We start from the raw sequence: 55854 nt of genomic DNA, 5'->3' as shown, positions 1-55854 counted from the left end.
GGTCACCACCTTCCGCCTGGAGCAGAAGGGCCGCGGCCGGGCCCTGCGGGCCGTCTGGTCGGCCTCGGACGCCCCGGTCCTCGCCTACATGGACGTGGACCTGTCCACCGATCTCAACGCCCTGCTCCCGCTGGTGGCACCGCTGATCTCCGGCCACTCGGACCTCGCGATCGGCTCCCGGCTCGCCCGCAGTTCCCGTGTGGTGCGCGGTCCCAAGCGGGAGTTCATCAGCCGGGCCTACAACCTCATCCTGCGCGGCTCGCTCCAGGCGCGGTTCTCGGACGCCCAGTGCGGCTTCAAGGCCATCCGCCGGGACGTGGCGCAGGTGCTGCTGCCGCTCGTCGAGGACACCGGCTGGTTCTTCGACACCGAGATGCTGGTGCTCGCCGAGCGCGCGGGGCTGCGGATCCACGAGGTGCCGGTCGACTGGGTCGACGACCCCGACTCGACCGTGCACATCGTCAAGACCGCGACCGACGACCTCAAGGGCGTGTGGCGGGTCGGCAGGGCCCTGGCCACCGGCTCGCTGCCGCTGGACCGGCTCGCCCGGCCGTTCGGCGACGACCCGCGCGACCGTGACATCGAGGAGGTGCCGACGGGACTCGCCCGCCAGCTCGTCGGATTCTGCGTCGTCGGCGCCCTGTCCACCCTCTTCTACCTGCTGCTCTACAGCGGCTTCCGGGTCTTCACCGGCTCGCAGGTCGCCAACGCCCTCGCCCTGCTGGCCTCGGCGGTCGCCAACACCGCGGCCAACCGGCGGCTCACCTTCGGGGTGCGCGGGCGCGGCGGAGCGGTACGGCACCAGGCGCAGGGCCTGGTCGTCTTCGGCATCGGACTCGCCCTGACCAGCGGCTCGCTCGCGGCACTGAACGCGGCGACCTCCGAGCCCGCGCACTCCACCGAACTGGCCGTCCTCATCGCGGCCAACCTCGCGGCGACCGTGCTGCGCTTCCTGCTCTTCAGGGCGTGGGTGTTCCCGGACCGGCACGAGGACGACGCGCCGGTACCCGCCCCGTCCCACCCCACCCAGTTCCGCGCCGGTGAAGCCGCGGACGGCACCTGGCCGGACGTCACCCTGCAGCTGTTGCCGGTGCGCCCGCACGACACCGATTCGAGGGACTTCCGATGACCGTCCACTTCGACCAGCCGACCACCGGCCGGGACACGAGTCCCGACAGCTGGACCCGGCCTCCGACCCCCGCACCGGCCCCTGCCCCCGGCGCCCCCAAGATGCCTTTCGTGCAGCGGCTTCGGCAGGGCCGGCCCGAGGACCCCCGCTGGGCCCGCCCGGCCTTCCTCGCCCTGCTGCTGGCGACGGCGGTGCTCTACCTCTACAACCTGAGCGCCTCCGGCTACGCCAACTCCTTTTACTCGGCGGCCGTACAGGCCGGCAGCCAGTCCTGGAAGGCGTTCTTCTTCGGCTCGCTCGACGCGGCGAACGCCATCACCGTCGACAAGCCCCCGGCCGCCCTGTGGCCGATGGCCCTCTCCGTGCGGCTCTTCGGCCTGAGCTCCTGGGCGATCCTCGCCCCCGAGGTCCTCATGGGCGTCGGCACGGTGGGAATCGTGTACGCGGCCGTGCGCCGCCGGTTCAGCCCCGCGGCCGGACTGATCGCGGGCGCCGTGCTCGCGCTGACCCCCGTCGCGGCCCTGATGTTCCGCTTCAACAACCCCGACGCGATGCTGGCGCTGCTGATGGCGGCGGCCTGCTACCTCGTCATCCGCGCCCTGGAGGACGGCCGCACGAAGTGGCTGCTGTGGGCCGGTGCCGCGATCGGCTTCGCCTTCCTCGCCAAGACGCTCCAGGCCTTCCTGATCCTGCCGCCGCTCGCCCTGGTCTACGGCGTCTGCGCGCCGGTGACGGTGCGGAAGCGGATCGGGCAGCTCGCCGCGGGCCTGGCCGCGATCGTCGTCTCCGGCGGGTGGTGGGTCGCGATCGTCGAGCTGTGGCCCGCGTCCTCCCGCCCGTACATCGGCGGCTCGCAGAACAACAGCTTCCTGGAACTGACCTTCGGCTACAACGGCCTGGGCCGGCTCAACGGCGACGAGACCGGCAGCGTCGGCGGCGGGGGCGGCAACGGCGGTGGAGCCTGGGGCGAGACCGGCTGGGACCGGCTGTTCAGCTCCTCCATCGGCGGCCAGACCTCCTGGCTGATCCCGGCCGCGCTGATCCTGCTCGTCGCGGGGCTGGTGGCCACGCGCAAGGCGAAGCGCACGTCGGTGACCCGCGGTTCGTTCCTCGTCTGGGGCGGCGCGCTGCTCACGACCATGCTGGTCTTCAGCTACATGCAGGGCATCTTCCACGAGTACTACACGGTGGCCCTCGCCCCCTACATCGCCCCGCTGGTCGGCATGGGCGCGGCGCTGCTCTGGGAGAAGCGCGACAAGGCGTGGGCGTCGCTGACCCTGGCCGCCGCGACGACGGCGACCGCGGCCTGGGGGTACGTCCTGCTCAACCGCTCCTCCGACTACCTGCCCTGGCTCAAGTGGCTCGTCCTCGTCGGCGGTCTGACGGCGTCCCTCGGCCTGATCTTCGCCGGCCGGCTGGGACGCCGACTGGCCCTGGGAGCGGCCGGGCTGGGTCTCGTGGCCGCACTGGCGGGTCCGGCGGCGTACACCCTCACCACCGTGAACGAGGGGCACACCGGCTCGATCGTCACGGCGGGTCCGTCGGTCGCGGGCGGTCGCGGCGGTCCGGGCGGCGGCGGTGGTCCCGGCGGCGGCTTCCCGGGCGGTGGCCCGAACCAGCAGAACGGCAACGGCAACGCCCAGGGACAGCAGGGCAACGGCTTCCCCGGCGGTGGCTTCCCGGGGGGCGGCCAGAACCAGCAGGGCCAGGGCCAGAACCAGCAGAACGGCGACGGCGGCCGTATGGGCGGCATGGGCGGCGGTGGCGGTGTCGGCGGCCTGCTCAACGGCGCCAGCGTCAGCTCCGAGGCCCAGAAGCTGCTGGAGACCGACGCCGACCAGTACACCTGGGCCGCGGCGGCCATCGGCGCCCAGAACGCGGCGAGTTACCAGCTGTCGACCGGCGACCCGGTGATGGCCATCGGCGGCTTCAACGGAACCGACCCGTCCCCGACACTGGCTCAGTTCAAGAAGTACGTGGCGGACAAAAAGATCCACTACTTCATCGCCTCGGGCAGCATGGGCGGCGGCATGGGCGGCAGCAGCGACGGAACGTCCTCCCAGATCACCTCCTGGGTCGAGGCCAACTTCAAGAAGGTCACGGTCGGTTCGACCACCTTCTACGACCTCACCCAGAAGGCGAGCAGCTGACACGTCCCCGGGCGGGTGAAGGGCGGTGGCCGGAAGCCACCGCCCTTCGCCGTGTCCGCCGAAACTTTGTTGTACGCCGTATGGGAGCTGTTCTACGGTGTACAGCATGACGACGTCCCCCCAGGAAAAGGCCCCGCCGCAGACGGCGCACGCAGGCCACCCCCAGCGCTGGCTGATCCTCGGTGTCATCTGCCTCGCGCAGCTCACCGTGCTGCTCGACAACACGATCCTGAACGTGGCGATCCCCTCGCTCACCCGTGAGATGCACGCGACGACCGCCGACGTCCAGTGGATGATGAACGCGTATGCGCTGGTCCAGTCCGGCCTGCTGCTCACCGCGGGCAACGCCGCCGACCGCTACGGCCGCAAGCTGCTGCTGATGGCGGGCCTGGCGATCTTCGGCGTGGGCTCGCTGGCGGCCGGCTTCTCCCAGAGCCCGGGCCAGCTGATCGCGGCCCGCGCGGGTATGGGCGTCGGCGGCGCACTGCTGATGACCACGATCCTCGCCGTCGTCGTGCAGATCTTCGACGACCAGGAGCGGGTGAAGGCCATCGCGCTGTGGTCGACGGTCAGTTCGCTCGGCTTCGCGGCCGGGCCGCTGATCGGCGGGGTGATGCTGAACCACTTCTGGTGGGGCGCGATCTTCCTGATCAACATCCCGGTCGCGGTGCTCGGCCTGGTCGCGGTGGCCGCGCTGGTGCCGGAGTCCAAGCACAAGTCCGGTGACCGGCCCGACCTGCTCGGCGCGGTGCTGTCGACCATCGGCATGACGGCCGTGGTGTACGCGATCATCACCGGGCCCGAGCACGGTTGGACCTCCTCCCAGGTCCTGGTCTCCGCGCTGATCGGCGTGGTGGTCCTGGGCCTCTTCGTGACGTGGGAGCTGCGCACCGAGCACCCGATGCTGGACATGCACTTCTTCCGCAACCAGAAGTTCGTGGGCGCGGTCGCGGGCGCGATCCTCGTGGCGTTCGGCATGACCGGGTCGCTGTTCCTGCTCACCCAGCATCTGCAGTTCGTCCTCGGCTACGAGCCGCTGGACGCCGGGCTGCGGACGGCGCCGCTGGCGTTGACCGTCGTCGTGCTCAACTTCACGGGGGTCGGGGCGAAGCTGGTGCTGAAGGTGGGGACGCCGGGGGCGATCGCGCTCGGCATGACCCTGGTGTCCGCCGGACTGGCGGCGATCGCGCTGCTCGGGGGCCACGGGTACGGGGGCATGCTGTTCGGGCTGATCGTCATGGGGGCGGGCGTGGCGCTGTCCATGCCGGCGATGGCCAACGCGATCATGAGCGCGATCCCGCCGGAGAAGGCGGGGGTCGGAGCGGGGATCAACGGCACGCTCGCGGAGTTCGGCAACGGGCTGGGGGTCGCGGTCCTCGGTGCCGTGCTCAACTCGCGGTTCGCGTCGCTGGTCGCCGTGTCCGCGGCGTCGCTCCCGGCTGCGCTGGCGGCGGCGGACTCCGCCGAGGAGAAGGCGCGGATCTCCGACGCGTTCGCCTCCGGGCTGGAGACCAGTCAGCTGGTCGGGGCGGTCGCCGTGCTGGCCGGCGGACTGGTCGCGGCCGCGTTGCTTCGGCGGGCCGAGCGGGCAGAGTCCGCCTAGGCCGTGTCCGCAAGGCCCCGTCGTCCCCGCGGAGGGCGGGCCCCGCGGCACAGCCCGCGCTCCCTGCGAGGAAGCGCGTCTAGCATGAGCGGCATTGAAAGATCGAGGAAGGTGCGCCATGGCGAAAGCCACCCGGCAGGATCAGCCGCGGTCCAGCGTCTGGCTGGAGAGCACAGCGCACCGGCGGCGCGGTGGAGGCCAGCCCTCGGGGCTGGACCGGGCGCGCATCATCGAGGTCACCGTGCGGCTGCTGGACGCCGAAGGGCTGGCCAAGTTCTCCATGCGGCGGCTCGCCGGCGAGCTGAACGTCACCGCGATGTCCGTCTACTGGTACGTCGACACCAAGGACGACCTGCTGGAACTCGCCCTGGACAAGGTCATGGGCGAGATGCGGCTGCCCGATCCGGACGCCGGTGAGGACTGGCGGGACCAGGCGCGGGCGCTCGCCCGGGAGTACCGGACGCTGCTGGTGCGCCACCCCTGGGTGTCCGCGCTGGTCGGGGTCTTCCTCAACATCGGCCCCAACAACCTGGCGTTCTCACGGGTCGTCCAGCGCGTCGTCCGCAGGACCGGGCTGCCCGCGAAACGCCTGACGAGCGCGATCTCGGCCGTGTTCCAGTTCGTCTACGGCTACGGAACTCTGGAAGGTCACCTCGCCTCCCGGGCCGCGGCCGGCGGGATGAGCGTGGACGAGTACTTCCAGCAGTCCCTGAGCGCCGTGACCGCCGCCCCGCAGGCCGCCGAGGTCATCCAGGAGTCCCAGGAGATCATGGCGGCGCGCGGCGGCGACACGGTCGCCGAGATGCTGGAGCGCGACTTCGAGTTCGCGCTGGAACTGCTGATCGCGGGCATCGACGCGATGGTCGCCCGCGAGCGAGAAGCCCCCGGGGAGGGCTGACCCCCGGGGAGGGCTGCCCCCCGGGGAGGGCTGACCTACTCGCCCTCCACCAGTCGCGCGGGGAAGCCACCGGTCGCCACCGGCCCCCACCGCTCCGGCGTGATCCGGATGATCGACTTGCCCTGCTTGAGCATGGCCGCGCGGTACTCGTCCCAGTCGGGGTGCTCCCCGGCGATGTTCCGGTAGTACTCCACGAGCGGTTCGACGGAGTCGGGGGTGTCGATGATCTCGGCCGTGCCGTCGATCTGGACCCAGGGGCCGTCCCAGTCGTCGCTGAGCACGAGCAGGCTCACGCGCGGGTCCCGCTTGGCGTTGCGGGTCTTGGCGCGCTCCGGGTAGGTGGAGACCACGATCCGGCCGGAGTCGTCGACACCGCAGGTCAGCGGGGATCCCTGGGGGCCGCCGTCGGTCCGCCGGGTCAGCAGGATCGCGTGGTGCCGGGGGCGTACGAAGTCGAGCAACTCGTCCAGGGAGACACGGGTGTTCGTCGCGATGTTCGGTGCCATGTCCGGCAGCCTACGACGCCAGGGCCTCGGCGAGGTTGTCGTACACGGGGACGTCCCGGCGCAGGCGGGTCAGTTCCAGGACCCGGCTCGTGACCCCCTCCGGCCGGGCCACCACATGCACCCGGGCCCCGGGGGGCAGCCGGTGCCGTACGTCGTTGATGAGGCGGATGCCCTGGGAGTCCATGAAGGAGGTCGCGGTCAGGTCCAGGACGAGGACCTCCAGCCGGTCGCCACGGGCCTGAGCAGCGGACATGACGAGCGGCAGCAGCTCCGCCGCGTTGCAGAAGTCGATCTCGGCGGGCAGGGTGAGGTGGACGCGGCCGGGGAGGTCGCGCGGTTCTGTGGGATTCGTGAAGAAGGTCACGGCACTCACCTGGCAGACGTTCGTCCGGATTCCGGTAAGGCCGCTTCCTGACCCGTGGCGCCATTCCATCATGCGGGTGGCGGGTGGCGGAAGCGCCTGCGGCGGCGTCGACCGGACGTCACTTGGAGGCAACCGAACAGTTAGAGTGCTGTCCGTCCTGTGCTCGCAGTCGGGAATGTGCTGCGGAGCTCTCCTGCGCACGGCCATGGCCGTGCATGCCGAAGAGGTTCGTGGTGGCTGCGTCCGAGTTTCCTGATTTGCCCCGTTTTCCGGTTGGCGTCGAGCTGGCCGAGGCCCTCACGGTGGCTTCTCAGCAACTGCACGAGACCCTCACGCCCCACAGCACACTGCGTACGGCGGTCCGGCTGGCCGTGCACCTCATGCCGGGGGCCGAGCACGCCGGCATCTCCGTGATCGAGCGCGGCAATAGGCTCCGCACGCTCGCCTGGACCGACGAGATCGTGCGCTCCGCCGAGGGCCGGCACACCGGCCGCGAACAGCACGGGCTCTGGGACGAGTTGTGGAACAGCCCGGTGGCACGGATAGCGGACAGTGAGGCGGACGACGGCTGGGACGTGCTGGCGGCCCTGGGACTGCGCTCGGCGCTGTCGCTGCGGCTGCGTGCCGACCGCCGTCGGCTGACCGTGCTCACGGCCTACGCGCGCAAACCGGGCGTCTTCGACGAGGAGGCCACGCGCATCGGCCGGCTGTTCACCGCGCACGTCAGCATCGCCCTGGACTCCGCGACCGTGCGCGAGCAGCTGACCGAGGCCATGCACACCCGGGACCTGATCGGCCAGGCCACCGGCATCCTCATGGAGCGTCAGAGCATCGACGCGGCCGCGGCCTTCGAGAGCCTGGTGCGGGCCTCCCAGCGGGAGAACGTGAAACTGCGCGACCTCGCCCGCCGGATCGTGGAAGCGCACGACACCCCCTGAAGTGAGGTGAACTACGTCAGGGGCGTGTTCGGGTGGTGACGGGATACCCGTACGGTCATGAGCTCCGAGACGTCCGACACGCTGGACCAGGCGATGGTGCGCAGCAGCGGTCTCGACACCCTGCTGCGCGATCTGACCGACCGCGCGGTGCAGGAGGTGCCCGGCGCCGACGCGTGCAGCATCACCGTGCGCCGCGCGGGCCGGCTGCTCACCCTGGCCGGCAGTGACGGCCTGCCCAGCGGCCTGGACCTGCGCCAGTACGAGAACGGCTCGGGGCCCTGCGTCGACGCGGCCGAGACCGGCGAGGAGCAGTACGCCCCGGACCTGGCCGAGGAGTCCCGCTGGCCGTCGTACACGGAGTACGCGCTCTCCGCGGGCGTCCACTGTGTGCTGGCCGTGCCGGTCGCCGTCGAGGGCGAGAGCGGCGCCGCGCTCAACTTCTACGGAGTGCGGGCCGGGGCGCTGGGCCCGGGCCGGGACGCGGCCCGGGCCTTCGCGGCCCGCTCGGGGGACGCGATCGACGTGGCCCTGCAAATCGAGCGCCGGCGCCAGTCGGCGGCCGATGTGCGCACCGCGCTGCTCTCCCGCAGCGTCATCGACCAGGCGGTCGGCATCCTGATGGCCCGGGAGCGGATCGACGCGCGGATCGCGCTGGAGCGCCTGCGCCGGGTCTCGCAGGACCGCAACGTCAAGCTCCGGGACCTGTGCGGCCAGTTGGTGGCGAGAGTGTCCGCCCCGGACTCACGCCGCGGGAAGTGACTCGCCCTGCACGGCCTGGATGTCCAGCTCCACCTTCAGCGTCGTGCCGATGGCGGCGATGCCCGCCTGGAGGACCTGGTTGTAGTTCATCGCGAAGTCCTCGCGGTGCAGTTCGGTCGTCGCGCGGAACGCCGCCCGGGTGCCGCCCCACGGGTCCGGACCCGTGCCGAGGTAGGCCAGGTCCAGGTCCACGGGCCGTACGACCCCGTGCATGCCCAGCTCGCCGTGGACGGTCCACCGGTCCGACCCGGTCGCCGTCAGCCCTGTCGACCGGAAGGTGATCTCCGGGAACCGCTCGACGTCCAGGAAGTCCGGCGACTTCAGGTGTCCGTCGCGCATGCCGTTGCCGGTGTCGACGGACGCGGCCCGGATGACCGCCTCCACGCGCGACTTGGTGACGTCGTCCGGGGCGATCTCGATCGAGCCGGAGAACTCCGTGAACCGGCCGTGCACGCTGGAGATGCCCAGGTGCTGGGCCACGGCGGCCACACTGGAGTGCACCGGGTCCACGGTCCACGGGCCCGGCGGCGGAAGCTCGGTGCCGCCCTGCCGCGCCAGCGTCACCGAGCCGACCTCGGCCCGCCCGCTCGCCGTGACGATCACGCTGGAGGCCGCGGGCGCGTACCCGACGGCCGTGACGATGACGGTGTACGCCCCCGGCTCCATCGGCGTCGCGTCCCGCACGGCGCCCTCCGCGTCGGCCTCGGCCCGCAGCACCTGCGCACCGGTCATGTCCGCCACCGTGACGACCGCGTGCGACACGGCCCATCCGTCCCGGGTGCGGATCCTCGCGGTCAGTCCCATCTCAACTGCTCCTCAGAAAGAAACCGGCCCGCGACAGGGGGCGCACCTCCGCTCAGAGCGCGCCCACCTGTCACGGGCCGGGGTCGTGGCTACTCGCCGGGGTGGGCGAGTTCGATGTCGTGGGCGTCGGTGCCGGCGCCCGTGACCGTCAGGGCGGTGGCCACCGGCGGGTAGCCCGTGGCGATGACGGTGTACTCGCCGCCGTCCAGGTCGGTGAAGGCGTACGCCCCGTCCGTCCCGGTCGTGGCCGAGCCGACGACGTTGCCCGCCTGGTCGACCAGCGTCACCCGGGCGTCGGCCAGCGGGCCGTGCGGGGCGCGGACGACACCCTGGACGCGGGCGCCCGAGTCCAGGTCGATCTCGACCCGGGTGACCCCGGTGCCGCCCACCTCGACGGGCAGGGCACGCGGCCGGTACCCGGCGGCGTTCACCGCGACGGTCACCGCCCCCGGCACCAGCTCGGCGAAGGAGAACTCGCCCTGCTCGCCCGTGGTCCCGTTGGCCAGCAGGTCCCCGCGCACATCCGTCACGATGACCATGGCGTCCTTGACCGGCTGCCCGCTCTCGGCGGCCCGCACCAGGCCGGTCAGCCCGCTTGTGCCGCTGAGCAGGATGTCGTAGGCGACCGGCTCGCCGTTCACCACGACCGTGGACGCCTGCGGCTGGAAGCCGTCGGCGGAGGCGATCAGGACGTACGAACCGGAGCCCGGGGCGTCCACCGCGTACGAGCCGTCGGCCTGCGCCACGGACCGGCCCAGCTGGCGTCCGGCGAGCGAGATCAGCGTGACGGCGGCCTGCGGCACGGGCGCGGACTCGTTCCCGCGGACGAAACCACGGACCGGAACGCCGCCCCCGCCGGAGGCGGGCTCCTCGGCCCGGCCCGCGGTGGCCACGGCGGTGAGCCGCTGTGTGCCCTCGGGCCCGGTCCCGTCGGCGGCACCGGTCTCGGCCACGGCCCAGCTCGGCACGGTCTTCTCCTCGGCGGGAGTCTCGGCAGCCGCCTCGGCGGGAGCCTCCGTGCGGGCGTCGGTACCGGCGGCGGCCTGCGCCAGTCCACCCTTCGTCTTCAAGGGGACCTCCTTGATGAACAGCGACACCAGCAGCGCGAGCAGCGCCAGCGGAGCCGAGTAGAGGAACACGTCCGCGACACCGTGGCCGTAGGCGCTCTCCACGACGGTGCGGATCGGCGCGGGCATCGCGTCGAGGTCGGGGATGCCGCCGCCGCCCGTGCCGGCGTGGCCGAGGGCCGCGCCCTTCGCGCCGAGGTCGGCGAGGCCGTCCTTCACATAGTCGGTGATCTTGTTGCCCAGGACCGCGCCGAGCGCCGAGACGCCCACCGCACCGCCGAGGGACCGGAAGAAGGTCACCGTGGAGCTCGCGGCGCCGAGATCACCCGGCTCCACCTGGTTCTGCGTGCACAGCACCAGGTTCTGCATCATCATGCCGATGCCGAGACCCAGCAGCGCCATGAAGATCGCTATGTGCCAGTACTCGGTGTCGTACCGGATCGTGCCCAGCAGCCCGAGCCCCGCGGTCACCAGCACACCGCCGCCCAGCAGCCAGCCCTTCCAGCGTCCGGTCCGGGTGATGACCTGGCCGGAGACGGTGGAGGAGATGAACAGACCCGCGATCATCGGGATCGTCATGACACCGGACATCGTCGGCGACTTGTCCCGGGCCAGCTGGAAGTACTGGCTGAAGAAGACGGTCCCGGCGAACATCGCGACACCGACGAACAGCGAGGCCAGCGACGCCAGCGTGATGGTCCGGTTGCGGAACAGCCGCAGCGGGATGATCGGCTCACTGGCCTTCGCCTCGATCAGGACGAACAGCGCCAGCAGCACGACGGAGCCGCCGACCATCGCGTACGTCTGCCACGAGATCCAGTCGTACTTGTCACCGGCGAAGGTCACCCAGACGAGCAGCAGGCAGACGGCCGCGGTGATGAAGAACGCGCCGGCCCAGTCGACCTTGACCTTCCGCTTGACCACGGGCAGGTGCAGGGTCTTCTGCAGCACGATCAGGGCGATCACGGCGAAGGGCACGCCGACGTAGAAGCACCAGCGCCAGCCGAGCCAGTCGGTGTCGGTGATGACGCCGCCGACCAGCGGGCCGCCGACCATGGCGGTGGCGAAGGTGGCGCCGAGGTAGCCGTTGTACCGGCCGCGCTCACGCGGCGAGATCATCGCCGCCATGATGATCTGGGCCAGCGCGGACAGGCCGCCCATGCCGATGCCCTGGACCGCGCGGAAGGTGATGAGCATGCCCGGGTTCTGGGACATGCCGGCCGCCGCCGAACCCAGCACGAAGATGACCAGCGCGAACTGGATCAGCAGCTTCTTGGAGAACAGGTCGGCGAGCTTGCCCCACAGCGGGGTGGACGCGGTCATCGTCAGCAGGGACGCGGTCACGACCCAGGTGTAGGCGCTCTGGCCGCCACCGAGGTCGCTGATGATCCGGGGCAGGGCGTTGGAGACGATCGTCGACGACAGGATCGCGACGAACATGCCGAGCAGAAGGCCGGTGAGGGCCTCCATGATCTGCCGGTGCGTCATCGGAGCGCCGTCGCCGGAGGAGCTGTGGGAGCCTCCCCCGTGCTTGGCATGAGCCCGCACACCGGCTGGTGTGGTCGTTGCCATGGGCTTCCTTTTCTTACGTGCTTGCGGGTGTACGGGTGGTCTGGTCGAGGGCGGCCGGTGCGGCCCGGCCCCCGGGCCGGCAGTCGAAGCTCTCCCTCAGCCGCGCCATGAGGTCCGTGAGCTGGCCGACCTCCTCGTCGGTCCAGTCGCTCAGGCGCTCGGCGAGGACCTCCGTGGTCCGCCGGGACAGCTCGTCGAGCTGTGCGTGGCCCGCGGGTGTGAGGCGCAGGATGCGTGAGCGTTTGTCCGCCGGGTCGGGGGAGCGTGCGATCCAGCCCCGGTCCACGACGTGCGCGACATGGCGGCTGGTGACCGACATGTCCACCGCCAGCAGCTCGGCGAGCTTGCTCATGCGCATGTCGCCGTGGCGGCCCAGCAGGGTCAGAACGGCCGCCGACCCGCCGGGGCACTCGGCGGGCATGATCCGGCCGAGCTCCCGCTTCACGGCGCCGAAGGCGCTGAACTGGCGGACCAGCTCTTCGTACTGCGCCTTTTCGGCCATGACACCTCCTGCTTTCGTTGCTTAGGGCAACCATAGGAGCTGTTGGTTGCTGCAGGCAAATAAAAGAGGCGGGTGCGGCATAAAAACTTGGCAAAGGCAAGTATTGCGGGAGTAAATGTGCTGGTGGCGAGCCTGGCGGTACGGGTCAGTCGGGACCAAACGGAACCCCAACCCCCACTTGGGGAGCCCCGGCGTTTTCGCTAGGGTCTCGGGCCATGGCTAACAACCAGGCCCCGCAGGGCAATCACGACCCCGCCGGCAGCACCCAGATGTTCCGCGCGTTCGTCGACGAGGCCCCGCAGGGGCGTCAGGCGGCGGCCCCGTCCAGCGGCGGGCCCCGCATCGGTCTCATCCTCGGCGTAGTCGTCGCCGTGGCGATCGTCGCGGCGGTGGCCTGGCTGGCGCTGGCCTGACTCTCACCACCCGGGCGTCGTTGCCGAGGTCGGGTGTGCCCGCAGCCAGGCGGAGACGCACCCGCACCCGCCGGACGACGCAAGGGGACGTGTCGGGGGGTGTCCGCCCGCAGCGGTTGGCGCGTCAACGCCAGTCGGTCGGTATGACACCCCATCGCGCCGTTCCGGGGACGGACACCCCCCGGCGCGGCTCCGACCCACACCCGGTGTCAGGCGCAGACGACGCGCACCCACCCGAAGCGGCCACAGGCATACGGCGCGGCCCCAACAGCCGCGCCCCAGCCTTCGGTCAGCCTTCGGCCGGCCCTCGGTCAGTCCGAGATCAGGCCCTCGCGGAGCTGCGCCAGCGTCCGGGTGAGCAGCCGGGAGACGTGCATCTGCGAGATGCCGACCTCCTCGCCGATCTGCGACTGCGTCATGTTCGCGAAGAAGCGGAGCATGATGATCCGCCGCTCCCGAGGCGGCAGCTTCGCCAGCAGCGGCTTCAGGGACTCGCGGTACTCCACACCCTCCAGCGCGGTGTCCTCGTACCCCAGCCGGTCCGCCAGCGACCCCTCGCCACCGTCGTCCTCCGGCGCCGGCGAGTCCAGCGAGGACGCCGTGTAGGCGTTCCCCACCGCCAGCCCGTCGACGACGTCCTCCTCGGACACCCCGAGCACAGCGGCCAGTTCGGTGACCGTCGGCGACCGGTCCAGCTTCTGCGAGAGCTCGTCGCTGGCCTTGGTCAGAGCGAGCCGCAGCTCCTGCAGCCGACGCGGCACCCGCACCGACCAGGACGTGTCCCGGAAGAACCGCTTGATCTCGCCCACGACGGTTGGCATCGCGAACGTGGGGAACTCGACGCCCCGTTCGCAGTCGAACCGGTCGATCGCCTTGATCAGCCCGATCGTGCCGACCTGGACGATGTCCTCCATCGGCTCGTTCCGGGACCGGAACCGCGCGGCGGCGTACCGCACCAGCGGGAGGTTGAGCTCGATGAGCGTGTCACGGACGTACGCACGCTCGGGGCTGTCCTCGTCGAGCGCGGCCAGCCGCAGGAACAGGGAGCGGGACAGGGTGCGGGTGTCGATGGCCCCCGTGGCCGGGAGAACCGGGACGGGCTCGGCCGCGATGGCCGGTACGTCATCGATGGGGCCGAGTGAGTCGAGAGCATGGGGAGCTGTGTCGCTCTCCGCGAGCGTGAGCACCTTCGAGCTGCCCTGTTCTGCGGACATGCCACCCCCTTTGGGTCGCGGGACGGTCGTGGCGAACGCCCCCGTCTGAGGAACGCAGCCTTCACCTGAATACCGGAGCCGGAGCTCTGGCAAACGCGCTTCCCGCAGAATGTCACATGTCGGCAACACGCTGTAGTGACATGTCGACATCTGAGACGCGAATCCGCCCTGCAAACAAGGGGCCTGACGGCTTGTCGGCTCTCAACTGTCGGCAACCGCCCTGATGAGCGATTCCCTCCCCGCGGTGACCTCTCGACAGCGTTTGCGATTACGCGTCGATGCGGTTCGCAGACCGCAATCTCTGGAAGCTACGCGCGAGTAGCCGCGACACATGCATCTGCGAGACACCGAGTTCGGCGGAGATCTGAGACTGCGTGAGATTGCTGTAGTACCGCAAAAGCAGGATCCGCTGCTCCCGCTCGGGCAGCTGCACGAGCAGGTGCCGTACGAGATCCCGGTGCTCCACGCCGTCCAGCGCGGGATCCTCGTAGCCGAGCCGGTCCAGCAGCCCCGGCATCCCGTCGCCCTCCTGCGCGGCCTCCAGGGAGGTCGCGTGGTACGAGCGCCCGGCCTCGATGCAGGACAGCACCTCGTCCTCGGTGATGCGCAGCCGCTCGGCGATCTCCGCGGTCGTCGGGGTCCGCCCGAAGGAGGTCGTCAGGTCCTCCGTCGCGCTGTTGACCTGCACCCACAGCTCGTGGAGCCGGCGCGGCACATGGACCGTGCGGACGTTGTCGCGGAAGTACCGCTTGATCTCGCCGACGACCGTCGGCATCGCGAACGTCGGGAACTGCACGCCCCGGTCCGGGTCGAAGCGGTCGATGGCGTTGATGAGCCCGATGGTGCCGACCTGGACGACGTCCTCCATCGGCTCGTTGCGGGAGCGGAACCGGGCGGCCGCGTAGCGCACGAGCGGGAGATTGGCCTCGATGAGCGCCCCGCGTACGCGGTCGTGCTCCGGCGTGCCCGGCTGGAGCTCCTTGAGCTGCGCGAAGAGGACCTGTGTGAGCGCCCGGGTGTCGGCGCCGCGGCTGCTCCGCTGGGGCGCGGCCGGCGCGGTCGGAGCGGCTGCCGCGGGCGCTGCCTGAGGGGGCGTTGCCTGAGAGGGAGAGGCCTGAGGGGGCGCGGCTTGAGGGGACGGTGCGGGAGGGGACGGTGCCTGAGGTGCGGTACTGGCCAGCACGTCAACTCCACCTCGTCATCGTCAACTCATCCGGCATCTCTTCCATCAAAAGCGGTCATAGCATCACAAGACATGTGCACTGTGTGCAAGCACCCCATAACTACGTGTTGAGGGATGAAAGCCGCACAAATCAACTCGTGCAACAGAAGAGCCCCCTGTCGAAGCGACAGGGGGCCCGGAGCGGCCGGTCTCAGAACTCGTAGTCCGCGATCACCCACGTGGCGAACTCCCGCCACAGCGCGACACCCGCCTGGTGGTCCGGGTGCTCCACGTACCGCCGCAGCGCGTCCGCGTCGTCGAAGGCCGAGTTGATGGCGAAGTCGTAGGCGATGGGACGGTCGCTGACGTTCCAGCCGAGCTCCCAGGAGCGGAGCTCCGGGATCTTGCCGCCGAGCGCGCGGAAGGCCTCGACGCCCCTCACGACCCGGGGGTCGTCGCGCTCGACGCCCTCGTTGAGCTTGAAGAGCACCAGGTGGCGGATCATCACTTTCCTCCGTTGGCGACCCACGTGGCGAAGTCGCCGAGGGCCTTGGCGGCGTCCGAAATGCCCTGGAAGCCTATCTGGACGTAGTCGGCTGCCTTGGCCGGGTCCGTGATGATCACGTACAACGCGAAGACCACGAGGGCGTAGACGGCGACCTTCTTCGCGTTCACCGCCATCGCGGCCTCCCCTGTCACTGGTGTCCCATGCAGCGCACATGATCGCACGAAGGATCGATCACACGAAGGGGCAGATCGCACGAAGGGCCCCGTCTGACGACGGGGCCCTTCTCAAGCGGTAGCGGAGGGATTTGAACCCTCGGTGACTTGCGCCACACTCGCTTTCGAGGCGAGCTCCTTCGGCCGCTCGGACACGCTACCGAGGGAGACCTTACAGCAAGGTGCCGCGTGCTTTGAAATCGGTATTCAGCGACCGCGGAAGAACTCGGTGAGCAGCCCGGCGCACTCCTCGGCGAGCACGCCCTCGATCACCTCGGGGCGGTGGTTGAGCCGCCGGTCGCGGACGAGGTCCCAGAGGGAGCCGGCCGCGCCGGCCTTCTCGTCGCGGGCGCCGTAGACGAGCCGGTCGACGCGGGACTGCTGGATCGCGCCCGCGCACATCGTGCAGGGCTCCAGCGTCACCACGAGGGTGCATCCGGCGAGCCGCCACTCGCCCAGGGCGGCCGCGGCCCGCCGCAGGGCGAGGAGCTCCGCGTGGGCCGTCGGATCGCCGCCGGCCTCGCGTTCGTTGTGCCCGGCCGCGAGTACGGTCGAGCCGTCCGGGGCCAGGACGACGGCGCCGACGGGGACGTCCCCGCCCCGGACGGCCTCGGTGGCTTCGTCCAGGGCGAGTCGCATCGCTGGCCGCCAGGGGTCCCGGACCGGATCCGGCGGCCCCGCGGTGGCACGAGCGGTCAGCGGACGGTCTCCAGGGTCTCCGAGGCGCCCAGGGACTCCGCGATCTCGGTGACGGCGTCCGTCGACATCAAACGCAGCTCCTTCTCGCTCACGCCGAGGTCGTCCAGGATCAGGGCGTCACCGACCGGGCCGTGCGGCACGGACTCGGCGGACCCGGCGGCCCCGGCACCGTCCTCGGCATCCTCGTCGTCCTCGTCGGATTCACCGTCCTCGGTGCCGTCGAGGTCGAGGTCGAGGGCGTCGAGGACGTCCCCGTCGTCCGGATCGCGGCCGAGCAGCTCGTCGGTGAGCAGGATCTCGCCGTAGCTGCTGCGGGCGGCGGCGGCGGCGTCCGAGACGTAGATGCGAGGGTCTTCCTCGCCGTCCAGGCGGACGACGCCGAACCAGGCGTCCTCCTGCTCGATGAGCACGAGCACCGTGTCCTCGTCGGGGGAGGCTTCACGGGCCAGGTCGGCCAGATCCGACAGGGTTTCCACATCGTCGAGCTCTGTGTCGCTCGCTTCCCACCCGTCTTCGGTGCGCGCGAGCAGTGCGGCGAAGTACACCGTGACTCTCCCACTGGTCTTAGGCGTGCCGGTTGGGGGTCCCCCCGGCGGAGGTTACGGGCGGGGAGTGCTCGTCCGAGCCCCACCCACTCGGAATCGTGGCAGAAACAAGGCGTTCAGGGGACGTCTTCGGCTCCCTGTGTTGGGCAGTTCTCTTCGGACGCCCGTTGCCGCCACCTGCGGATCGTACGCGGATTTGCCCCGCTCCACGCACGGTCACCCGCGACAATCGCCGCGCGGTTCGTGATCTTTGCCGCGGGTTTTCCCGCCCGTTCCTACCAGCGGAAGGTGCGCATGCGCATGGCGTGCCGCAGCCGGGCCGTCTTGGCACGGCGCGGCTGGACGCGGTCGCGCAGCTCCCGCGCCTCTGCCAGATCGCGCAGGAACCGGGCGCGACGCCGGCGGCGCTCGGCGTCGGACTCGTCGGTCCCGTTCGTCAGGTCGGGCTCCGGGCCCGTCCCCGGCCGCGTGCGCGGCGACGGATCGTCTCGGAATTTCCGGTCGGGCATCAGGTTCACCACCCCCAGTCCGTCCCTTCCGCCTTCCCCCGGACGGACCGTTTGACGCCAGCGACCGGGTGACGGCCGGACGGCGGGCTTGCCGTGCGGGTGGGGGCATCCCGCCCGGTTAATGTTGTGGACATGCGCCTCCACGTCGTCGACCACCCCCTGGTCGCCCACAAACTCACCACGCTGCGCGACCAGCGCACCGACTCCGCGACCTTCCGCCGTCTCGCCGACGAGCTGGTCACCCTGCTCGCCTACGAGGCCACGCGTGACGTGCGCACCGAACAGGTCGACATCCAGACGCCGGTCGAGCGGACCACGGGCGTCAAGCTGTCCCACCCGCGGCCGCTGGTGGTGCCGATCCTGCGGGCCGGCCTCGGCATGCTGGACGGCATGGTCCGGCTGCTGCCGACCGCCGAGGTGGGCTTCCTCGGCATGATCCGCAACGAGGAGACGCTGGAGGCCTCCACGTACGCGACGCGCATGCCGGAGGACCTGTCGGGGCGTCAGGTGTACGTGCTCGACCCGATGCTCGCCACCGGCGGCACGCTGGTCGCGGCGATCCGGGAGCTGATCCGGCGCGGCGCCGACGACGTGACCGCCGTGGTGCTGCTGGCCGCCCCGGAGGGCGTCGAGATCATGGAGCGCGAGCTGGCGGGCACGCCGGTGACGGTCGTGACCGCCTCGGTCGACGAGCGGCTGAACGAGCACGGCTACATCGTGCCCGGCCTCGGCGACGCGGGGGACCGGATGTACGGGGCCGCCGAGTAGGACCCCGGGGCGCTTGGGCACGCCCTCGGGGACGTGCTCAGCAGCCCTTCTTGGATGTCGGCGCCGGCTCGGGCCTGGCCAGCTCGGTCAGAGCCCGGTCGGCGTCCTGCTGTGTGGCCAGCTGCTTGAAGCCGTCCCCGATGACGAGGTCGACGGCAGCGCCCTTGCGGGCCGCCTCGGTACGCCGTTCGGCGCTCGGGAGCTGGGTGCCGAGCACGGGCAGCGAGGTGTCGAGCGCGGCGGCGGGGCCGAGCAGCAGTCCGGTGCCCTTGACCTTCTTGTCGTGCTCCTTGGTCGCGTTGCCCACGTCGCCGATCTTGAAGCCGCGTTTCTTCAGCTCGTCGGCGGTCTTCTTCGCCAGGCCGCCGCGGGTGGTGGCGTTGAGTACGTTGACGGTGATCGTGCGGGGGTCGGGCAGGGGCTTGGCGCTGGGCGAGGGGCTCGCCTTGGTCTTGATGCCGCAGTCCGTCCCGGCACCGGTCGCCGAAGCCTTTTTGCCACCGCCGGTGAAGACGTCGATGAGCTGCAGCGTGCCCCAGCCGCCCACGCCGAGGACGACGACGGATGCGACGGTCAGGACGACGAGCCTGCCGCGCTGCCTGGGCCGGCGCATCCGGGGGTGCTTGTTGCCCGTGATGCGGTACTTGCCGCCCATGCCGGGGGGAGTCAGCATGCTCATGAGCGCAGCGTAGTGCGCCCGGGCGACGATGCCTACTAGATGATCATTCGACGTCGCCCAGCGGAACCCGAAAGGGCCAACCCGCGACCGGCGGGGATCAGTCGAGTTCGAGCACGCGCGCGTGCAGCACCTGGCGCTGCTGGAGGGCCGCCCGCACCGCGCGGTGCAGTCCGTCCTCCAGGTACAGGTCGCCCTGCCACTTCACGACGTGCGCGAAGAGGTCGCCGTAGAACGTCGAGTCCTCGGCGAGCAGTGTTTCCAGATCGAGCTGACCCTTGGTCGTCACGAGCTGATCGAGGCGGACCGGGCGCGGCGCGACGTCCGCCCACTGCCGGGTGCTTTCCCGGCCGTGGTCGGGGTACGGCCGGCCGTTTCCGATGCGCTTGAAGATCACACGGAAAGCCTACCGGTCAAGACCTTCCGGGCGCAGCCATGGCGCCGAGGTACGACGCTGAAAAAAAACCCACAAGGCGGTACGAACCGGGAACAGGGGCGTGAATATGCCGGACCGCGAGGCCATGCCGTCGGCCCCCGCCCCGGAAGTGTCCGAGCGTGCCGCCGCCCTTCCCCAGGAGGCCCTGCGGATCGCCTCCGGCTACGCCTTCTCCGGCCCGGCCCTCTCACTGGGAGCCCTGCTGTGGGACGGGCGGTGCCTGCCGGACGCGCAGGTCCGGGTGCCGCTGGCGATGCTCGACCGTCACGGCCTGGTCGCGGGCGCCACCGGCACCGGCAAGACCAAGACGCTCCAGCTGATCGCCGAGCAGCTGTCCGCCCAGGGCGTGCCCGTCTTCCTGGCCGTGGGGACGCAGATCGGGCGGGAGATCACGCGGTCGCTGTTCGGGACGGCGAGGCGTTCGGGGCGGCGGAGGCGCTAGTCGGGCCGCCTCCGCCGTCGCGCCTTGCGTCAGCCGCGTTTCCCCTCCCTCGTGGGCCGCTGCTTCTGCGTGTCCGGCTCGGGCCGGGACGGTTCGGTGCGGGGCGGCTGGGGGGTGCTGCGGGCGGCCTCCGCGCGCACCAGGGCGCGCAGGACCGCGTACGGGTCTTCGAGCATGGCTGGGTTCCTCGTCGTTCCTCGTCGTTCAGGTTTCGTGCGGGCTGGGGGATGCGGTGGGGTCAGCAGCGCAGGACTTCGGAACGCAAGGGGCGAGGGTCGTGCGGCGGGCTCGGCGGTACGGGCACGGGGTGCTGTGCGGTGTACGTCGGCCCGGGGTCCTGGAGCGGGGCGGGGCGCAGCGGGACGGCGGTGCGGCGGGCTCCCCGGGCCGGTGGGCGCAGGGCGGTGTCGAGGAGGTCGCACTCGACGGTGGTGCTCTCCCCGGAGACGACGGCCGCCGGCCCGGTCAGGGCCTCGGCGTGCGCACCCGGCACGAGCAGGACGAGCAGCAGGGCGATGACCCGCAGCCAGGTGTGCCGGCGCGGGCCGCGGGGGACCGGCTGCGGTGCGGGGGTCAGGGCCGCGCCGTTCATCGCGCCGGTTGCGAGATCCGCTCGCTCGTCCCGTGCGGCCGGAAGCCGCCGGCCAGGGCACGGTCGCGGGTGGCGTCGTGCTCCGGGCCCCAGGGGGAGCCGCTCGGTGGCTCGGTCATGCTCCATGCTTGGACCGGCCCGGAGACGCCCGCCACCTGGGACGATCCAGGGGGATGACGCCCGTGCCCTGCTTGCCGGGGGCCGGGACGCCGACCGTCCGCACACCGACTGCCATGGGGTCGTAGGGGGCCGCTGCCCGGGGCGAGGCAGGGGCTGACGCCCGGCAGGAGGCTGATGTCCGCCCTATCGTCGACGGCCCCGGCGCGGGCTGGAGGCTGGCGTCCGCCCTATTGCCGACGGCCCCCGGCGCGGGCTGGAGGCTGACGTCCGCCCTATCGCCGACGGCCCGGCGCGGGCAGGAGGCCGGCGTCCCTGTCCTACTTGCCGGAGGCCTTCGCGGCCTTGGCCGCTGCCTTCATTTCCTGCTTGTGTGCCCGTACCTTGACCAGCGACTCGGGGTCGGTGATGTCGGCGACCGAGCGGAACGACTCCGGCTCGCCGTAGGAGCCCGCCGCCTCCCGCCAGCCCGTGGGCCGCACCCCGAGCTGCTTGCCGAGCAGGGCGAGGAAGATCTGGGCCTTCTGCTTGCCGAAGCCGGGCAGTTCCGCGAGCCGCTTCAGCAGTTCCTTGCCGGTGCCGACGTCCTTCCAGACCGCCTCGGCGTCACCGTCGTAGTGCTCGACGAGGTACTGGCACAGCTGCTGGATCCGCTTGGCCATGGAGCCCGGGTAGCGGTGCACGGCCGGCTTCTGCGACAGCAGCGCGGCGAAGGCCTCCGGCTCGTGCGCGGCGATCTCGTGCGCGTCCAGGTCGTCCGTGCCGAGCCGCTGGGCGATCGTCGACGGGCCCTTGAACGCCCACTCCATCGGAACCTGCTGGTCCAGCAGCATGCCGACCAGCGCGGCGAGCGGGCTGCGGCCGAGCAGCGCGTCGGCCTCGGGATCCTGGGCGAGGTGAAGAGTGACGTCCATGCCCCGATCATCCCCCGGGAGGGGCCCGCCCGCTGCTCAGGTCGCGCGCCAGTAGCCCAGCGCGTGCACCCGCTGCTTGGGCAGGCCCAGTTCCTTGCGGACGTACGCCGTCAGGGCCCGGGTCGTCACCGTGTCGCAGGCGATCCAGACGTAGGGGTCGGCCGTGCCCTGGAGCAGGCCGGGCAGGTCCGACTTCACCCGGTCGACGAGGTGCGCGCCGGAGTCCTGGCGGGGCACCTTGCGCAGCTCGTGCCGGTCCGGGTCGGTGCGGAACGGCAGGTCGTCGTCGCCGCCCTCGAACCAGACGGTGGCCGGGGCGGAACCCAGTGCGTCCAGGAGGGAGTTGATGGCCGGGAGCGAGGCCGGGTCGCCGACGGCGAAGACGTGCGAGGGCGCGGGGCTCGGGTGCTCGAAGCCGGTGCCCTGGACGGTCGCCTCGATGGTGTCGCCCGGCTTCGCCGCCCTGGCCCAGTCGCTGGCGCACCCCTCGTGCAGGGCGAACTCCAGACTGAAGGTGCCGGCCTCGGCGTCCGGGTCGACCAGGGTGTAGGCCCGCTGGTGCGGCTTGCCCGCGTTGTCGAACCACAGCCGTACCCACATGGTGGGGTGCACTCCGGTCGCGGCCAGCAGACCGCCGTCGGTGAAGCGCAGCCGCCGGTAGTCCGGGGTGACGTCCTCGACGTCCGTCACCGTGAACTCGAAGTCCTTGCCGCGCAGCAGTTTGAGGACCGCGCCCTCCCAACCCCGCCCCTGCCCCATCGTGTTTTCGCCCCTTCGCGTACGATTCCGGCCACAGCTTTTACTTAGGGAAGCCTAACCTAAAGAAAAGAGAGGGTGCAGCGTGGCCACCGAGATCTACCGTGATGCCTGGGGCATTCCGCATCTGCGCGCGGGCAGCGCGGCCGAACTCGCCCGGGCGCAGGGCCTCGTCACCGCCCGGGACCGGGCCTGGCAGCTGGAGGTCGAGCGGCACCGGGCGCAGGGGACCTCGGCGTCCTTCCTCGGTGAGAGCGCCCTGGCCTGGGACCGGTTCGCGAGACGGGCCAGACTCGACGACACCGCGAGACGCTGCTTCGCGGACCTGGAGAGACGGGACCCCGAGACGGCGCGGTGGGTGCGGGCGTACGTCGACGGGATCAACGAGGGGCTGGCCGACGGTCCCGCCCCCGAGTTCGCCCGCACCGGTCTCGCCCCCGGCCGCTGGGAACCCTGGACCCCCCTCGGTGTCTGGCTCGCCACGCACATCCTCTTCGCCGGGTTCCCGGCCAAGCTCTGGCGCGAGCAGGTCGCCGCCCACCTGGACGCGGACGCCATCGGCCTGTTCGCCACCGACGGCCCCGGCACCTCCGGCAGCAACGGCTGGCTGGTGAGCGGGGAGCGGACCGTCACCGGGCAGGCGGTCATCGCCGGTGACCCGCACCGCTGGATCGAGGACCCCGGTGTCTACCAGCAGATCCACCTGTCCTGCCCGGAGTTCGACGTCGTGGGCCTGGCGGTCCCCGGGGTCCCGGGCATCGCCCACTTCGGGCACACCGGCACGGTCGCCTGGGCCATCACCAACGCCATGGCCGACTACCAGGACCTTTACCGGGAGCGGCTGCGGCGCACCGGCGCCGGCGTGGAGGCCCTCGGCCCGGACGGGGTCTGGCGGCGCGCGGCCCGGCACACGGAGACCGTCGACGTGGCGGGTGAGGAGCCGGTCGAGGTCGAGGTGATCGAGACCGGCCGGGGCCCTGTGATCATCGGCGGGCCCGAGGGCCTCGACGGCGACCCGGCCGACCCGGCCGATCCCTCCGGCGGACCCGTGGCGATCAGCCTGCGCTACCCGCCCCGCGTCACCGGCGACCTCGGCTTCGGCGCCCTGCTGCCGCTGCTGCGGGCCCGCCGGGTCGCCGACGTGGACCGGGCCTTCGACCACTGGGCCGAGCCGGTCAACGTCGTCCAGGCCGCCGACACCGAGGGCGGTGTCCTGCACCGCGTGGCCGGGCGGGTGCCGCGGCGTGCCGGGACCGACTCCCTCCGGGTCGTGCCCGCGTGGGAGCCCGGCCACGAGTGGCAGGGCTGGCACGTGCCACCGCGCGCCGGGCTCACTGACGGCGTCGCCGTCATGGCCAACCAGCGGGGCCCGGCCGAACCCCTCGGCGTCGAGTTCGCCCCGCCGCACCGCGCCGACCGCATCGCCGCGCTGCTCGCGGGCAAGGAGCGCTGGTCCGCCGCCGACATGCCCGCCCTCCACACGGACACCCACCTGGCCTCCGCGTCCCCCCTCCTGAACCACCTCGACGCCCTCGACGACCTCACGCCCGAGGCCGCCGCCCTCAGGGACCGACTCCTCGGCTGGGACCGCCGCATGGACGCCGGCAGCGCCGACGCGGCCCTCTACGCGGCCGTGCGCGGAGCGGTCGTACGGCGGCTCGCGGCGCACCCGGCGTTCGCCGCACTCACCACACCACCGGCGTATCCCGAGGTGTTCCAGCCCTGGCTCGCCCTCGTCCCCCGGGTCGGCTTCGCCCTCGAACACCTGCTGCGGGCCGAGGACCTGTACGGAATCGACCGCCCGGCGGCCGTCCGCGCCGCGATCGAGGAAGTGGCCCTGCGCCCGCCGGACGGTGTCTGGGGCGACACCCACCGTCTCGCCCCCTGGCGGGCGCTGGAGCCTGAGCAGCCGTACGACGAACCGGGGCTGTCCGGTGACCACGACTGCGTGCTGTGCACCTCGGGCGTGCCGGGCCTCACCGACCGCGCCGCCCGGGGCCCGGCCGCCCGGTACGTCTGGGACCTGGCCCGGCGCGAGGACAGCCGCTGGGTGGTCCCGCTCGGCGCCTCGGGCGTCCCCGGCTCGCCCCACCACCGCGACCAGCTCCCCCTGTGGCTCGCGGGCGACCTCGTCCCGGTCGTCACCGACTGGACCCGGCTGAAGAAGGAAACCGATGTCTGACCCGTACGCCTCCCGCACCCCCGTCCACGAGCAGGCGTTCGAAGGCTTCGGCACCGTCCGCGTCCTGCCGCTGGACGCCGAGGCCGACGCCGCCGTGATCCACCGCTGGGTCAGCGAGGACCGGGCCGTCTTCTGGGGCATGAACGGGCTGACCGAACAACAGGTCGCCGAGATCTACGCCCACATGGCCACGCTCGACACCCACCACGCCCACCTCGTCGTCCGGGACGGCGAGCCGGTCGCGCTCCTCCAGACCTACGAGCCGGAGGCCGATCGCGTCAGCGAGTGCTACGAGGTCCGCCCCGGCGACATCGGCGTCCACCTGCTGCTCGCCCCCGCGGGTCCGGGCGGCGGGCAGCCCGGCTGGACCGCCCGGCTGGTGGCGGTCGTCGCCGGATACGTCCTGCTCGGCCTGGGCCGCCGACGGGTCGTGGTCGACCCGGACGTGCGCAACGAGAAGGCGGTCGACCGTTTCCTCAAGCTCGGCTTCGCTCCCGGGCCGGTCGTGGTCCTGCCGGAGATCGACCTCCCGGACGTGTACCTGCCGGAGAAGAAGGCCCAGCTCGCCTTCCTCGACCGGGAGATACTGTTCCCCGGGTGACCCCTGAGGACCTCATCGCCCACTACGGCCTCGAACCGATCCCGCGCGAGGGCGGCCTGTTCCGCCAGACCTGGGCCGGTCCCGAACGCCCCGACGGCAGGCCGGAGGGCACGGCGATCGTCGCGCTCCTGACAGCGGACGACTTCTCCGCCCTCCACCGCCTGCCGACGGACGAGATCTGGCACTTCTACCGGGGCGATCCCCTGGAGCTCCTCCTGCTCGCCCCGGACGGCGGCACCCGGACGGTGGTCCTCGGGCCGGACGTCCTGCGCGGCCAGCACGTCCAGTTCACGGTCCCGGCGGGCACGTGGATGGGTGGCCGGGTGGCCGAGGGCGGCGCATGGGCCCTCTTCGGCTGCACGATGGCACCCGGCTTCACGTTCGAGGGCTACGAACACGGAGACGCGGCAGAGCTGACGGCACGCTATCCGGCACAGGCGGCCGAGATCGCGGGTCTGTCCCGGTCCTCCTCCTGACCGCCACCCGGTGAGCACTACACCGATCCCGTCCGTACCTAACGGGAAGCCGTACAGCCCGACCCCGGAGAACCACGTGGACCACCGGCGGAACGAGGATCGCCATGTCGGACGCCCCCGACGCTTCCAGGCCCTGGTGCTGCTCGGCACCCTGCTGGTACTGCTCCTCGCCGGAGCAACCCCCGCCTCCGCCCACGCCGCCCTCCGCAGCACCGACCCCGACGACGGATCCGTCGTCCGGCAGGCCCCCCGCCACGTCACCCTGACCTTCACCGAGTCCGTGGGTCTGCTCGACGACTCCTTCCGGGTCTTCGGCCCCGACCAGCGCCGGGTCCACACCGGCGAGGCCACGCACGCGGACGGCCGCTCCGACACGGCCCGGGTCGGTCTGCCCGGCAAGCTCGCCAAGGGCACGTACACGGTGGCCTGGCGAGTCGTGTCCGCCGACAGCCACCCCGTCTCCGGCGCCTTCAGCTTCTCCGTGGGGAAGCGTTCCGCGACCACGGTCCAGGTCGACACGGGCCCGGCCGAGGACCCGCTCACCGGCCGCCTCCACGACGCCGCCCGCTACCTCGCCTACCTCGCCGCCGCACTGCTCGTGGGCATGGTGGCGTTCGTGCTGCTGTGCCGGCCCGCGCGCAGGTCACCCCTGCGCCGGCCGCTGGTGACGGCCTGGTGGACGCTGCTGGGTTCGACGGCGGTCCTGCTCCTGCTGCGCGCCCCGTACGAGACGGGCACGGGCCCGGCCGCGGCCTTCGACGCCGCCGCCCTCGGCCGCACCCTGACCGGCCGCCCGGGCCTGGCCCTGCTCGCCCGGCTGGCCGTCCTCCTGCTGACCGCCGCCTTCCTGATACGGCTGTCCAGGCGCCGTGAACGGCAGGGGCCCGCCGTCCTGGCGACCGGCACGGTCCTGGCCGCCGCACTGGCCCTGACCTGGGCGGCGGCCGAGCACGCCTCCGCCGGGATCCAGGTGCCGCTGGCGATGACGTCGTCCGTACTGCACCTGCTGGCGACCGGCGTCTGGCTCGGTGGCCTCGTGGCGCTGCTGCTGACCCTGCGCCGCTCGTCCGGCGACGACCTGGTGGAGGTCGTGCCCCGCTTCTCGCGGATCGCCTTCGCCTCGGTGACGGTCCTGGCCGTCACCGGCCTCTACCAGTCCTGGCGCGGCCTGGGCTCCCTCTCCGCGCTGACCGGCACGTCGTACGGCAGGCTGCTGCTCGCCAAAATCGCCGGGGTCGCCGTGCTGTTGCTGGTGGCCGGGTACTCGCGGCGCTGGACGGCGCGGATCGCGGCACCGGCGGCCGTCACCCGGGCCGCTGTCCACGAGCGGGTCCCGCAGCCGGTCGGCGCACCGGCGGAACCCGGACCCGGGGAACCGTCAGGGCACTCGGAGGGATCGGGGACACCGCCCGGCGAACCGGCAGCCGAGCCTCCCAAGTCCGACGCCGACCGGGACACCCAGCGGCGCCGCCTGCGCCGCTCCGTCCTCGTGGAGGTCGCCGTCGCCGCCGTGGTGTTGATGATCACGACCGTGCTCACGGGAACCCTTCCGGCCCGCGCCGAGGCCGAGGCGGCCCAGCAGGCCCCGGCGGGGGCGCTGCCGCCCACGACCCAGGTCACGGTGCCCTTCGACACGGGCGCGGGATCCGTGACCGGACGCGGCACGGTGCAGGTCACCCTGGACCCGGCCCGCGTCGGCGAGAACGGCGTCCAGGCCGTGGTCTACGGCTCCGACACGGGCCTGGTCGTCGTCCCCGAGGTCCGGATCACCTTCACCCTGCCCTCCCGGAAGGTCGGCCCGATCGACGCCGAACTCACCGACCGGGGCGGCTACTGGAGCACCAACTCCGTCAACCTGCCGCTCGCCGGGAACTGGACGATGAAGACGACCGTGCGGGTGTCGGACGTGGACCAGGTGTCGGTGGAGGAACAGGTGCGGATCCTGCCCTAGGACGTGTCCGCAAAGTCCCGTCGTTCGCCCGGAGGGCGGGCCCCGCGGCGTCTGGTGCGTGCTCTCGGCGTGCCGGGCGGAGCCCCTAGTACTGGACGTCCTTGGGGCTTCGCCCGGTGCGGCGAGAGTGCGTGCCAGGCGTCGCGGGGCAGGCGGGGCTTTGCGGACACGGCCTAGGCACCCGAGCCGCCGGCGCGGGCCCGTCGAGGAGCCGTGTCATGGTCTCGGCGGCGCGGACGGCGGCGTCGCCGCAGCAGTTGTTGAACAGGACGTGGACCTGCTCGGCCCGCTCGGCCAGCCGGTGCACACGGGGCAGCCACTCGGCGAGTTCGTCCTCGTCGTACGTGTACCGGAACCGGTCCTCCTTGCTGCCCGTCCCCCAGGCGGTGCTGCGGCCGTGGAACCGGACGACGGACAGCCGGGACGAGGTCACGGGAGTGACGGGCGGGACGGAGGAGGGGAGCGTCTGCGTCATGTCGACGGCGACCGCGGCCATGCCGAGCCGGGTGAGCAGCGCGCCCGTCGCCTCGTCCTGCCCCGGCTCCCACCAGGAGGGATGCCGGAACTCGATGGCGACGGGCCAGCCTTCGGTCCGCTCCGCGCACTCCTGGAGGAACGCCTGAGCCCGCTGCCCGGGCCGGAACCAGGGCGGGAACTGGAACAGCACGCTCCCGAGCCGCCCGGCCTCCCGCAGCGGTTCGATCCCGGCCGTGAACCGGGCCCACACCTCGTCGAGCACCGCCGGGTCCCGGTGCTCGGCCCGCAGCCCGTCCGGCATCACCGCCTCGCGGGTGGGATGCCCGGTGAGCAGGGAGAACGCCTTCACGTCGAACACGAACCCGTCCGGTGTCCGCCCGGCCCACAACCGGCTGTTCCGCTCGCTCGGCAGCGCGTAGTAGGAGGCGTCGACCTCGACGACCGGGAACCGCTCGGCGCAGTGCCGTAAGCGCCCCTCGGCGTCCCGCCGCCCCGGGGGATACCAGCCGCCGGCCACCAGCGCCCGGTCGGTCCAGGAACACGTGCCCACCAGGATCTGACCCATGGGGGAGCGATTACCCGGGCCGGGCGGCGGCAGGCTCCGCTTCTCGGCCGCGACCTCACGGTGATACCCCCCGTAATCGGGGTAACCAGGTTGATAACTGTGCATATCCGGGGTCAAGGCTTATTTCCCCCGAGAGTGAGATGACCGATCATGGAGCAGCCCGTCACCGTCGGCCGGGCCACCCGGGCGTCGGGAGAAGAACCCGAGGCTCTCGAAGCCCTCGTGGGCGCCTCCCTCACGGCCCGTGTCACCCTCGACGAAAACGGCACCGTGACCGGCTGGAACGCGGGCGCCGAACGGCTCCTCGGGTACTCGGCCGGGCAGCTGACCGGCCACCGTGCCGCGGATCTGCTGGCCGAGCCGATCCCGGTGCGGGGCGGTCTGCCCACGCTCGCCGAGCTGCCCCGCTGGAACGGCGACATCGCGCTGCGGCACCGTGACGGCCGGAAGCTGACGGTCAGGATCCTCGCCCACCACAGACCACCCGGCGCCGACGCCCCCGCCTGGCTCATCGTCTCCGCCCTGACCGACCGGCAGTCACCGGCCGGTCTCGACGACTCCCTCGTGAGCTGGAGCTTCGCCCAGTCCCCGTGCTGCGCCCAGGCGATCTACGACACCCGGCTCCGGCTGCGCCGGGCCAACGCCGACATGGAGCGCGCCACGGCGCTCACCGAGGAGGAGATGCGGGGCCTGCGCGTGTCCGAGATCGTCGACGACGGTGCCGGCCTGCGGGCGGAACGCGGCATGGCCCGGGTGCTGCGGACCGGCGAGCCGGAGTACCAGGAGAACTACCTGCGCGCCCCCGGCGAGAGCCGTGAGCACGCCTGGTCGGTCTTCATGTCGGCGCTGCGCGACCACGAGGGCACCGTCCAGGGCGTCTGCCTGTCGGCGCACGACATGACGGAGCAGTTCTGGGCGCGCAAGCGCCTCCAGCTGATCGCCGAGGCGAGCCGCCGCATCGGCAGCACGCTCGACGTGACCCGCACGGCCCAGGAGCTGGCGGACGTGACCGTCCCGGCGCTGGCCGACTTCGTCAGCGTCGATCTGCTGGCCGCGCTGGACGACGCACCCGAGCCGCCCGTACCTGCGGTTCCGGCGGAGGGGCCGCTGCTGCTGCGACGGGCCGCGGTGCGGTCGGTGACCCCGGACGCCCCGGAGTCGGTCGTGGCGGCCGGCGCGGTGGGCTCCTACCCGGCGGGCTCGTTGCACTTCGAGAGCCTGCGCACCGGACGCCCCGCCCTGCACGAGGTGAGCGACACGGGGGTCACCGCCTGGCTCGCCCGCGACCCGGCCCGTGCCGCCCGGGTCCGGGCGTTCGGCATCCACTCCGTGATGACCGTGCCGCTGGCCGCCCGCGGCACCACCCTCGGCGTCGCCTTCTTCGTCCGGCACCGCAACCAGGAGCCCTTCGGGCACGACGACCTGGTCCTGGCCGGGGAACTGGCCGCCCGGGCGGCGGTCAGCATCGACAACGCCCGCCGCTACACCCGCGAGCGCACCACGGCGGTCACGCTCCAGCGCAGCCTGCTGCCGCAGCGGCTGCCCCGGCAGGCGGCCGTCGACGTCGCCTCCCGCTACCTTCCGGCGGGCGGGCACGTCGGGGTCGGCGGGGACTGGTTCGACGTCATCCCCCTCTCGGGGGCGCGGGTGGCCCTGGTCGTCGGAGACGTGGTCGGCCACGGGCTGGTCGCCTCGGCGACCATGGGGCGGCTGCGTACGGCGGTCCGCACACTGGCCGACATCGACCTGCCCTGCGACGAGCTGCTGACCCACCTCGACGACCTGGTCGCCCGTCTGAACACGGAGGAGGAGAGCGACGGCGAGCGGACGCCGGCGGGCTCCGCCAAGACCTCGGGCGACGTCGGCGCCACCTGCCTGTACGCCGTCTACGACCCCGTGACGCGGCGCTGCTGCTTCTCCGGGGCCGGGCATCCGGTACCGGCCGTGGTCAGCCCCGAGGGCACCGTCGAACTCGTGGGGCTCCCGGCCGCGCCCCCGCTCGGCGTGGGCGGTCTGCCGTACGAGGCCACCGAGGTCGTCCTCCCCGAGGGCAGCCTGCTCGCCCTGTACACCAACGGCCTGATCGAGGCCCCCGACCGTGACCCCGACACCGGCGTCCACCGGCTGCGGGAGGCCCTGGCCCGCCCGGCGGCCTCGCTGGAGGCGCTGTGCGACACGGTCCTCGCCGACCTGCTGCCGCAGCGCCCGGCCGACGACGTGGCCCTGCTCATCGCCCGTACCCGTGCGCTGGACGCGAGGCAGGTCGCCACCTGGGCGGTGCCGGCCGACCCGTCCGCGGTCGCGCAGACCCGCAAGGACGTCGTGGCGCAACTGGAGCGGTGGGGGCTCTCCGACGCCGAGTTCGTCACCGAACTGATCGTCAGCGAGCTCGTCACCAACGCCATCCGGCACGCCGAGCCGCCGGTCCAGCTCCGCCTGATCCACGACACGACCCTGATCTGCGAGGTCTCCGACGGCGGCACCACCGCTCCCCACCTGCGGCGCGCCCGCACCTACGACGAGGGCGGCCGCGGTCTGCTCCTCGTCGCCCAGCTGACCGAGCGCTGGGGCACCCGCCAGAGCGCCACCGGCAAGACCATCTGGGCGGAACAGACCCTGTCCCCCGCATGAGGAGCCACCGGCCATGACCACACCCGCGTCCCACCGGGCCGCCCGCGCCCCCGTCCGGCAGGCCGCCCTGCTGGTCGGCCTCGTCTTCCTCGTGGTCGGCGTGCTGGGCTTCATCCCCGGCATCACCACCGACTACGGCTCGCTGGAGTTCGCCGGCCACGAATCGGGCGCCGAGCTGTTCGGCCTCTTCCAGGTCTCGATCCTGCACAACCTCGTGCACCTGGCCTACGGCCTCACCGGCCTGATCCTCGCCGGCACGGCGTCGGGGGCGTACTCGTACCTGCTGGTCGGCGGCGCCGTCTACCTGGTGCTGTGGGTGTACGGCCTGTCCGTCGGCCATGACAGCGACGCCAACTTCGTCCCGCTGAACACCGCGGACGACTGGCTCCACTTCGCCCTGGGCATCGCCATGATCGGCCTGGCCCTGGCCCTCCGTCGGCGCGGCACCCGCACCGGCGCCCGGTGAGGATCACCGAGGACGGCATGCAGACCTTCCTGCCCTACCCCGACTTCCGCACCACGGCCCTGGCCCTCGACCGCCGCCGGCTCGGCAAACAACGGGTCGAGGCGCTGCAGGTCCTGCGCGGCCTGGTCGTCCCCGGCTACGGCTGGCGTCGCCACCCGGCCGTGAAGATGTGGCTCGGCTACGAGGAGGCGCTGGTCCGCTACGGCCTGGAGATCTGCCGTGTGTGGCGCGAACAGGGCCACCAGGACACCTGCGCGGCCACCCTCGTGGCCGACCTCGCCGCGATCCGCCCCCACGCCCCGGTCCGCGAGCAGCCCCGCCTGGCCGCCGAGGGCGAACTCCCGCCCTGGCTCGGCGACGACCCCTTCCACGAGAGCCACCGCTCGGCCCTGGTCCGCAAGGACCCCGCGATCTACGCGGCCCTCTTTCCGGGCGTCCCCGACGACCTGCCGTACGTCTGGCCGGCGTCGGACCGCCGGCCGTAGGCGCGCCTCCCGGCCAACTTCCTTCCACTCAGCCCCCGTTGTCCCGTTGTCCGAGCAGACCGGTCCGTGTTCCACTGGATCTTTTCTGGCACATCGGTCACGGGTCACCCGCTCCCGGGCGGGCAGGCACTCCATGGGGGAACCGTGTGTGAAGAACTGGGGTTCGAGAGACTTCTGGGCGAGGAGGGCTTCTTCGCGCGTCTCTTCGGGCGGGCGCCGTCCGGGGCCGGGCGGGACCCGCTGTACGGCCCCGACCTGCCCGTCGTCCTGCTCACCGGCGGCCCGGGCATGGGCAAGAGCCGGCTGCTGCGCGCCGTGCGGGATCGTTTCGGCGCCAAGGTGCCGGTGATCCACCTGGACTGCGCCTCGCCGGTGTTCGCGGACCGCGCGGACCCGGAGCCGGGCGCACGCTCGGCCGCGACCGAGGCCCTGACCGAGGTCGCCCACCGGCTGCGCACCTGGCAGGGCACGGGCGGCTCGTTCGCCTTCCCGCGGTTCTTCGCCGGCCTCGCCATGATCGCCACCGGCGTCGCGGACGGCTCGCCCGAGGCGGTCGCGACGGAGGCCGAACGCTACGAGGACCTGGCCCAGCGGCCACGCCTGCGCGGTCTGGGCACCGGTGACTTCTGGCGGGGCGTGCTGCAGGGCGCCATCCGCAACCTGCTGACGACCCTGTCCGGACAGGCCTTCGACCCGTACTCGGCGGCCGTCGGCAACGCCCTGCTGGACGCCCTCTTCGAGCGCGCGGCCCCACGGGGCAGGGCCGAACTGGAGCGGGTCTACGGCGCCTACCCGGGCGCGGCCGGGCAGCCCAGGATCGGGCTGCGCATCCTCGCCGCCGATTTCCGGGCCGGCGGCGAGGCACGCGAGGTGGCGGAGAGCTTCCTCTTCCGGGCCCTGCGCGAGGACCTCGAGGCGGCGTACGCCTCGCCCTCCGGCTGGCTCCGCCGCGTCGGCCGCCCGGGCCTGCTGCTGGACCACGCCGAGTCGTCCCCGGGCGAGCAGCTGCTGCGCGCCGTCCTCACCGACCGGCGGGGCGGGCAGCGCGACCGCGTCGTCATCGTCGGCACGGCCCGCCGCGCGGACGGCGGCGCCTTCCTGCACGGCGGGCTGCCGCCCGCGACGCCCCCGGCGGAGTACCGGCCCGCCGACGGCGCCCCGCCCGCCTGGTCCCGCCGCGGGGACGGCACCGCGGGCCCGGGGCCCCTCGCCGACGGCGTGCTGCTGCTGCGGATGCCGCTGCTCACCGGCGACCAGCTCCGCCGGGAGACCGTACGAAGACAGCAGCGCGCCGAGCCCGAGGGCGGCACCAACCGCCGCCGTATCGACGCGGCCGTGGCCCGGCTCAGCGGCGGCCGGCCGCACACGGTGATCCGCCTCGCCACCGCCGCGGCCTCCTTCCACATGCCGGCCGACGCCAACGACCGGGACATCCTGGCCGCCCCCTTGCGGCTCCCCGGCGACGACGCCCCCGAACGGCCCGTCGCGGACGTCCTGTTACGGGAGCTGATCCTCGACCAGCTCCCCGTACAGCTGCCGGACGAACACCACGACCAGTGGCTCGACCTCCTCACCCACCTGTCGGTGGCGCACGACTCGGAGTGCGCGGACGTCCTGCTCCGCCACCACCAGCAGGGCCACGTCCATCACCTGACCGCCCATCACGTCTCCCGGCTCCTCACCGACACCGGCTGGCCCACCTGCGAACGCCACTTCATCGGCGACTTCGGCCTCCGCCAGCTGCTCGTGCACCGGCTCTACGGGCTGCGTCCCGGCGGCGCCGCCTGGTACGCCGACCACCACCTGCTGCGCGACCACTTCGCCCGGCGCGCGGACGGACAGCAACCGCCCCCGGACGACAGCGCCTTCCGGTCCGTCACCGCGCACCGGATGAACCACCACCTCGTGTCGGGCGGCGCCGACGAGGTCGTCACCCACCTCGCCGCCACCCTCCCCGGCCGCCCCCACGAGTGGTGCGCCGAGCTCCTGGAGATCGCGCAGGCGCCGTACCCCGGCGGGGCGGACGCCCGACGCGGGCGCGCCCAAGGCCTGGTGGCGGTGGACGGCCCGCCGCTGCGCCGCACCGTCGACCAGCTGCTGCACGCGGTGTGGCTGTGCGAGGAGCGGACCAGACCCACCGGCAGGGAGACGGCCCGCACGCTGGCCAAGCTGCTCGACCTGCTCTCGATCATGGATTTCGACGGCGCGGGCCGGCTCAGCAGGACGGCGACGGACTGGAGCGCCCTGGCGGAGAACGAACAGCCCCTGCTGCGCTGCACGTGCACCGAACAGCTCCGGCGAAGGAGATAACGGGCATGCCGAGATGGAAGAAGATCCTCTACTCCCTGCTGGGCGTAGTGGTGCTGGTCGCGGGCGTCGCATTCACCACCTCCGTCATCCGCAAGCCCGACACCTGCGCCGACGGCGTCGAGCGGATCGACGGCGAGTGCATCGGAGTCAACGGCGAGGGCTACGACTTCGGCACGCCGGAGATCGCCGGCGTGGCCCGGGCCATCGCCCGCGAGAACCAGCGGATCGAGAAACAGCCCCACGTCACGGTGGCGATGATGCTGCCGCTCCAGTCGGACCGCGAGGCACTGCGCCGGCAGATGCGCAGCGACCTCCAGGGCGCGTACCTGGGACAGCGGCAGGCCAACGCGGGCGAGGGCGAACCGCCGAAGATCCGGCTCGTCCTGGCCAACCCCGGTCAGGACTACGGCCGTCAGGCGGAGGTCGTCGACGACCTGCTGCGGATGGCCGCCTCCCCCGAGGACCGGCTGCGCGCCGTCACCGGCTTCAACCTGAGCCTCGCCACCACGGAAGCGGCCGTCGAACGCCTCACCGAGAACAAGGTCCCGGTGCTGGCCGCCCGGATCAGCGGGGACCGGATCGCGAACGAGGACCGGGCGGACGGCATGGCCGAGCTCCGCTTCCCGGGACTGGCGCGCATCCTGCCCACCAACAACGACGCGGCCCGGGCCCTGGCCGACTTCAACGGCGACCGCGGCCGCCGGAACCTCAAGACGGTCCTGGTCTACGACAAACGCCCCGACGGCTACAGCGAGTCGCTGGCCAGGGCGTTCAGCCGGATCGAGGAGAAGGGCCCGGCCGGCCCCGCCGCGATGTCCTTCGAGTCCCCGTCCATCGACGAGGCGGGCTCAACCGGCAACCAGTTCACCCAGACCGCCAACAACATCTGCGACTCCGAGGCGGACACGGTCTACTTCGCGGGCCGCACGCTCCACCTGCGCATCTTCGCCCTGAAACTGGCCGAGGTCGGCTGCAAGGACCGGCACTACACGATCATCAGCGGGTCCGACGCGGCGTCCCTGCGCCAGGACATGACCGAGCAGGACTGGGCCCGGCTCCGGGGCGAGGACGGCCGGGCGAAGGTGACGGTCCAGTACGCGGCCCCCGCCCACCCCGACGCCTGGACCACGGAGCTGACGGCCTGGACGAAACGGTGGACGGCCACCCACCGCACCGGGCCGAAGCCCCGGGACCTGCCCCAGTACCTCACCGAGCCGAAGGCGGCCCTGGACGCTCTGCGAGGCCAGATCACCGCGGCTCAGCGCGAGGGCATCGACCTCGGCTCCGCGCCGAACCTGGAGGACTCCCGCACGATGCTCGTCCACGACGGCCTCATCACCATCGGCAAGGCCCTCCACCAGGCCCAGAAGGGCGGCCCGGAGACAACGGTCCCGAGCCGGGAGGACGTCGGCCGTCAGTGGTCGCTCCTCCAGTCCCGCCACCGCGTCCAGGGCACCAGCGGCCTGATCTGCCTCACGACAGGCGGCAACGCCTACGACAAACCGGCCGCGATCGTCGAACTGGACCCGGGCCGCAGGGGCCGGGGAACACTGAAGTTCGTCGGCCTGGGCTGGCCGACGGGCAAGGAGCAGCCGAAGAACTGCGTGATCCCGAGCGACACGCCGTGAAGCGATCCGTCCCGCTGAGAGACCTGACGCAACGAGGCCCCGACCGGCTGTCGAAGCCACCGTCACTCGTGGAGGGCTAGGGTCTGTCGTTTGGATCAGGTCGCAGGGAAGCGACGGTGCTTTTCAACGCCGGTGAGCGGGGTCTGGTGCGTGTCTCTGCAAGGCGGAGGAGGGCGTCGACGCGGAGCGCCGGCAACCGACGACACCGCGGCAGAGGCGCGTGCCAGACCCCGCGTCTGCGGCCTGATCCAAACGACAGACCCTAAGCCGCCCTGCGGCGCGCCTCGCGCATGCCCGGCCCGGGCTCCGGCGCGTCCTCGGGCGGGAAAACCTCGTCCTCCCCGAAGTCCGGGGCCTGGAAGGGGTTCGTCGCCGGAGGCGGCGATGCTGCGGCGGAACGGCGGGCTTGCCCTTCCGGAGCGGAGAACAGCGAAGTCGGTTCGATGGGAGGTCTCTCTTTCGTTACAGGCCCCGTCCGGGGCCTGGCGTGCCGTGACCGGGCACAGCGGTCCTACAGCTTGGTCATCTTGCTGTACGGGCTCAGGATCCGCATCTGCGACGAGCCGAAATCGACGAGTGCCGCGATTCCGTCCTCGATGCCGATCACGCGGCCGAGACCGTACATGTCATGAGTGACCTGGTCGCCCACGGCGAAGTGCTTGGGAGCCGGTGCGACGGGGGCCTTGAAGGGGCTGGTAGGCAAATGACGCTTGGGTGCAACGGGCTTAGTCATCGACCCCAGTATGCGCCTAAGGCTCTCCGGTTCCCATAGGTCGTCCGTTTCCCCTGGTCAGAAGGGTCCTCGGACGGCGGTGCGGCGGGGCAGCGGCCGAGATGCCGTCCGCGCCGGCCGAGGACACGCCGACCGCGGGCGCCTCCACGGCGCCCTGGAGCGCGGCTGCTTCGCGCCGCCGGCTCCCCGCCCGGCCGTGGCGGCCGGCCTGCCGGGCCCTCAGCAGGGCGATTGGCCGCCGCGTGCTGCCGTCGGCTCCGGAATTCCAATTCAAGCTATTTTCGTAGCGCTGTGCGCCGTTCGAATGGGAGGCGAGTCTTCTCTCTTCTTGCCGTCGGTGACAAAGATATTTCTGCGTAATATGCGTCGGCGTAACAGCAACGAGGCTTCCCGGGTGATCGGTAGGGCCCGGTATGCCATGGCCTACAGGAAATGGCTTTTTGATGAAGCTGAAGATCCCTCAGGTAGCCGGCCGCCGTTCATTCTCCGGTTTGCTGGCCTCGTCTCTCGCCGCCACGGTTGCCGCGGTGATGGTCGTCCTGACCCCGACGCAAGCGGTGGCCATCGCGACGCCCGTGCCTTTGGCCACGGCCGCGAGCTTCTCCGTCCTCTCAGGCCAGGGAGTCACCAACACCGGCCCCTCGGTGCTCAGCCAGGACCTCGGCACGCACCCGAATCCGTCCATCACCGGGTTCCCGCCCGGCCTCGTGCTCGGCGCCGTGCACGCTGGGGACGCCGTCGCGCTTCAGGCCAAGTCCGACCTGGTCACGGCGTACAACCAAGCGGCCGGTCAGGCCACGGACTTCGCGCTCCCGGCGGCCATCGGCGGTGGCCAGACGCTGCTTCCGGGCGTCCACACCGCTGAGGTCGGCGTAGGACTCACGGGCGACCTGATCCTGGACGCCGGGGGAAACCCGAACTCGGTCTGGGTGTTCCAGATCCCCGAAGCCCTCACGACGGCGTCCTCCAGCCGGGTGCTCCTCACGAACGGCGCCTCGCCGTGCAACGTGTACTGGCAGGTCGGCAGCTCGGCCACCCTCGGCACCAACTCCACGTTCGTGGGCACGATCATGGCTCTGACCTCGATCAGCGCCAACTCGGGGGCGAACATCGAGGGCCGGGCGCTGGCCCGTAACGGCTCCGTGACGCTCAACAACAACAGGATCTTCCTCAGTGGGTGCGCGACCTCCACCGCTGGCGGAACGACCACGGGTACGACCACGGGTACGACCACGGGAACCACCACCGGCACCACGGCCGGAACCGGGGGTCTCATCAGCGGCGGCCTCGTCACCGGCGGTCTCCTGGGCGGACCCATCGCCTCGCCCGGCAGCACCTCGGGCAACGTCGCCGGCAGCACGTCCGGGAACACCGAGGGCAACACGTCCGGCAACACCGCGGGCAACACGGCCGGCAACACCACCGGCGGGAACGGCGGCGGCGACAACGGCGGGAACGGCGGCGGCGGGAACGGCGGCGGCCACGGCCACGGCCCGGACGACGACGGCAAGCCCGGAAGGCCGGGCCACGGCGGCGGACACGACGACGGCAAGCCCGGCCACGGCAAGCCCGGCCACGGCGACAAGTCCGACCACGGCAAGCGTCCCCACGAGGACTACGGCTACGGCGATCAGCCCCACGAGAAGTTCGGCTACGGCAAGCAGCCCCACGAGAGCTACGGCTCCGACGGGAAGCCCAAGGGCCACGAGGGCGACGACCACTCCGAGGGTCACGACGCCTAGGCAACGCACTGCGGTCGGTCGCCTCACCCGATGACGGCGCGCGGCGGAATCTCTACGAGTCCGCCGCGCGCCGCCCCGGCGTGCGCGGCCGATGTGAGAAAGGCAGGTAGGCGATGTCGAGCGGAATCGACGCAGCGGACGTGAAGGAAATCCAGCATTCCGAATGCGGTCCGGATGTGCGGGAATGCCCTGACGTCACGGCTGCTCCGCCCAAAGGGCCGAGAAGTGCCCGCGTCATCAGAACAGGTATGTGCGCCGCGGTGGCCTTGTGCCTCATGGCGAGTGTCGTCCACGTGATTCTGGTGTTCCTCCACGTGGCACCGGCCAACACCGTCTCCAAGCGTTACGGCGCGCAGATCAATGCATGGGTCTTCCCCTTCTTCGAACAGAATTGGCGGCTTTTCGCCCCGGACCCGGAATCCGTCAACCGGCAGATTCTGGTGAGAACCGCCCACACCACATCCGACGGATCGGTCGAGGTGAGCCCCTGGTTCGACCTGACCGCCGTCGACGGCTCCGCGGTCGAACACCACGCGTTCCCGAGCCACACGGCACAGAACCTGTTGCGTCGCGCCTGGTCCGGCTACGTCGACTCGCACGGGGCGGACGACAGGGCGCGCACGGAACGCGCCGTGATGATGCGGAAGTACCTCACCAACATCGCCGCGGACCGCGTCGCCGCCCATCGAGGCGGCACCTTCGACTTCGTTCAGCTCCGCGTCGTCACGCTGCCCGTCGCCGCGCCCGGCTCAGCGGCCGGCGACCGCCCGCCGAAACCGACCGAGAACCGGCTTCTGCCCTGGTGGAAGGTGACCCGCCATGCCGAATGAGACGCGAAGGACGGCGCTCCAGGCCGCCGACCGGTGGCTCGCCGACCGGATCACCGCGCTGTGGGACCTCCTGACCGGGCGGCCGGTGTCCCTGTACGCCGCGTCGGTGCTGCGCATCGGCTACGGGCTGCTCTACCTGATCTTCCTGCTGCGTGAGTTCCCCCATCGGGACGAGATCTGGGGCCCCGGGTCCCCGTGGACGCCCGCCCTGGCCCAGGAGCTCTTCGAGCAGACGGGCTGGTTCAGCGTCCTGGCCCTGTCCGACAGCCGCGCCTGCTTCGAGCTCTGCTACGTCCTGGCCCTCGTCACGTCCGCGCTGTTCATGCTGGGCTGGCGGACCCGGGTCATGTCCGTCCTCTTCGCCGTCATGGTGACCTCGTTCCACGCCCGCGCGATCTTCATGACGGACGGGGGCGACAACCTGGTCCTGCTGATGGCCCTCTACCTCGTCCTCACCGCCTGCGGCCGCCGCTGGTCGCTGGACGCGCGCAGACACCGACGCAAGGCCGTTCCCGCCGGAAGCGCGCCGCCACCGCCCGGAAGCCCCCTCAGGGGACAGCTGCGGGACGCCCGGACCACTCTGGTCACCGCGGTGCACAACTGCGGCATGTTCGTCATCGCGGCACAGGTCTGCCTCCTCTACGGATCAGCCGGCCTGTACAAGGTCCAGGGCCCTTCCTGGGGCAGCGGCACCGCTCTCCACTACGCCCTGAACCTCGAACTCTTCCGGCCCTGGCCCGAGCTCTCGAACTTCGTGGACGAGCACACGCTCGCGATCGCCGTCGCCGGCTACGTGACCGTGCTCCTGCAGGTGGCCTTCCCGTTCGTGCTCTTCGGCAGGCTCAAGTACCCCGTCCTCACCCTGCTGCTGGGCATGCACCTCGGCATCGCCGTGCTCATGGGGCTGCCGCTGTTCTCCGGGGCGATGATCATCGCGGACGCGGTGTTCCTTCCCGACCGCTTCTACGCCTTCCTGCCCCGCCTGTGCCGACGCGTGCTGCGGCGCACGGACAGCAGTCGGCCGGCACCGGAACGAGCGGCAGGCTCCGGAGCCGTACCCGCGCAAGGCGGCCCGGGCGGCGCGCTCGGCTCGAAACACGGAGTCGTGCACTCCGCCGAGCAGGCGGCGAGCCCGGCGAGTGGTCCCTGACGTCCCGCGCCGGGCGTCACGGCCGCTTCTCGCGGGCGGCGGAGGCCTGCCGGGTGTCCGCTCCGGAGCTGACGTGCCGCTGGGTCTCGTGGGGGCCGTGCCAGTCCAGGCACATCACGGTGGCGTCGTCCTCGAGCCGGCCGTCGGCGGCGTCCCGGACCGCGGTCGTCAGCGCCAGCGCGGCCTGCCGCGGGTGCAGGCCCCGGGTGCGCTCCAGCAGAGCGGCCAGGTCGACCTTCTCCCCATGACGTTCGACCATGCCGTCGGTGAACATGAGCAGACGGTCGCCGGGGCGCAGATCGATGTCCTGCACGCGGTAGGGCTGGGTCGCCAGCGCGGACAGCCCGAAGGGGTGGTCCACCTCGCAGGGGATCACCTCCACCGCCCCCTCGCGCATGCGCAGTGGCCAGGGGTGGCCGGCGTTGACGAGCCGGGCCCGTCCGGTGCGGAGGTGGATGCGCAGCAGCTGCCCGGTGGCGTGACCGTGGCCGTGGTCGATCAGTGCCCGGTCGGCCCGGTGGGCCTGCTCGGCCAGGTCGGCTCCCGCACGGCGGGCACCACGCAGGGCGCTCACCAGGACCGTGGCGGCCAGGGCGGAACCGATGTCGTGGCCCATGGGATCGGTCACCGACACATGCAGGGTGTCGCGGTCCAGGGCGTAGTCGAACGTGTCGCCGCTGAGGTCTTCGGAGGGCTCCAGGCTCCCGCACAGGGTGAACTGCGCGGCCTCGCACGACAGTGACGGGGGCAGCAGCTGGTACTGGATCTCCGCCGCCAGGGAGGGCGGCCTGGAGCGCTTGCCCCAGGTGTAGAGGTCGGTGAAGCGCCCGTTGGCGATCACGATGTAGGCCAGGACGTGGGCGGCTTCCCCGACCGCGTCGAGGACGCCCTCGCCGGGGTCGGCCGGCAGGAGCAGTTCCAGCAGTCCGATGGCGTCCCCCCGGTTGGTCACCGGCATGATCACCCGCTGTCCCCGGCCGGTCGCCTCCTGGTGGAGCCGCTGGGTACGGATCACCTCCTCGTAGACGCTGCCGTACATCGGGATCCGCTCCGGCTCCCGGCCGGCCTCCGCAGGGGCGGTCGACAACCGCGCCACGGCCTTCCCCGTCAGATCCACGATGAGGAAAGAGACCTTCGTCGCCTCGAAGCGCTGCCGCAGGTCCTCCGCGATCACGTCGACCGCGTCCACCGGGGCCGCCGTCTCGGCCGCCGTCAGCAACCGGGGAAGTTCATTCTGCCCACCACTCACGACCGCGGTCCCTTCCGCCGGCCCCCTCACACCAGCTTGGGAACCTCCGCGGTGAGCGTCAATCCGCGGACGGTCACGAGGAGTGAAGGCGGCCGCGCCCTGCGCTCGCGGACATGGGCCGGTCCCGACGCCCACCCGCGGACGAGGCCGCCCGGCCGAGCCCGTCGCGCTCGATGCGGTTCGGTGCGGCTCGACACGGAACAGCCCCTCGCCGAGAGGCCGTTGTCGCTCGCCCCGGCCGACCGGAGCGCGGCTGCTGCGCGGAGGACGGCGGCGGTGACCGGGCCCGGGGGTGCCGGAGGCGACTGCTCCGCCCGGACGGCACGGACGGCCCGGACGGCGCGGACGACTTCCGGCGGATGGGTGTCCGGGGCCTACCGCCAACTGGACCTCGACGCGGCGGACAACGTCGAAGGGCCCCACCGCAAGCGGTGGGGCCCTTCGACTTCGTGCCCGGTGAGGCACTGGCGGAGGATACGAGATTCGAACTCGTGAGGGGTTGCCCCCAACACGCTTTCCAAGCGTGCGCCCTAGGCCTCTAGGCGAATCCTCCGCCGCAAACAATACAAGACGTTGAGGAGTGCTCGCGAACTCGTTCCTGCCTCCGACATCAGGTAGCCTTGGCGCAGCCCCTCACGCGGCGCTATCTGACTGAACTCCCCCAGGGCCGGAAGGCAGCAAGGGTAGGTTGGCTCTGGCGGGTGCGTGGGGGGCGTCTGCGTTCCGGGGCGCCGGAGCTTCCGGGGCCGGAGTGCCCGGGGGGCGGAGTGGATCTCCTGGCCGGGTCCGGGCCGGGTCCCGATGTCACTGGGCGCCTATAACCTCGTATGCGTGTCGTCTCTCGCTCTGTACCGCCGCTACCGCCCGGAGACCTTCGCCGAGGTCATCGGGCAGGAGCATGTCACCGACCCGCTGCAGCAGGCGCTGCGGAACAACCGGGTCAACCACGCGTACCTGTTCAGCGGGCCGCGCGGCTGTGGCAAGACGACCAGCGCACGCATCCTGGCGCGCTGCCTGAACTGCGAGCAGGGGCCCACACCCACGCCCTGCGGTGAGTGCCAGTCCTGTCAGGACCTCGCGCGCAACGGCCCCGGTTCCATCGACGTCATCGAGATCGACGCCGCTTCCCACGGTGGCGTGGACGATGCCCGTGACCTGCGCGAAAAGGCCTTCTTCGGACCCGCCCGCAGCCGGTACAAGATCTACATCATCGACGAGGCCCACATGGTCACGTCGGCCGGTTTCAACGCGCTGCTGAAGGTCGTCGAGGAGCCGCCGGAGCACCTCAAGTTCATCTTCGCGACGACCGAGCCCGAGAAGGTCATCGGGACGATCCGGTCGCGGACCCACCACTACCCCTTCCGGCTCGTGCCCCCCGGCACGCTCCGGGAGTACCTCGGCCAGGTCTGCGAGAAGGAGGCCATCCCTGTCGCGGACGGCGTGCTCCCGCTCGTCGTGCGGGCGGGCGGCGGGTCCGTGCGTGACTCCATGTCCGTCATGGACCAGCTCCTCGCCGGCGCCGCCGCGGACGGTGTGACATACGCCATGGCCACCGCCCTGCTGGGGTACACCGACGGCTCGCTCCTCGACTCCGTCGTCGAGGCCTTCGCCACCGGCGACGGAGCCGCGGCCTTCGAGGTCGTCGACCGCGTGATCGAGGGCGGGAATGATCCACGTCGTTTCGTCGCCGACCTGCTGGAGCGGCTGCGCGACCTGGTGATCCTGGCCGCCGTCCCGGACGCGGCGGAGAAGGGGCTGATCGACGCCCCCGCCGATGTGATCGAGCGCATGCAGGCCCAGGCCGGCACCTTCGGCCCCGCCGAGCTGAGCCGCGCCGCCGACCTCGTCAACGAGGGCCTGACCGAGATGCGCGGCGCCAACTCGCCCCGTCTCCAGCTCGAACTGATCTGCGCCCGCGTCCTGCTCCCCGCCGCCTACGGCGACGAGCGCTCCGTGATGGCCCGCCTCGACCGGATCGAGCGCGGCGTGAACTACTCCGCGGGCCCCGCCGGCATGCCCGCCATGGGGTACGTGCCCGGCCCGGAGGGCCATGGGGGAGCGGCGGCCGCTCCGGTCCAGGCGTCGGGTGGCGGCGGTCCGGTGCCGCCGGGCGGCGGCCCCGCCGCGGCCCGCGCGGCGGTCCGGGCGTCCGGAGCACCGGGCAACGGCGGCGCCGCGACCGGCAGCGGTGGCGTCGGCGGCCCTGCGGCGGCTGCGGCCGGCTCCGCCCCTCCGGCGGCGGGCCAGGGCGCGCCGCAGTCGTCCCCGGACCGGAGCGTGTCACCGACGGCACCGGCCACACCCCCGGGGCATGCCCCGGCTCCCGGCACCCAGGCCGGACCCGGCGTCCCCGAAGGCCCCGGCGCACCCGCCGAAGCCCCGGCCGCCGCCACGCCCTCGGGACCCGCCCAGCCGTCCCAGACCCAGTCCGCCCCCGGCGCCTGGCCCACCGCCGCCTCCGCCGGCAGCGGCGGCCGTCGCCCCGGCGGCTGGCCCACGGCCGCCCCGGGCGCGCCCGCCTCGAACACACCGTCGGCGAACACCCCGCCGACGAGCACTCCCGCCCCCACCACTCCACCGACGGCCCAGTCCCCGGCTCCGGCCCAGGCCACTGCGGCCCCCGCTCCCGCGGGCGGCGGCAATCTCGACCCGCGCATGCTCTGGCCGAACATCCTGGAGGCGGTCAAGAACCGCCGGCGCTTCACCTGGATCCTGCTCAGCCAGAACGCCCAGGTGACCGGCTTCGACGGCACGACCCTCCAGCTCGGCTTCGTCAACGCGGGCGCCCGGGACAACTTCCTGAGCAGCGGCAGCGAGGACGTGCTGCGGCAGGCGCTGGGCGAGCAGTTCAACGTCCAGTGGAAGATCGAGGCGATCGTCGACCCCTCGGGCGGCTCCGCACCTCCGGCGCCGGGCGGCCCCTCCGGGTTCGGCGGCGGTGGCGGCCACAACTCCGCCGGTGGCGGCGGATACAACGCGGGCGGCGGTACGGCCACGGCCCAGCGCCCCGCCCCGTCCCAGTCCGCGCCCCCGGCCGCCCCCACCCAGCAGTCGAGCAGCCCCGCTCCCGCCGGCGCCCCGGCCCCCGCACCTGCCGCCTCCGTCCCCCAGCCCTCCACCCCGCGGCCGCGCCACGTCTCCGTCGAGGAGGACATCCCCGAGGACGACGACCCCGACCTCGACGAGTCCGCCCTCTCCGGCCAGGAGCTGATCGTCCGGGAGCTGGGGGCGACGGTGGTCGAGGAGTTCACGAACGAATAGCCCGGGTCTCGACCGCGGAGCTCGGAGAAACGGCGGAGCTCGGAGGAAGGCGGCGCCTTCCTTGGAGGAACCTCCAGCTCACCATCCCCCCTCCCTTCGGAAGCCCGCACAAAGGGAACCCGACGTCTCCCGTTAGGCTGACCCCCGTGAAGGTCCTCGTCATCGGCAGTGGCGCCCGCGAACACGCCCTGTGCCACTCCCTGTCCCACGACCCCGACGTCACCGCGCTGCACTGCGCCCCGGGCAACGCCGGCATCGCCGAGGTCGCCGAGCTGCACCAGGTCGACGCCCTCGACGGCGCCGCCGTCACCGCGCTGGCCACGCGCCTCGGCGCGGAGCTCGTGATCGTCGGCCCGGAGGCCCCGCTGGTCGCCGGTGTCGCCGACGCCGTGCGCGACGCAGGCATCCCGGTCTTCGGCCCGTCCGGCCAAGCCGCCCAGCTGGAGGGTTCCAAGGCCTTCGCGAAGGACGTCATGGCGGTGGCCGAGGTGCCCACGGCCCGGTCGTACGTCTGCACGACGCCGGAGGAGGTCGACACGGCTCTCGACGCCTTCGGCGCTCCGTACGTCGTCAAGGACGACGGGCTCGCCGCCGGTAAGGGTGTCGTCGTCACCGACGACCTCGAAGCGGCCCGGGCCCACGCGGCGGCCTGCGAGCGCGTGGTCATCGAGGAGTACCTCGACGGCCCCGAGGTCTCCCTGTTCGCCGTGACCGACGGCGAGACGGTCGTACCGCTCCAGCCCGCCCAGGACTTCAAGCGCGCGCTGGACGGCGACGAGGGCCCGAACACCGGCGGCATGGGCGCGTACTCCCCGCTGCCGTGGGCCGACCCGAAGCTGGTCGACGAGGTGTTGCAGACCGTGCTGCAGCCGACCGTGGACGAGATGCAGCGGCGCGGCACGCCGTTCTCCGGCCTGCTCTACGCCGGTCTCGCGATCACCTCCCGGGGTGTCCGCGTGATCGAGTTCAACGCCCGGTTCGGCGACCCCGAGACCCAGGTCGTGCTGGCCCGGCTCAAGACGCCGCTGGCCGGTCTCCTGATGGCCGCCGCCACCGGCAACCTCGCCCACCTGGAGCCGCTGCGCTGGAGCGACGAGGCGGCCGTGACCGTGGTCGTCGCCTCGCACAACTACCCCGGCACCCCGCGCACCGGTGACCCCATCACAGGGCTCGACGAGGTCGCCGCCCAGGACGCCCCGCACGCGTACGTGCTGCACGCCGGCACCAGGCAGGAGGGCGACGCCGTCGTCAGCGCGGGCGGCCGCGTCCTGTCCGTGACGGCCACCGGCAAGGACCTCACCGAGGCCCGCGACCGCGCCTACACGGCCGTCGGCCGCATCCGCCTCGACGGCTCCCAGCACCGCACGGACATCGCCGCGAAGGCGGCAGGCGCGTAACCGTCCCCACGCCGGCAGGGAGAACACCCCGCCGCCGATGAACCTCACAGGCCCCGGATCCGTCTCAGGATCCGGGGCCTGATGTGTGCGAGGGGCGGGGCCTGACGCTCGCTGTCCGTCATCCACCTCTCCCCTAAGCCATTCCATCGAGTGACCGATGCCCTATCCGGCTGACGGGGGGCGGAGCCCCAACTAGGGTGCGGCGCAAGCGTTCCGGCACTTGGCCCACCGGCATTGCGATGTCAGTGACGGGTGCCACAGTGGGGGAGTGAGCAAGGGAAGCGTCGGGTCAACGGGGAGGGGGTGAGGTCGGTCGTGACCGGAATGGGTGTGGAAGCAGGCGCGCAGGCCGCGCGGGCACGGGCACTGGCCGTGCTGCGCATGCGCAGCCGTGCACTGGCCGTCGCCCTGCTGCCGGCCGCCGTCGCCGTGATCCTGCTCGCGGGCGCCGCCGGAGACCGCCTCGAGGGCCCCGTCTGGGACGCGGCCCGCTGGGTCCTGACGCCGGTCGCGGTCCTGGTGCTGCTGGCCGCGGCCGGGATCGCCCTGGTCGTCGCCCGGGCCCGGCCCGCCATGAGCCCGACGGTCCCGGTCGCCGAGGAGGCGGCCCCCGACCTGTACCGGATGGTGCGCGACCTCGCCGACCGTCTCGACGTCCCCGCGCCCTCCGCGATAGCGCTCACTCCGGACTGCGACAGCTGGCTGGAGGACCGCACCCACCCGGCCCACGCGCCGCCCCCGGCCGAGGAGCACCACGACATAGCGGGAGCGGGCAGACAGGCGCACCGCAGGCACCCCGTCGCGCCGGTCCTCGTCATCGGCTCCCCGTTCCTGTGGTGGATGCGGGTCGGCGAGCTGCGCGCGGTCCTCGCCCCGGTCATCGCCGGTACGGGCCCCTCGGCCCACCCGGACATAGCCGCCGCCCGGCGCTTCGTCCGTGGCCTGGACGCCGCGGTGGCCGTGGCCTCGGCGCCCCGCCGCGATCCGGTGTCGCGGGCGGTGCTCGCCGGTGTCGGCTGGGTCGCCCGGCTTCTGCTGCGCAGTTGCCGAGGCCATGCCGCCGAGATGGAGCGGGGCGTGGCGGCCGCGGCCGCGGAGCGTGCACAGGCTGTGGATTACGGGCTGCGGATCGTCGCCCAGGAGCAGGTGGGCCTGGCGTACGCGGGCTGGGACCGGCTGCTGACCCGGGTGGCGCTGCCCGCCTGGCGGATGGGCCGCTGGCCGTCCCGGCTGGACGCGGGTGTGGTCGCGGCACTCACGGAGCTGTCCCGGCGCGACCGCCTGGCCGAGGGCTTCGCGTCCCGGCTCGGCGAGCGGCCCGCCTGCGATCTGCTGGAGGAGCCGGGCGCGGTCGACGAGGCCGCCTCCCTGCTCGCCGCCCGCCTCTTCCACGGCGGCCCCGCCGCGCCCGGACCCGACTGGTCTCCGGTGGCCTGGAGCGAGTATCCGGAAGAGGTCGTGGACCGCAAGTGGCGCCTCGACGCGGCCCGGCTGCACCGCGTCCTGGACGCGATGGGCGTCCGCCCCGCCACCGGCCCCACGGCTCCCGCCACCGTCGCCCCGACCCTGTCCCGCGTCCTCGACCACCTCACGGACACGGGCCCCGCGTGGACGGCCGAGAACGCCGGAGCGAGGGGCCCCACAGCGGACTCGGCCGGTCACAGACCGGATTCGGCCCCGGCCGAAGCCCCCGCCGCACCCACCGGCACCACCGGCACACCGGACCCCCTCGACGACGAGGACCTCTCCGGCACGACGGCCCCCAGCGCCACCCTCGCCGCCCGGCTCAGCGCCGAACTGGCCCGTGAGGAGGCCGCCCCCTCCCCGGCGACCCCGTCGCCCGCCTCGCCGTCCCCCACCCCCGACCCCGCGGCGCTCTGGGACGACCGGGCCCTCCCCCTCTTCCCCCTCCAGCCCCCGCGCACGGCCAGGGAGCTGCTCGCCGACCACCTCACCGCGATGGTCTGCTGTGCCGCGATGGACACCGCCGGCGCGACCCCGGGCCTGGATTGGCTGGACGGCCCCACCCTCCTGATCGAGGGCGAGCGCACGGCCGACCTGGCACCCAGGGTCCTCACCCTCATCGAGGACGGCGACGCCGCCCCCCTGCGGGTCTGGCTGTCCCAGCTCGGCATACGCCCGGAGAAGCCGGTCCGTCTCGGCTGACAGCCGGAGCACCCCCTTCCGGTTCTGGCCAATTCGAAACGAACAGTAACGAAGTGCGCGCTTTATGTGATGTGCTTGGACCGTTCGCGTGCATGGCAAGGGCTTGCGACATACGACAAACACATAGGCACGACGGCGTCGCACGCACCGCAGAAGACCGCACACACCACACCGGCATGCACCACCACGGGGGCGAAGGGGAGGGGAAGCAACCATGGGTTCGGAGCAGATCCGCCGCTGGGAGTCGGGAGCGCTGGCGCACGCCGTGACGGATCCCTTCGGGCAGGGCCCCGTTCCGTGGCTGCGCGGCAACGTGACGTATTTCGACGACTCGGGCCAGGTCGTCCCCTGGTACGTGGACCAGGACGCCCCCCACCCGTCGAAGAAGGGCAGTCGCTCCGGCGGCCCCCGCGCGGCCGACGACGTCAACCGTCAGATCAAGGGCTTCACCTCCACCGGCGCGGTCGCGCCCGGCGAGGCCATCGACTTCCACATCACCGTCGACCCGCCGCAGCAGTTCGCCGTGGACATCTACCGCATCGGCCACTACGGCGGTGACGGCGCCGCGAAGATCACCACCAGCCCGCGCCTGTCCGGCATCGTCCAGCCCGCGCCGCTCACCGCGGACCGTACGGTCTCCTGCCACCACTGGTGGCTGTCCTGGCGCCTCCAGGTCCCGTCGTACTGGAACATCGGCGCGTACGTCGCCGTCCTCACCACCGCCGACGGCTACCGCTCCCACGTCCCCTTCACCGTCCGCCACGACCAGCCCGCCGACCTGCTGCTCGTGCTGCCCGACGTCACCTGGCAGGCGTACAACCTCTACCCGGAGGACGGCCGCACCGGCGCCAGCCTCTACCACGCCTGGGACGAGAAGGGCCGTCTGCTGGGCGAGTCCGAGGCCGCCATGACGGTCTCCTTCGACCGCCCGTACGCGGGCGCGGGCCTCCCCCTCCACGTCGGCCACGCCTACGACTTCATCCGCTGGGCCGAGCGCTACGGCTACGACGTCGCCTACGCCGACGCCGGCGACCTGCACGCGGGCCGCGTCGACCCCGCCCGCTACCGCGGCCTGGTCTTCCCGGGCCACGACGAGTACTGGTCGGCCGCCATGCGCCGGACCGTGGAGGACGCCCGTGACGCCGGCACCTCACTGGTCTTCCTCTCCGCCAACTCCATGTACTGGCAGGTGGAGCTCGGCCCCTCCCCGTCCGGCGTCCCCGACCGGCTGCTGACCTGCCGCAAGCGCCGGGGCCCGGGCAAGCCGGTGCTGTGGCGGGAGATCGACCGGGCGGAGCAGCAGCTCATGGGCATCCAGTACGCCGGGCCCGTCCCCGAGCCGCACCCGCTGATCGTGCGCAACGCCGGGCACTGGCTGTGGGAGGCGACCGGGGCGCACGAGGGCGACGAGATCGAGAACCTGGTGGCGGGCGAGGCCGACCGCTACTTCCCGCGCACCCCGCTGCCGGAGCACGAGGAGCGCATGCTGCTGGCCCACTCCCCGTACACGGACAAGGAAGGCGCCCAGCGCCACCAGGAGACGTCCCTGTACCGCGCCCCCTCCGGCGCCTGGGTCTTCGCAGCAGGAACGTTCGCCTGGTCCCCGGCCCTGGACCGTCCCGGCCACGTCGACCCGCGCATCCAGCGCGCCACGGCAAACCTCCTGGACCGCATCTGCAAACGCGACTGACCCCCTGTCGGTGATCAAGCTCGCATACGGGAGAATCGAGCCACTTGGACAGAACCACGGGGAGGAACCGTGTCCGGATTCGTCGAAAAGCCCGAGCCGCTCCAGATTCCGGGCCTGGTGCACCTGCACACCGGCAAGGTGCGCGAGCTGTACCGCAACGAGGCGGGCGACCTCGTGATGGTCGCCAGCGACCGCCTGTCCGCCTACGACTGGGTGCTGCCCACCGAGATCCCCGACAAGGGCCGGATCCTCACGCAGCTGTCCCTGTGGTGGTTCGAGCGGCTCGCCGACCTGGTCCCGAACCACGTCCTGAGCACGGAGCTGCCCGCGGGTGCCCCCGCCGACTGGGCGGGTCGCACGCTGATCTGCAAGTCGCTCCAGATGGTCCCCGTGGAGTGCGTGGCCCGCGGCTACCTCACCGGCTCGGGCCTCGCCGAGTACAACGAGACCCGCACGGTCTGCGGTCTCGCCCTGCCGGAGGGCCTGACCGACGGCAGTGAACTGCCCGCGCCGATCTTCACCCCGGCCACCAAGGCCGCCGTCGGCGAGCACGACGAGAACGTCTCCTACGAGGAGGTCGCCCGCCAGGTGGGCGCGGACACCGCGGCCCGGCTGCGCCAGGCGACCCTCGCCGTCTACTCCCGGGGCCGGGACATCGCCCGGGAGAGGGGCATCATCCTCGCGGACACGAAGTTCGAGTTCGGCTTCGAGGGCGACGACCTGGTCCTCGCGGACGAGGTCCTCACCGCGGACTCCTCCCGCTTCTGGCCGGCCGACCAGTGGCAGCCGGGCCGCGCGCAGCCGTCGTACGACAAGCAGTTCGTCCGCGACTGGCTGACCTCGCCGGAGTCCGGCTGGGACCGGGGGAGCGAGCAGCCCCCGCCCGCCCTGCCCCAGCAGGTCGTCGACGCCACCCGCGCCAAGTACGTGGAGGCGTACGAGCGCCTGACCGGCACGAGCTGGTCGTAGGACACGGAGAAGCCCCCCGGCCGGAACCGGGGGGCTTCTCGATGGAGCGAACGACGAGGTTCGAACTCGCGACCTCAACCTTGGCAAGGTTGCGCTCTACCAACTGAGCTACGTTCGCATGCGCCGTGGCGCGAGAACCACTATACCCAACCTCGCTCCCGCGCGAGCCGTACCGCCGCATGCCGGTTCTCCGCCCCGAGCTTCGACACGGCCGACGACAGATAGTTCCGCACGGTCCCCTGCGACAGCGCGGCCCGCTCGGCGATCTCCGCGACGGGCGCTCCGTCGGCGGCGAGTTCCAGGACCTCGGCCTCCCGGGCGGTCAGCGGTGAGTCCCCGGCGGCGATCGCGTCGGCGGCCAACTCCGGGTCGACGTAACGGTTCCCGGCGTGCACCGTGCGGATGAGCTCCGCGAGCCGCTGCGCGCTCACGGTCTTCGGCACGAACCCCCGCACCCCGGCCGCCAGCGCCCGCTTCAGATGCCCGGGCCGCCCGTGGCTGGTGACGATGAGCACCTTGCACCCGGGCAGTTCGGCCCGCAGGGATGTGGCGACCTTCACACCGTCGGCCCCGGGCATCTGGAGATCAAGCACGGCGACATCGGGCTTGTGCGCCCGGGCCATGGCCATCGCCTCGGGCCCGGTGGCCGCCTCGGCGACGACGACGAGGTCGTCCTCCAGCGACAGCAGCGCGGCGAGTGCCCCCCGGATGAGGTGCTCGTCGTCCGCGAGTAGCAGCCGGACCGGCTCCGCGGCCGTCATGGCGTGACCTCGCTCACCGCATGCGCGGCACGGGCGGCCGGAACAGCGCCGGAGGGGGCGGGCTGCGACGGCAGCGGAATCTCCGCCGTCAGCCGGAAGAGCCCGCGCCCCGCGGGCCCGGCTTCCAGCGTCCCGTCGATCTCCGCCAGCCGTTCGCGCAGCCCGGCGAGCCCGGAACCGGTCGGGCCGGACGAACCGGTAGAGCCGGACGCCCCCTGCCCGGTCTCGGCAACCCCGTCGTTCTCCACCGACAACACCACCCGCCCCTCAAGCACCCTCAGCCGCACCTCACACCATCGCGCGTCTCCATGCCGCAGGACGTTCGTCGCGGCCTCCCGCACGACCCACCCCAGGGCGGACTGCACCCCGGCCGGCAACCCCACCGGGGCCCGCCCGCTCACCGTGCAGTCGATACCGGCGGCGGCCAGCACCCCTTGCGCACCGGCCAGTTCCGACCCGAGGTCGGCCTCCCGGTAGCCGCGCACGACCTCGCGTACCTCCCGCTGCGACTCCTGCGCGAGCCGCTGCACCTCGACCATCTGCGCCACGGCCTCCGGCCGGTCCCGCTGGGCGAGCTGCACGGCCAGTTCGCTCTTGAGCGCGATGACGGCGAGGTTCCGCCCCATGACGTCGTGCAGGTCCCGTCCGAACCTCAGCCGTTCCTCGGCGACGGCGAGCCGGGCCCGGGTCTCGCGCGCCTCGTCGAGCTCGTAGACGATGTTGAGCAGCCACACCGAGACGACGGCCGTGAAGGCGAGGAGCCCGCCGCCGAACAACACCATCATCGACGCGAAGAGCGATTCGCCCACCGGGGTACCCCGAGTGAACGCCACGACGAAAGAGCCCGTGGCGAAGGCTCCGGGGATCGCGAGCACGCGCCGCCGCCCGCGTACGCCGAGCGCGATGATGCCGGTCCCGATGACGATGACGGCCCCGAACGTCCCGCCCGCAGCGACGTCCACGCTCTCGCGGTCCGGTCCGCCGTCCGCGATGCCGATCGCACAGAGGCCGACCGCGGAGGTGACGGCGGCCAGCGTCCACAACAGCCGGACGGGCTGGGGCCGCCTGCCGCGCGTCCAGTCCAGTGCCCGCGACACGGTGACGAAGCAGACCCCGACGTGCACAGCCACCGTCAGCAGCAGCACGGCCCCCGGCCACGCCCCCAGCGGCACAGCCATGATCCCGATCGTGACGAACTCGACCACCGCGAAGGAGTGGAACGACCACCGGGTGTACGTCTCGACCTTCTCCGGCTTGCTCTGCCGCCGCCACCACCTGCCCGGCCCGCGCATCAGCCCGTCACTCCCCCTCCGGTCAGCGCCGAGGTTCCCAGCGGAACCACCGTCGTACAGCAAACACGGCGATGACGATCCAGGCCACCGCCGTCGCGACGGCGCCCAGCGCCTCGTACGCCGACAGGTCGCCGGTCCAGCCGCCGCGCACCAGCGTGACGACGGGCGTCAGTGGCAGCAGCTCGCAGACGGAGGCCACCCGGTCCGGCATCAGCTCCAGTGGCCAGAACATGCCGGAGCCGATCATCGAGATCATCAGCAGCGGCATGGGGGTGACCTGGGCGCTCTCGCCGGTCCGGGTGAAACTCGCGGTGGCCGCGGCGAGGGCGGCGCACATCACGAGCCCCAACAGCAGCCCGAGGACGACCAGATGGGGTGCCGACGGCGCGGACAGGTCCAGCAGCGCGACGCAGCCCGCCGCCAGCAGCAGGCACTGCGCGAGCCCGGTGAGGACGGCCGGCAGCGCGGAGCCGGCCAGGATCTCGACGTCCCGCAGCTCTCCGGTGCGCAGCCGCTTCAGGACGAGCTCCTCACGCCGGACGACGAACGAGCCGACGAGCACGGAGTAGACGGCGAACAGCAGGGAGAAGCCGACCGCGGCGGGCAGCACCAGGGTGCCGGTGTTCAGCCCCGCCTCGGCGAGGTCCATCTCCTCGGCCGCCGACCGCACGCTGACCGGCAGCACCAGCGGCACGAACAGCGCGGCGACGAGCGCGCCCCTGGTCCGCCCGAGCAGGGTCAGTTCGGCGCGGGCGAGCGCGGTCATCCGGCTCAGCGGAGTCGTCGCCGGTGCCGGGCGGGGTGCAGTGTGCGTGGCGCTCATGCCGCGTACTCCTTCGTCGTCATGCCCACGGCCTGCTCCGCGGAGACGTTCGTGGCGATCCCGAGGAAAGCCTCCTCCAGGGATGCCGAGCGCACGTCCAGGCGGCGCAGCTCGACCTGGGTCTGCGCGGCCCACATCAGCAGGCCGGTGGCCGTGCGCTGCAGTTCACGGGTGCGCAGCCGGACGGTCCGGCCGTCGGCCTCGTGGCCGGTCACGCCCAGCTCGGCGAGCGGCGGAAGGTCGCCGACGAAGTAGCCGTCGGGCAGTTCGAAGGAGATCCGCGAGGGTTCCGCGGCGGTCACCTCGGCCGGGGTCCCGGTGGTGGCGATTCGGCCCTCGTGCATGATCGCGAGCCGGTCGGCGAGGTTCTCGGCCTCTTCCAGGTAGTGCGTGGTCAGCAGCACCGTCGTCCCGCCGTCGCGCAGCGCGCTCACCAATTCCCAGGTGGCCCGGCGGCCTTCGGCGTCCAGCCCGGTGGACGGCTCGTCGAGGAAGAGCACCTCGGGATCGCCGAGCAGGGCGAGCGCCAGGTCGAGGCGGCGCCGCTGGCCGCCGGACAGCTGCTTGACCCGCGTGCCGGTCTTCGCCTCCAGGCCGACCAGTGCCAGTACCTCCGCCGGCGGCCGCGCCCCGCTCACGCATCCCGCCCACATCCGCACGGTCTCGGCGACGGTGAGCTCGGAGGGGAAGCCGCCTTCCTGGAGCATCACGCCGGTGCGGGGCCGTACGGCGGCCCGGTCGGTGTACGGGTCGTGCCCGAGCACCCGCACCCGCCCGCCGGCCGGCGCCGCGAGTCCCTCCAGGAGTTCGACGGTCGATGTCTTGCCCGCGCCGTTGGTGCCGAGCAGCGCGAAGATCTCCCCGCGTCGGACGGAAAAACTGATTCCGCGTACCGCTTCGAACCCGCCCCCGTACACACGCCGCAGGTCAGTGACCTCAATCACGTGTTCGTGTCCGTTGGTTTCCATGCTTCAAGCGTCCCGGCCGGGCGGGCCCGCGAGCAGTGCGCGCTGTCATCACTCGGCATGACAAATGTCAGGCGAACGCTCGGGGGCATGAAGAAGGCCCCGGTCCTGATGGACCGGGGCCTTCATTCCCGAGCGGACGACGAGGTTCGAACTCGCGACCTCAACCTTGGCAAGGTTGCGCTCTACCAACTGAGCTACGTCCGCATTCGCTCCCGACCAGCTATCACTGATCGGTGCGGGCACCAGCCTACCTGATCCACAAGAGTGGCCGGTACGGCGGTGCAGAGCGGGTGACAGGAATCGCACACTGCGCCTTCCCCCTGGAAGGGGGATGTTCTACTACTGAACTACACCCGCATGTTTCCGTGAGCTGGGCCTTTCGGCCTCGCCCCTCGGCGTGCTCCAGACTCTAGCTGATCAGCCGGGGTGCTGCGCAAGTCGGTTGCCGCGAGGGGCGGGTGACCGGGCCTCGGTCCGGGCTCGACGGCCCGTCACTGGGCGGCGGTGAACGCCTCGTAGACCCTCTTGGGGATGCGCCCGCGCGCGGGGACCTCCATCTTGTGGGCCTGAGCCCAGGCGCGCACGGCCGACGGGTCGGGGGCGACCTCCGTCTGCCGGTACGCCTTGCCCGAGCGGGACCGCTTGCGGCCGGCCTCCACGTAGGGCGCGAGCGCCTTCCGCAGTTCTCCGGCGTTGACTTCGCTCAGGTCGATCTCGTACGACTTGCCGTCCAGTCCGAAGGCGATCGTTTCCGTCGCTTCCGAGCCGTCGATGTCGTCAAAGAGAGTGACCACGA

52 protein-coding genes, 5 tRNA genes, 1 other RNA gene and 1 pseudogene (2 of these 59 running past the window's edge) are annotated in these 55854 nt (G+C 72.2%); 27 read left to right on the top strand and 32 right to left on the bottom strand.

Annotated features, from left to right (window positions below; all coding sequences use genetic code 11):
* The 4 genes from AB0G20_RS05280 to AB0G20_RS05265 form a co-directional block, all read left to right on the top strand.
* Window positions 1–1129 carry the 3' portion of a bifunctional glycosyltransferase family 2/GtrA family protein gene (locus AB0G20_RS05280; protein ID WP_361296094.1) on the top strand. It extends 251 nt beyond the left edge of the window, so the window shows 1129 of its 1380 coding nt (coding positions 252–1380); the start codon falls outside the window, past its left edge; the stop codon is at window positions 1127–1129.
* On the top strand, window positions 1126–3279 hold the full coding sequence (locus AB0G20_RS05275) for a glycosyltransferase family 39 protein (RefSeq protein ID WP_361296091.1): 2154 nt from the start codon (window positions 1126–1128) through the stop codon (window positions 3277–3279). The genes AB0G20_RS05280 and AB0G20_RS05275 overlap by 4 nt, the downstream gene beginning before the upstream one ends.
* A 106-nt stretch (window positions 3280–3385) precedes the next feature.
* Window positions 3386–4882, top strand: coding sequence for an MFS transporter (locus AB0G20_RS05270; RefSeq protein WP_361296088.1), 1497 nt, complete (start codon window positions 3386–3388; stop codon window positions 4880–4882).
* Between the two features lie 118 nt (window positions 4883–5000).
* Complete coding sequence (locus AB0G20_RS05265; RefSeq protein ID WP_361296085.1) at window positions 5001–5780, top strand: TetR/AcrR family transcriptional regulator; 780 nt, start codon at window positions 5001–5003, stop codon at window positions 5778–5780.
* 35 nt (window positions 5781–5815) lie between these two features.
* Here the strand turns inward: AB0G20_RS05265 and AB0G20_RS05260 are convergent, their stop codons facing one another.
* Together AB0G20_RS05260 and AB0G20_RS05255 are read right to left on the bottom strand one after the other, a co-directional pair.
* Window positions 5816–6286: a PPOX class F420-dependent oxidoreductase gene (locus tag AB0G20_RS05260; RefSeq protein ID WP_361296082.1), complete on the bottom strand. Its 471-nt coding sequence runs from the start codon at window positions 6284–6286 to the stop codon at window positions 5816–5818.
* A gap of 10 nt (window positions 6287–6296) precedes the next feature.
* Complete coding sequence (locus tag AB0G20_RS05255; protein ID WP_361296079.1) at window positions 6297–6659, bottom strand: STAS domain-containing protein; 363 nt, start codon at window positions 6657–6659, stop codon at window positions 6297–6299.
* Between the two features lie 206 nt (window positions 6660–6865).
* Here AB0G20_RS05255 and AB0G20_RS05250 point away from each other — a divergent pair, with 206 nt between their 5' ends.
* Complete coding sequence (locus tag AB0G20_RS05250; protein WP_361296076.1) at window positions 6866–7588, top strand: ANTAR domain-containing protein; 723 nt, start codon at window positions 6866–6868, stop codon at window positions 7586–7588.
* A 57-nt stretch (window positions 7589–7645) separates the two neighbouring features.
* Window positions 7646–8347: a GAF and ANTAR domain-containing protein gene (locus AB0G20_RS05245; protein ID WP_361296073.1), complete on the top strand. Its 702-nt coding sequence runs from the start codon at window positions 7646–7648 to the stop codon at window positions 8345–8347.
* Here the strand turns inward: AB0G20_RS05245 and AB0G20_RS05240 are convergent.
* From AB0G20_RS05240 to AB0G20_RS05230, 3 genes are all read right to left on the bottom strand, one after another.
* Window positions 8330–9151: a YceI family protein gene (locus AB0G20_RS05240; RefSeq protein ID WP_189590410.1), complete on the bottom strand. Its 822-nt coding sequence runs from the start codon at window positions 9149–9151 to the stop codon at window positions 8330–8332. The two genes, AB0G20_RS05245 and AB0G20_RS05240, sit on opposite strands and share 18 nt — an antisense overlap.
* An 89-nt stretch (window positions 9152–9240) precedes the next feature.
* Complete coding sequence (locus AB0G20_RS05235; protein ID WP_361296070.1) at window positions 9241–11790, bottom strand: MFS transporter; 2550 nt, start codon at window positions 11788–11790, stop codon at window positions 9241–9243.
* Between the two features lie 13 nt (window positions 11791–11803).
* Complete coding sequence (locus tag AB0G20_RS05230) at window positions 11804–12292, bottom strand: MarR family transcriptional regulator (RefSeq protein ID WP_361296067.1); 489 nt, start codon at window positions 12290–12292, stop codon at window positions 11804–11806.
* 215 nt (window positions 12293–12507) lie between these two features.
* On the opposite strand from AB0G20_RS05230, the gene AB0G20_RS05225 reads away from it, so the two are divergent.
* Window positions 12508–12705, top strand: a complete 198-nt coding sequence (locus AB0G20_RS05225) for a hypothetical protein (RefSeq protein WP_248503343.1) — start codon at window positions 12508–12510, stop codon at window positions 12703–12705.
* A gap of 311 nt (window positions 12706–13016) precedes the next feature.
* Here the strand turns inward: AB0G20_RS05225 and AB0G20_RS05220 are convergent, their stop codons facing one another.
* The 8 genes from AB0G20_RS05220 to AB0G20_RS05185 form a co-directional block, all read right to left on the bottom strand.
* Complete coding sequence (locus tag AB0G20_RS05220) at window positions 13017–13919, bottom strand: RNA polymerase sigma factor SigF (protein ID WP_361296063.1); 903 nt, start codon at window positions 13917–13919, stop codon at window positions 13017–13019.
* Window positions 13920–14187: 268 nt separating this feature from the next.
* Complete coding sequence (locus tag AB0G20_RS05215; RefSeq protein WP_361296060.1) at window positions 14188–15102, bottom strand: RNA polymerase sigma factor SigF; 915 nt, start codon at window positions 15100–15102, stop codon at window positions 14188–14190.
* A gap of 190 nt (window positions 15103–15292) precedes the next feature.
* A complete protein-coding gene (locus AB0G20_RS05210; protein ID WP_361296057.1) occupies window positions 15293–15586 on the bottom strand; it encodes a Dabb family protein in 294 nt (97 codons plus the stop codon).
* Window positions 15586–15762: a hypothetical protein gene (locus tag AB0G20_RS05205; protein WP_031105388.1), complete on the bottom strand. Its 177-nt coding sequence runs from the start codon at window positions 15760–15762 to the stop codon at window positions 15586–15588. Before AB0G20_RS05205 ends, AB0G20_RS05210 begins: the two co-directional genes overlap by 1 nt.
* A gap of 116 nt (window positions 15763–15878) precedes the next feature.
* Window positions 15879–15963: transfer RNA gene (locus AB0G20_RS05200), tRNA-Ser, on the bottom strand.
* A gap of 45 nt (window positions 15964–16008) precedes the next feature.
* A complete protein-coding gene (gene tadA / locus AB0G20_RS05195) occupies window positions 16009–16440 on the bottom strand; it encodes a tRNA adenosine(34) deaminase TadA (protein WP_361296053.1) in 432 nt (143 codons plus the stop codon).
* 56 nt (window positions 16441–16496) lie between these two features.
* The gene (locus AB0G20_RS05190; RefSeq protein ID WP_361296050.1) at window positions 16497–17045 is read right to left on the bottom strand and encodes a hypothetical protein; all 549 of its coding nucleotides are present in this window, start codon (window positions 17043–17045) and stop codon (window positions 16497–16499) included.
* 275 nt (window positions 17046–17320) lie between these two features.
* Window positions 17321–17554 (bottom strand): hypothetical protein, encoded by a 234-nt coding sequence (locus tag AB0G20_RS05185; protein WP_062931519.1) that lies wholly within the window; start codon window positions 17552–17554, stop codon window positions 17321–17323.
* A 132-nt stretch (window positions 17555–17686) separates the two neighbouring features.
* Between AB0G20_RS05185 and upp the strand changes: the two genes are divergently transcribed.
* Window positions 17687–18322, top strand: coding sequence for a uracil phosphoribosyltransferase (upp, locus tag AB0G20_RS05180; protein WP_097217661.1), 636 nt, complete (start codon window positions 17687–17689; stop codon window positions 18320–18322).
* Window positions 18323–18359: 37 nt separating this feature from the next.
* Here the strand turns inward: upp and AB0G20_RS05175 are convergent, their stop codons facing one another.
* Together AB0G20_RS05175 and AB0G20_RS05170 are read right to left on the bottom strand one after the other, a co-directional pair.
* A complete protein-coding gene (locus tag AB0G20_RS05175) occupies window positions 18360–18977 on the bottom strand; it encodes a LytR C-terminal domain-containing protein (RefSeq protein ID WP_361297682.1) in 618 nt (205 codons plus the stop codon).
* 121 nt (window positions 18978–19098) lie between these two features.
* On the bottom strand, window positions 19099–19395 hold the full coding sequence (locus tag AB0G20_RS05170) for a type II toxin-antitoxin system VapB family antitoxin (RefSeq protein WP_003999914.1): 297 nt from the start codon (window positions 19393–19395) through the stop codon (window positions 19099–19101).
* Between the two features lie 106 nt (window positions 19396–19501).
* Between AB0G20_RS05170 and AB0G20_RS05165 the strand changes: the two are divergent.
* Window positions 19502–19798: pseudogene (locus tag AB0G20_RS05165) on the top strand (helicase HerA-like domain-containing protein); the annotation flags it as partial.
* Window positions 19799–19905: 107 nt separating this feature from the next.
* Here the strand turns inward: AB0G20_RS05165 and AB0G20_RS05160 are convergent.
* The 5 genes from AB0G20_RS05160 to AB0G20_RS05140 form a co-directional block, all read right to left on the bottom strand.
* On the bottom strand, window positions 19906–20052 hold the full coding sequence (locus AB0G20_RS05160) for a hypothetical protein (RefSeq protein WP_361296046.1): 147 nt from the start codon (window positions 20050–20052) through the stop codon (window positions 19906–19908).
* Between the two features lie 62 nt (window positions 20053–20114).
* Window positions 20115–20468 carry a hypothetical protein gene (locus tag AB0G20_RS05155; RefSeq protein ID WP_361296043.1) on the bottom strand — a complete coding sequence of 118 codons (354 nt, stop codon included), beginning with the start codon at window positions 20466–20468 and terminating at the stop codon, window positions 20115–20117.
* Window positions 20465–20587, bottom strand: coding sequence for a hypothetical protein (locus tag AB0G20_RS05150; RefSeq protein WP_361296040.1), 123 nt, complete (start codon window positions 20585–20587; stop codon window positions 20465–20467). Before AB0G20_RS05150 ends, AB0G20_RS05155 begins: the two co-directional genes overlap by 4 nt.
* A 318-nt stretch (window positions 20588–20905) precedes the next feature.
* Window positions 20906–21499, bottom strand: a complete 594-nt coding sequence (locus tag AB0G20_RS05145) for an HhH-GPD-type base excision DNA repair protein (RefSeq protein ID WP_361296037.1) — start codon at window positions 21497–21499, stop codon at window positions 20906–20908.
* Window positions 21500–21535: 36 nt separating this feature from the next.
* The gene (locus AB0G20_RS05140; protein WP_361296034.1) at window positions 21536–22258 is read right to left on the bottom strand and encodes a siderophore-interacting protein; all 723 of its coding nucleotides are present in this window, start codon (window positions 22256–22258) and stop codon (window positions 21536–21538) included.
* A gap of 82 nt (window positions 22259–22340) precedes the next feature.
* On the opposite strand from AB0G20_RS05140, the gene AB0G20_RS05135 reads away from it, so the two are divergent.
* The 4 genes from AB0G20_RS05135 to AB0G20_RS05120 all read left to right on the top strand — a co-directional run bounded on the left by AB0G20_RS05135 (window position 22341) and on the right by AB0G20_RS05120 (window position 27465).
* A complete protein-coding gene (locus tag AB0G20_RS05135; protein WP_361296031.1) occupies window positions 22341–24437 on the top strand; it encodes a penicillin acylase family protein in 2097 nt (698 codons plus the stop codon).
* Window positions 24430–25038, top strand: coding sequence for a GNAT family N-acetyltransferase (locus tag AB0G20_RS05130; protein WP_361296028.1), 609 nt, complete (start codon window positions 24430–24432; stop codon window positions 25036–25038). The genes AB0G20_RS05135 and AB0G20_RS05130 overlap by 8 nt, the downstream gene beginning before the upstream one ends.
* Window positions 25035–25514, top strand: coding sequence for a cupin domain-containing protein (locus AB0G20_RS05125; protein ID WP_361296025.1), 480 nt, complete (start codon window positions 25035–25037; stop codon window positions 25512–25514). Before AB0G20_RS05130 ends, AB0G20_RS05125 begins: the two co-directional genes overlap by 4 nt.
* 136 nt (window positions 25515–25650) lie before the next feature.
* The gene (locus tag AB0G20_RS05120; protein ID WP_361297679.1) at window positions 25651–27465 is read left to right on the top strand and encodes a copper resistance protein CopC; all 1815 of its coding nucleotides are present in this window, start codon (window positions 25651–25653) and stop codon (window positions 27463–27465) included.
* A gap of 85 nt (window positions 27466–27550) precedes the next feature.
* Here AB0G20_RS05120 and AB0G20_RS05115 read toward each other — a convergent pair whose 3' ends face one another.
* Window positions 27551–28507, bottom strand: coding sequence for a DUF72 domain-containing protein (locus AB0G20_RS05115; protein ID WP_361296022.1), 957 nt, complete (start codon window positions 28505–28507; stop codon window positions 27551–27553).
* A 150-nt stretch (window positions 28508–28657) separates the two neighbouring features.
* On the opposite strand from AB0G20_RS05115, the gene AB0G20_RS05110 reads away from it, so the two are divergent.
* From AB0G20_RS05110 to AB0G20_RS05090, 5 genes are all read left to right on the top strand, one after another.
* Complete coding sequence (locus AB0G20_RS05110; protein ID WP_361296019.1) at window positions 28658–31138, top strand: SpoIIE family protein phosphatase; 2481 nt, start codon at window positions 28658–28660, stop codon at window positions 31136–31138.
* Window positions 31139–31151: 13 nt separating this feature from the next.
* Window positions 31152–31604, top strand: coding sequence for a DUF4383 domain-containing protein (locus AB0G20_RS05105; RefSeq protein WP_361296016.1), 453 nt, complete (start codon window positions 31152–31154; stop codon window positions 31602–31604).
* A 17-nt stretch (window positions 31605–31621) separates the two neighbouring features.
* Window positions 31622–32089 (top strand): MSMEG_6728 family protein, encoded by a 468-nt coding sequence (locus AB0G20_RS05100; protein ID WP_361297676.1) that lies wholly within the window; start codon window positions 31622–31624, stop codon window positions 32087–32089.
* Window positions 32090–32233: 144 nt separating this feature from the next.
* On the top strand, window positions 32234–34399 hold the full coding sequence (locus AB0G20_RS05095) for a hypothetical protein (RefSeq protein WP_361296013.1): 2166 nt from the start codon (window positions 32234–32236) through the stop codon (window positions 34397–34399).
* Window positions 34400–34404: 5 nt separating this feature from the next.
* Window positions 34405–36027: an ABC transporter substrate-binding protein gene (locus AB0G20_RS05090; RefSeq protein ID WP_361296010.1), complete on the top strand. Its 1623-nt coding sequence runs from the start codon at window positions 34405–34407 to the stop codon at window positions 36025–36027.
* Window positions 36028–36538: 511 nt separating this feature from the next.
* Here the strand turns inward: AB0G20_RS05090 and AB0G20_RS05085 are convergent.
* The gene (locus AB0G20_RS05085; RefSeq protein WP_248503394.1) at window positions 36539–36760 is read right to left on the bottom strand and encodes a CarD family transcriptional regulator; all 222 of its coding nucleotides are present in this window, start codon (window positions 36758–36760) and stop codon (window positions 36539–36541) included.
* 443 nt (window positions 36761–37203) lie between these two features.
* Here AB0G20_RS05085 and AB0G20_RS05080 point away from each other — a divergent pair, with 443 nt between their 5' ends.
* The 3 genes from AB0G20_RS05080 to AB0G20_RS05070 all read left to right on the top strand — a co-directional run bounded on the left by AB0G20_RS05080 (window position 37204) and on the right by AB0G20_RS05070 (window position 40482).
* Entirely contained in the window at window positions 37204–38502 is a 1299-nt protein-coding gene (locus AB0G20_RS05080; protein WP_361296005.1) for an ice-binding family protein, read from the top strand.
* A gap of 113 nt (window positions 38503–38615) precedes the next feature.
* The gene (locus tag AB0G20_RS05075; protein ID WP_361296002.1) at window positions 38616–39332 is read left to right on the top strand and encodes a DUF5819 family protein; all 717 of its coding nucleotides are present in this window, start codon (window positions 38616–38618) and stop codon (window positions 39330–39332) included.
* Complete coding sequence (locus tag AB0G20_RS05070; RefSeq protein WP_361296000.1) at window positions 39322–40482, top strand: HTTM domain-containing protein; 1161 nt, start codon at window positions 39322–39324, stop codon at window positions 40480–40482. Before AB0G20_RS05075 ends, AB0G20_RS05070 begins: the two co-directional genes overlap by 11 nt.
* A 16-nt stretch (window positions 40483–40498) precedes the next feature.
* On the opposite strand, the gene AB0G20_RS05065 is transcribed toward AB0G20_RS05070, so the two are convergent.
* Both AB0G20_RS05065 and AB0G20_RS05060 read right to left on the bottom strand, forming a co-directional pair.
* Entirely contained in the window at window positions 40499–41731 is a 1233-nt protein-coding gene (locus tag AB0G20_RS05065; RefSeq protein ID WP_361295997.1) for a PP2C family protein-serine/threonine phosphatase, read from the bottom strand.
* A gap of 465 nt (window positions 41732–42196) precedes the next feature.
* Window positions 42197–42284, bottom strand: a tRNA-Ser gene (locus AB0G20_RS05060).
* Between the two features lie 71 nt (window positions 42285–42355).
* Between AB0G20_RS05060 and ffs the strand changes: the two genes are divergently transcribed.
* The 6 genes from ffs (at window position 42356) to AB0G20_RS05030 (ending at window position 51214) form a co-directional block, all read left to right on the top strand.
* Window positions 42356–42452: signal recognition particle sRNA small type (gene ffs, locus AB0G20_RS05055), an RNA gene on the top strand.
* Window positions 42453–42562: 110 nt separating this feature from the next.
* A complete protein-coding gene (locus tag AB0G20_RS05050; protein WP_361295994.1) occupies window positions 42563–44992 on the top strand; it encodes a DNA polymerase III subunit gamma and tau in 2430 nt (809 codons plus the stop codon).
* 146 nt (window positions 44993–45138) lie between these two features.
* On the top strand, window positions 45139–46389 hold the full coding sequence (gene purD, locus AB0G20_RS05045; protein ID WP_361295991.1) for a phosphoribosylamine--glycine ligase: 1251 nt from the start codon (window positions 45139–45141) through the stop codon (window positions 46387–46389).
* Between the two features lie 324 nt (window positions 46390–46713).
* Window positions 46714–48555, top strand: coding sequence for a hypothetical protein (locus AB0G20_RS05040; RefSeq protein ID WP_361297673.1), 1842 nt, complete (start codon window positions 46714–46716; stop codon window positions 48553–48555).
* Between the two features lie 214 nt (window positions 48556–48769).
* Window positions 48770–50245: a N,N-dimethylformamidase beta subunit family domain-containing protein gene (locus AB0G20_RS05035; protein ID WP_361295988.1), complete on the top strand. Its 1476-nt coding sequence runs from the start codon at window positions 48770–48772 to the stop codon at window positions 50243–50245.
* 69 nt (window positions 50246–50314) lie between these two features.
* Window positions 50315–51214 carry a phosphoribosylaminoimidazolesuccinocarboxamide synthase gene (locus AB0G20_RS05030; protein WP_361295985.1) on the top strand — a complete coding sequence of 300 codons (900 nt, stop codon included), beginning with the start codon at window positions 50315–50317 and terminating at the stop codon, window positions 51212–51214.
* Between the two features lie 42 nt (window positions 51215–51256).
* On the opposite strand, the gene AB0G20_RS05025 is transcribed toward AB0G20_RS05030, so the two are convergent.
* The 8 genes from AB0G20_RS05025 to AB0G20_RS04990 form a co-directional block, all read right to left on the bottom strand.
* Window positions 51257–51332 (bottom strand) — tRNA-Gly (locus tag AB0G20_RS05025).
* Window positions 51333–51354: 22 nt separating this feature from the next.
* Window positions 51355–51975 carry a response regulator transcription factor gene (locus AB0G20_RS05020; protein WP_361295982.1) on the bottom strand — a complete coding sequence of 207 codons (621 nt, stop codon included), beginning with the start codon at window positions 51973–51975 and terminating at the stop codon, window positions 51355–51357.
* Window positions 51972–53267, bottom strand: coding sequence for a histidine kinase (locus tag AB0G20_RS05015; protein ID WP_361295979.1), 1296 nt, complete (start codon window positions 53265–53267; stop codon window positions 51972–51974). Before AB0G20_RS05015 ends, AB0G20_RS05020 begins: the two co-directional genes overlap by 4 nt.
* Window positions 53268–53289: 22 nt before the next feature.
* Window positions 53290–54090: an ABC transporter permease gene (locus AB0G20_RS05010; protein ID WP_361295976.1), complete on the bottom strand. Its 801-nt coding sequence runs from the start codon at window positions 54088–54090 to the stop codon at window positions 53290–53292.
* On the bottom strand, window positions 54087–55058 hold the full coding sequence (locus tag AB0G20_RS05005) for an ABC transporter ATP-binding protein (RefSeq protein ID WP_361295973.1): 972 nt from the start codon (window positions 55056–55058) through the stop codon (window positions 54087–54089). The genes AB0G20_RS05010 and AB0G20_RS05005 overlap by 4 nt, the downstream gene beginning before the upstream one ends.
* A gap of 131 nt (window positions 55059–55189) precedes the next feature.
* A tRNA-Gly gene (locus tag AB0G20_RS05000) sits at window positions 55190–55262 on the bottom strand.
* Window positions 55263–55343: 81 nt separating this feature from the next.
* Window positions 55344–55415: transfer RNA gene (locus AB0G20_RS04995), tRNA-Gly, on the bottom strand.
* Between the two features lie 134 nt (window positions 55416–55549).
* Window positions 55550–55854 carry the 3' portion of an Lsr2 family protein gene (locus AB0G20_RS04990; RefSeq protein WP_361297670.1) on the bottom strand. 13 nt of this gene lie beyond the right edge of the window, so 305 of the gene's 318 nt are visible here — the last part of the coding sequence; the start codon falls outside the window, past its right edge — the gene reads right to left on this strand; the stop codon is at window positions 55550–55552.

This window comes from Streptomyces sp. NPDC024017, assembly GCF_040638895.1.
GTDB lineage: Bacteria > Actinomycetota > Actinomycetes > Streptomycetales > Streptomycetaceae > Streptomyces.
Note: the sequence above shows the minus strand (reverse complement) of the source record. Positions and strands in the feature narration are given on the sequence as shown.

Excerpts from the sequence above, each read along its gene's own strand:
- AB0G20_RS05075 (WP_361296002.1), top strand. The coding sequence starts at position 38,616 with ATGTCGAGCGGAATCGACGCAGCGGACGTGAAGGAAATCCAGCATTCC.
- AB0G20_RS05175 (WP_361297682.1), bottom strand. The coding sequence starts at position 18,977 with ATGGGCGGCAAGTACCGCATCACGGGCAACAAGCACCCCCGGATGCGC.
- AB0G20_RS05275 (WP_361296091.1), top strand. The coding sequence starts at position 1,126 with ATGACCGTCCACTTCGACCAGCCGACCACCGGCCGGGACACGAGTCCC.
- AB0G20_RS05070 (WP_361296000.1), top strand. The coding sequence starts at position 39,322 with ATGCCGAATGAGACGCGAAGGACGGCGCTCCAGGCCGCCGACCGGTGG.
- AB0G20_RS05090 (WP_361296010.1), top strand. The coding sequence starts at position 34,405 with ATGCCGAGATGGAAGAAGATCCTCTACTCCCTGCTGGGCGTAGTGGTG.
- AB0G20_RS05145 (WP_361296037.1), bottom strand. The coding sequence starts at position 21,499 with ATGGACGTCACTCTTCACCTCGCCCAGGATCCCGAGGCCGACGCGCTG.
- AB0G20_RS05010 (WP_361295976.1), bottom strand. The coding sequence starts at position 54,090 with ATGAGCGCCACGCACACTGCACCCCGCCCGGCACCGGCGACGACTCCG.
- AB0G20_RS05080 (WP_361296005.1), top strand. The coding sequence starts at position 37,204 with ATGAAGCTGAAGATCCCTCAGGTAGCCGGCCGCCGTTCATTCTCCGGT.
- AB0G20_RS05205 (WP_031105388.1), bottom strand. The coding sequence starts at position 15,762 with ATGGCGGTGAACGCGAAGAAGGTCGCCGTCTACGCCCTCGTGGTCTTC.
- AB0G20_RS05230 (WP_361296067.1), bottom strand. The coding sequence starts at position 12,292 with ATGGCCGAAAAGGCGCAGTACGAAGAGCTGGTCCGCCAGTTCAGCGCC.
- AB0G20_RS05235 (WP_361296070.1), bottom strand. The coding sequence starts at position 11,790 with ATGGCAACGACCACACCAGCCGGTGTGCGGGCTCATGCCAAGCACGGG.
- AB0G20_RS05115 (WP_361296022.1), bottom strand. The coding sequence starts at position 28,507 with ATGGGTCAGATCCTGGTGGGCACGTGTTCCTGGACCGACCGGGCGCTG.
- AB0G20_RS05225 (WP_248503343.1), top strand. The coding sequence starts at position 12,508 with ATGGCTAACAACCAGGCCCCGCAGGGCAATCACGACCCCGCCGGCAGC.
- AB0G20_RS05260 (WP_361296082.1), bottom strand. The coding sequence starts at position 6,286 with ATGGCACCGAACATCGCGACGAACACCCGTGTCTCCCTGGACGAGTTG.
- AB0G20_RS05265 (WP_361296085.1), top strand. The coding sequence starts at position 5,001 with ATGGCGAAAGCCACCCGGCAGGATCAGCCGCGGTCCAGCGTCTGGCTG.
- upp (WP_097217661.1), top strand. The coding sequence starts at position 17,687 with ATGCGCCTCCACGTCGTCGACCACCCCCTGGTCGCCCACAAACTCACC.
- AB0G20_RS05005 (WP_361295973.1), bottom strand. The coding sequence starts at position 55,058 with ATGGAAACCAACGGACACGAACACGTGATTGAGGTCACTGACCTGCGG.
- tadA (WP_361296053.1), bottom strand. The coding sequence starts at position 16,440 with ATGCGACTCGCCCTGGACGAAGCCACCGAGGCCGTCCGGGGCGGGGAC.
- AB0G20_RS05040 (WP_361297673.1), top strand. The coding sequence starts at position 46,714 with ATGGGTGTGGAAGCAGGCGCGCAGGCCGCGCGGGCACGGGCACTGGCC.
- AB0G20_RS05015 (WP_361295979.1), bottom strand. The coding sequence starts at position 53,267 with ATGCGCGGGCCGGGCAGGTGGTGGCGGCGGCAGAGCAAGCCGGAGAAG.
- AB0G20_RS05130 (WP_361296028.1), top strand. The coding sequence starts at position 24,430 with ATGTCTGACCCGTACGCCTCCCGCACCCCCGTCCACGAGCAGGCGTTC.
- AB0G20_RS05140 (WP_361296034.1), bottom strand. The coding sequence starts at position 22,258 with ATGGGGCAGGGGCGGGGTTGGGAGGGCGCGGTCCTCAAACTGCTGCGC.
- AB0G20_RS05150 (WP_361296040.1), bottom strand. The coding sequence starts at position 20,587 with ATGACCGAGCCACCGAGCGGCTCCCCCTGGGGCCCGGAGCACGACGCC.
- AB0G20_RS05105 (WP_361296016.1), top strand. The coding sequence starts at position 31,152 with ATGACCACACCCGCGTCCCACCGGGCCGCCCGCGCCCCCGTCCGGCAG.
- AB0G20_RS05210 (WP_361296057.1), bottom strand. The coding sequence starts at position 15,586 with ATGATCCGCCACCTGGTGCTCTTCAAGCTCAACGAGGGCGTCGAGCGC.
- AB0G20_RS05020 (WP_361295982.1), bottom strand. The coding sequence starts at position 51,975 with ATGACGGCCGCGGAGCCGGTCCGGCTGCTACTCGCGGACGACGAGCAC.
- AB0G20_RS05160 (WP_361296046.1), bottom strand. The coding sequence starts at position 20,052 with ATGCTCGAAGACCCGTACGCGGTCCTGCGCGCCCTGGTGCGCGCGGAG.
- AB0G20_RS05250 (WP_361296076.1), top strand. The coding sequence starts at position 6,866 with ATGCCGAAGAGGTTCGTGGTGGCTGCGTCCGAGTTTCCTGATTTGCCC.
- AB0G20_RS05185 (WP_062931519.1), bottom strand. The coding sequence starts at position 17,554 with ATGCCCGACCGGAAATTCCGAGACGATCCGTCGCCGCGCACGCGGCCG.
- AB0G20_RS05100 (WP_361297676.1), top strand. The coding sequence starts at position 31,622 with ATGCAGACCTTCCTGCCCTACCCCGACTTCCGCACCACGGCCCTGGCC.
- AB0G20_RS05245 (WP_361296073.1), top strand. The coding sequence starts at position 7,646 with ATGAGCTCCGAGACGTCCGACACGCTGGACCAGGCGATGGTGCGCAGC.
- AB0G20_RS05270 (WP_361296088.1), top strand. The coding sequence starts at position 3,386 with ATGACGACGTCCCCCCAGGAAAAGGCCCCGCCGCAGACGGCGCACGCA.
- AB0G20_RS05240 (WP_189590410.1), bottom strand. The coding sequence starts at position 9,151 with ATGGGACTGACCGCGAGGATCCGCACCCGGGACGGATGGGCCGTGTCG.
- AB0G20_RS05035 (WP_361295988.1), top strand. The coding sequence starts at position 48,770 with ATGGGTTCGGAGCAGATCCGCCGCTGGGAGTCGGGAGCGCTGGCGCAC.
- AB0G20_RS05085 (WP_248503394.1), bottom strand. The coding sequence starts at position 36,760 with ATGACTAAGCCCGTTGCACCCAAGCGTCATTTGCCTACCAGCCCCTTC.
- AB0G20_RS05110 (WP_361296019.1), top strand. The coding sequence starts at position 28,658 with ATGGAGCAGCCCGTCACCGTCGGCCGGGCCACCCGGGCGTCGGGAGAA.
- AB0G20_RS05155 (WP_361296043.1), bottom strand. The coding sequence starts at position 20,468 with ATGAACGGCGCGGCCCTGACCCCCGCACCGCAGCCGGTCCCCCGCGGC.
- AB0G20_RS05220 (WP_361296063.1), bottom strand. The coding sequence starts at position 13,919 with ATGTCCGCAGAACAGGGCAGCTCGAAGGTGCTCACGCTCGCGGAGAGC.